The organism is Streptomyces sp. RK62 (assembly GCF_018070255.1).
Taxonomy (GTDB): domain Bacteria; phylum Actinomycetota; class Actinomycetes; order Streptomycetales; family Streptomycetaceae; genus Streptomyces; species Streptomyces nigra.
In genome coordinates this window covers 397,231-440,503 of record NZ_JAGPYD010000004.1, presented here as the reverse complement: position 1 = coordinate 440,503, position 43,273 = coordinate 397,231, and the positions used below count along the sequence as shown (strand labels likewise).

At 71.7% G+C, this 43,273-nt stretch carries 45 protein-coding genes and 1 rRNA gene (1 of these 46 cut by a window edge); 27 read left to right on the top strand and 19 right to left on the bottom strand.

Translation table 11 applies throughout. From position 1 onward, the window contains the following. Positions 1–7: 7 nt before the first annotated feature. The 10 genes from rrf to KBY32_RS10845 all read left to right on the top strand — a co-directional run bounded on the left by rrf (position 8) and on the right by KBY32_RS10845 (position 7,926). Positions 8–124, top strand: a 5S ribosomal RNA gene (rrf, locus tag KBY32_RS10890). Positions 125–195: 71 nt separating this feature from the next. Further along, on the top strand, positions 196–840 hold the full coding sequence (locus KBY32_RS10885; RefSeq protein WP_210979738.1) for an HAD family phosphatase: 645 nt from the start codon (positions 196–198) through the stop codon (positions 838–840). Between the two features lie 70 nt (positions 841–910). Further along, the gene (locus KBY32_RS10880) at positions 911–1,684 is read left to right on the top strand and encodes a VC0807 family protein (RefSeq protein ID WP_247689233.1); all 774 of its coding nucleotides are present in this window, start codon (positions 911–913) and stop codon (positions 1,682–1,684) included. 66 nt (positions 1,685–1,750) lie between these two features. Beyond that, positions 1,751–2,971 (top strand): MFS transporter, encoded by a 1,221-nt coding sequence (locus KBY32_RS10875; RefSeq protein ID WP_210979737.1) that lies wholly within the window; start codon positions 1,751–1,753, stop codon positions 2,969–2,971. After that, the gene (locus tag KBY32_RS10870) at positions 2,922–4,088 is read left to right on the top strand and encodes an acetoin utilization protein AcuC (RefSeq protein WP_055622726.1); all 1,167 of its coding nucleotides are present in this window, start codon (positions 2,922–2,924) and stop codon (positions 4,086–4,088) included. Before KBY32_RS10875 ends, KBY32_RS10870 begins: the two co-directional genes overlap by 50 nt. A gap of 111 nt (positions 4,089–4,199) precedes the next feature. Further along, positions 4,200–5,015, top strand: a complete 816-nt coding sequence (locus KBY32_RS10865; RefSeq protein WP_210979736.1) for a phosphatase — start codon at positions 4,200–4,202, stop codon at positions 5,013–5,015. A 129-nt stretch (positions 5,016–5,144) separates the two neighbouring features. Next, positions 5,145–5,357 carry a helix-turn-helix domain-containing protein gene (locus tag KBY32_RS10860; protein WP_004984898.1) on the top strand — a complete coding sequence of 71 codons (213 nt, stop codon included), beginning with the start codon at positions 5,145–5,147 and terminating at the stop codon, positions 5,355–5,357. A gap of 154 nt (positions 5,358–5,511) precedes the next feature. Then, positions 5,512–5,610, top strand: coding sequence for a 30S ribosomal protein bS22 (locus tag KBY32_RS10855; RefSeq protein ID WP_003948845.1), 99 nt, complete (start codon positions 5,512–5,514; stop codon positions 5,608–5,610). Positions 5,611–5,797: 187 nt separating this feature from the next. After that, positions 5,798–6,859: an NAD-dependent epimerase/dehydratase family protein gene (locus KBY32_RS10850; RefSeq protein ID WP_055622701.1), complete on the top strand. Its 1,062-nt coding sequence runs from the start codon at positions 5,798–5,800 to the stop codon at positions 6,857–6,859. A gap of 14 nt (positions 6,860–6,873) precedes the next feature. Next, positions 6,874–7,926: a lysophospholipid acyltransferase family protein gene (locus KBY32_RS10845; RefSeq protein ID WP_055622700.1), complete on the top strand. Its 1,053-nt coding sequence runs from the start codon at positions 6,874–6,876 to the stop codon at positions 7,924–7,926. Positions 7,927–8,009: 83 nt separating this feature from the next. Here KBY32_RS10845 and KBY32_RS10840 read toward each other — a convergent pair whose 3' ends face one another. The 3 genes from KBY32_RS10840 to KBY32_RS10830 form a co-directional block, all read right to left on the bottom strand. Then, positions 8,010–9,251: a DUF5667 domain-containing protein gene (locus KBY32_RS10840; RefSeq protein WP_210979735.1), complete on the bottom strand. Its 1,242-nt coding sequence runs from the start codon at positions 9,249–9,251 to the stop codon at positions 8,010–8,012. Between the two features lie 251 nt (positions 9,252–9,502). Continuing rightward, positions 9,503–10,276, bottom strand: a complete 774-nt coding sequence (locus tag KBY32_RS10835; RefSeq protein ID WP_055622698.1) for an ECF subfamily RNA polymerase sigma factor, BldN family — start codon at positions 10,274–10,276, stop codon at positions 9,503–9,505. Between the two features lie 318 nt (positions 10,277–10,594). Further along, the gene (locus KBY32_RS10830) at positions 10,595–11,515 is read right to left on the bottom strand and encodes an HAD family phosphatase (RefSeq protein WP_055622725.1); all 921 of its coding nucleotides are present in this window, start codon (positions 11,513–11,515) and stop codon (positions 10,595–10,597) included. A gap of 129 nt (positions 11,516–11,644) precedes the next feature. Here KBY32_RS10830 and KBY32_RS10825 point away from each other — a divergent pair, with 129 nt between their 5' ends. From KBY32_RS10825 to KBY32_RS10805, 5 genes are all read left to right on the top strand, one after another. Next, on the top strand, positions 11,645–11,923 hold the full coding sequence (locus KBY32_RS10825; RefSeq protein ID WP_164492334.1) for a glutaredoxin family protein: 279 nt from the start codon (positions 11,645–11,647) through the stop codon (positions 11,921–11,923). A gap of 284 nt (positions 11,924–12,207) precedes the next feature. Beyond that, positions 12,208–12,966 (top strand): redox-sensing transcriptional repressor Rex, encoded by a 759-nt coding sequence (locus KBY32_RS10820; protein ID WP_055622697.1) that lies wholly within the window; start codon positions 12,208–12,210, stop codon positions 12,964–12,966. After that, positions 12,963–14,678 carry a glutamyl-tRNA reductase gene (locus KBY32_RS10815; RefSeq protein ID WP_210979734.1) on the top strand — a complete coding sequence of 572 codons (1,716 nt, stop codon included), beginning with the start codon at positions 12,963–12,965 and terminating at the stop codon, positions 14,676–14,678. The genes KBY32_RS10820 and KBY32_RS10815 overlap by 4 nt, the downstream gene beginning before the upstream one ends. Next, positions 14,675–15,670 (top strand): hydroxymethylbilane synthase, encoded by a 996-nt coding sequence (gene hemC / locus KBY32_RS10810; RefSeq protein ID WP_115507817.1) that lies wholly within the window; start codon positions 14,675–14,677, stop codon positions 15,668–15,670. The genes KBY32_RS10815 and hemC overlap by 4 nt, the downstream gene beginning before the upstream one ends. After that, positions 15,667–17,373 carry a bifunctional uroporphyrinogen-III C-methyltransferase/uroporphyrinogen-III synthase gene (locus tag KBY32_RS10805; RefSeq protein WP_210979733.1) on the top strand — a complete coding sequence of 569 codons (1,707 nt, stop codon included), beginning with the start codon at positions 15,667–15,669 and terminating at the stop codon, positions 17,371–17,373. The genes hemC and KBY32_RS10805 overlap by 4 nt, the downstream gene beginning before the upstream one ends. Positions 17,374–17,430: 57 nt before the next feature. Here KBY32_RS10805 and KBY32_RS10800 read toward each other — a convergent pair whose 3' ends face one another. Together KBY32_RS10800 and KBY32_RS10795 are read right to left on the bottom strand one after the other, a co-directional pair. Next, entirely contained in the window at positions 17,431–17,643 is a 213-nt protein-coding gene (locus tag KBY32_RS10800; protein WP_055622693.1) for a DUF397 domain-containing protein, read from the bottom strand. Then, positions 17,640–18,473, bottom strand: coding sequence for a helix-turn-helix transcriptional regulator (locus KBY32_RS10795; protein ID WP_210979732.1), 834 nt, complete (start codon positions 18,471–18,473; stop codon positions 17,640–17,642). Before KBY32_RS10795 ends, KBY32_RS10800 begins: the two co-directional genes overlap by 4 nt. Before the next feature lie 388 nt (positions 18,474–18,861). Between KBY32_RS10795 and KBY32_RS10790 the strand changes: the two genes are divergently transcribed. Next, positions 18,862–19,806, top strand: a complete 945-nt coding sequence (locus KBY32_RS10790; RefSeq protein WP_210979731.1) for a helix-turn-helix domain-containing protein — start codon at positions 18,862–18,864, stop codon at positions 19,804–19,806. A 6-nt stretch (positions 19,807–19,812) separates the two neighbouring features. Here KBY32_RS10790 and KBY32_RS10785 read toward each other — a convergent pair whose 3' ends face one another. Beyond that, on the bottom strand, positions 19,813–20,340 hold the full coding sequence (locus KBY32_RS10785) for an SMI1/KNR4 family protein (RefSeq protein WP_210979730.1): 528 nt from the start codon (positions 20,338–20,340) through the stop codon (positions 19,813–19,815). 93 nt (positions 20,341–20,433) lie between these two features. On the opposite strand from KBY32_RS10785, the gene hemB reads away from it, so the two are divergent. Continuing rightward, positions 20,434–21,432 carry a porphobilinogen synthase gene (gene hemB, locus KBY32_RS10780; RefSeq protein WP_055622689.1) on the top strand — a complete coding sequence of 333 codons (999 nt, stop codon included), beginning with the start codon at positions 20,434–20,436 and terminating at the stop codon, positions 21,430–21,432. Between the two features lie 470 nt (positions 21,433–21,902). On the opposite strand, the gene KBY32_RS10775 is transcribed toward hemB, so the two are convergent. The 3 genes from KBY32_RS10775 to KBY32_RS10765 are packed head-to-tail and all read right to left on the bottom strand — an operon-like array spanning position 21,903 to position 24,382. After that, positions 21,903–22,718: a DUF4253 domain-containing protein gene (locus tag KBY32_RS10775; protein WP_210979729.1), complete on the bottom strand. Its 816-nt coding sequence runs from the start codon at positions 22,716–22,718 to the stop codon at positions 21,903–21,905. Between the two features lie 48 nt (positions 22,719–22,766). Further along, positions 22,767–23,618 (bottom strand): XRE family transcriptional regulator, encoded by an 852-nt coding sequence (locus KBY32_RS10770; RefSeq protein WP_210979728.1) that lies wholly within the window; start codon positions 23,616–23,618, stop codon positions 22,767–22,769. Then, complete coding sequence (locus tag KBY32_RS10765) at positions 23,615–24,382, bottom strand: peptidoglycan-binding protein (protein WP_210979727.1); 768 nt, start codon at positions 24,380–24,382, stop codon at positions 23,615–23,617. The genes KBY32_RS10770 and KBY32_RS10765 overlap by 4 nt, the downstream gene beginning before the upstream one ends. Before the next feature lie 321 nt (positions 24,383–24,703). Between KBY32_RS10765 and KBY32_RS10760 the strand changes: the two genes are divergently transcribed. After that, entirely contained in the window at positions 24,704–25,141 is a 438-nt protein-coding gene (locus KBY32_RS10760; RefSeq protein ID WP_055622685.1) for a peptidoglycan-binding protein, read from the top strand. An 83-nt stretch (positions 25,142–25,224) separates the two neighbouring features. Here the strand turns inward: KBY32_RS10760 and argS are convergent, their stop codons facing one another. Continuing rightward, positions 25,225–26,982: an arginine--tRNA ligase gene (argS, locus tag KBY32_RS10755; RefSeq protein ID WP_210979726.1), complete on the bottom strand. Its 1,758-nt coding sequence runs from the start codon at positions 26,980–26,982 to the stop codon at positions 25,225–25,227. A 144-nt stretch (positions 26,983–27,126) separates the two neighbouring features. Here argS and lysS point away from each other — a divergent pair, with 144 nt between their 5' ends. Continuing rightward, positions 27,127–28,866 (top strand): lysine--tRNA ligase, encoded by a 1,740-nt coding sequence (gene lysS / locus KBY32_RS10750; protein ID WP_210979725.1) that lies wholly within the window; start codon positions 27,127–27,129, stop codon positions 28,864–28,866. Positions 28,867–28,927: 61 nt separating this feature from the next. Here the strand turns inward: lysS and KBY32_RS10745 are convergent, their stop codons facing one another. The 3 genes from KBY32_RS10745 to KBY32_RS10735 all read right to left on the bottom strand — a co-directional run bounded on the left by KBY32_RS10745 (position 28,928) and on the right by KBY32_RS10735 (position 32,273). Beyond that, complete coding sequence (locus KBY32_RS10745; protein WP_055622683.1) at positions 28,928–30,253, bottom strand: DUF2637 domain-containing protein; 1,326 nt, start codon at positions 30,251–30,253, stop codon at positions 28,928–28,930. Between the two features lie 167 nt (positions 30,254–30,420). Beyond that, entirely contained in the window at positions 30,421–31,314 is an 894-nt protein-coding gene (locus KBY32_RS10740; protein ID WP_247689231.1) for a DUF3558 family protein, read from the bottom strand. 137 nt (positions 31,315–31,451) lie between these two features. Further along, positions 31,452–32,273: a hypothetical protein gene (locus KBY32_RS10735; RefSeq protein ID WP_055622681.1), complete on the bottom strand. Its 822-nt coding sequence runs from the start codon at positions 32,271–32,273 to the stop codon at positions 31,452–31,454. Positions 32,274–32,489: 216 nt separating this feature from the next. On the opposite strand from KBY32_RS10735, the gene KBY32_RS10730 reads away from it, so the two are divergent. Next, the gene (locus tag KBY32_RS10730) at positions 32,490–33,683 is read left to right on the top strand and encodes an RtcB family protein (RefSeq protein WP_108708124.1); all 1,194 of its coding nucleotides are present in this window, start codon (positions 32,490–32,492) and stop codon (positions 33,681–33,683) included. 45 nt (positions 33,684–33,728) lie between these two features. On the opposite strand, the gene KBY32_RS35650 is transcribed toward KBY32_RS10730, so the two are convergent. Then, a complete protein-coding gene (locus KBY32_RS35650; protein ID WP_282107984.1) occupies positions 33,729–33,854 on the bottom strand; it encodes a hypothetical protein in 126 nt (41 codons plus the stop codon). After that, complete coding sequence (locus tag KBY32_RS10725; protein WP_210979723.1) at positions 33,851–34,630, bottom strand: SDR family NAD(P)-dependent oxidoreductase; 780 nt, start codon at positions 34,628–34,630, stop codon at positions 33,851–33,853. The genes KBY32_RS35650 and KBY32_RS10725 overlap by 4 nt, the downstream gene beginning before the upstream one ends. 104 nt (positions 34,631–34,734) lie before the next feature. Here KBY32_RS10725 and KBY32_RS10720 point away from each other — a divergent pair, with 104 nt between their 5' ends. After that, the gene (locus KBY32_RS10720; RefSeq protein WP_055622677.1) at positions 34,735–35,169 is read left to right on the top strand and encodes an ester cyclase; all 435 of its coding nucleotides are present in this window, start codon (positions 34,735–34,737) and stop codon (positions 35,167–35,169) included. Positions 35,170–35,188: 19 nt separating this feature from the next. Here the strand turns inward: KBY32_RS10720 and KBY32_RS10715 are convergent, their stop codons facing one another. After that, entirely contained in the window at positions 35,189–35,524 is a 336-nt protein-coding gene (locus KBY32_RS10715; RefSeq protein ID WP_055622676.1) for a YnfA family protein, read from the bottom strand. 29 nt (positions 35,525–35,553) lie between these two features. Then, positions 35,554–35,964, bottom strand: a complete 411-nt coding sequence (locus KBY32_RS10710) for a helix-turn-helix domain-containing protein (protein WP_055622675.1) — start codon at positions 35,962–35,964, stop codon at positions 35,554–35,556. A 128-nt stretch (positions 35,965–36,092) separates the two neighbouring features. On the opposite strand from KBY32_RS10710, the gene KBY32_RS10705 reads away from it, so the two are divergent. Continuing rightward, positions 36,093–36,983 carry an NADP-dependent oxidoreductase gene (locus KBY32_RS10705; RefSeq protein WP_210979722.1) on the top strand — a complete coding sequence of 297 codons (891 nt, stop codon included), beginning with the start codon at positions 36,093–36,095 and terminating at the stop codon, positions 36,981–36,983. Between the two features lie 40 nt (positions 36,984–37,023). Here the strand turns inward: KBY32_RS10705 and KBY32_RS10700 are convergent, their stop codons facing one another. Then, positions 37,024–37,836: a helix-turn-helix domain-containing protein gene (locus tag KBY32_RS10700; RefSeq protein WP_210979721.1), complete on the bottom strand. Its 813-nt coding sequence runs from the start codon at positions 37,834–37,836 to the stop codon at positions 37,024–37,026. Between the two features lie 112 nt (positions 37,837–37,948). On the opposite strand from KBY32_RS10700, the gene KBY32_RS10695 reads away from it, so the two are divergent. The 5 genes from KBY32_RS10695 to KBY32_RS10675 all read left to right on the top strand — a co-directional run bounded on the left by KBY32_RS10695 (position 37,949) and on the right by KBY32_RS10675 (position 42,633). Next, positions 37,949–38,545, top strand: coding sequence for a TIGR03086 family metal-binding protein (locus KBY32_RS10695; protein WP_210979720.1), 597 nt, complete (start codon positions 37,949–37,951; stop codon positions 38,543–38,545). A gap of 105 nt (positions 38,546–38,650) precedes the next feature. Then, on the top strand, positions 38,651–39,745 hold the full coding sequence (locus KBY32_RS10690; protein WP_055622671.1) for an LLM class flavin-dependent oxidoreductase: 1,095 nt from the start codon (positions 38,651–38,653) through the stop codon (positions 39,743–39,745). Beyond that, positions 39,742–40,341 (top strand): FMN reductase, encoded by a 600-nt coding sequence (locus KBY32_RS10685; RefSeq protein WP_210979719.1) that lies wholly within the window; start codon positions 39,742–39,744, stop codon positions 40,339–40,341. Before KBY32_RS10690 ends, KBY32_RS10685 begins: the two co-directional genes overlap by 4 nt. 111 nt (positions 40,342–40,452) lie before the next feature. Beyond that, the gene (locus KBY32_RS10680; RefSeq protein WP_210979718.1) at positions 40,453–41,181 is read left to right on the top strand and encodes a response regulator transcription factor; all 729 of its coding nucleotides are present in this window, start codon (positions 40,453–40,455) and stop codon (positions 41,179–41,181) included. Further along, the gene (locus tag KBY32_RS10675) at positions 41,182–42,633 is read left to right on the top strand and encodes a HAMP domain-containing sensor histidine kinase (RefSeq protein ID WP_308293690.1); all 1,452 of its coding nucleotides are present in this window, start codon (positions 41,182–41,184) and stop codon (positions 42,631–42,633) included. 311 nt (positions 42,634–42,944) lie between these two features. Here KBY32_RS10675 and KBY32_RS10670 read toward each other — a convergent pair whose 3' ends face one another. Then, positions 42,945–43,273: the final stretch of a three-Cys-motif partner protein TcmP gene (locus KBY32_RS10670; RefSeq protein ID WP_210979717.1), read on the bottom strand. Its footprint extends 799 nt past the window's final position; the window shows 329 of its 1,128 coding nt (coding positions 800–1,128); its start codon lies beyond the right edge, outside the window; the stop codon is at positions 42,945–42,947.

The window sequence follows — 43,273 nt, the reverse complement described above, 5'->3', positions numbered from 1 at the left end:
ATAGTGTTTCGGTGGTCATAGCGTGAGGGAAACGCCCGGTTACATTCCGAACCCGGAAGCTAAGCCTTACAGCGCCGATGGTACTGCAGGGGGGACCCTGTGGGAGAGTAGGACACCGCCGAACAATCTTTGGGAAAGGGCTCACACCTTACGGTGTGGGCCCTTTCTGCATTTCCGGTCAGTATGCTCGGGCATATGCGCTATGACCTCGTCATCTTCGACAACGACGGTGTGCTCGTCGACAGTGAGCCCATATCCAACCGGCACCTCGCTGCGTATCTGACGGAGCTCGGGCATCCGACCTCGTACGAGGACTCCATTCGGGACTACATGGGGTCGGCGATGCACCGGGTGCACGACTTGGTCCTCGAGCGGACGGGGCAGCGGCTTCCGGCCGACTTCGACGACGTCTTCCATGCGCGTGTGTTCGCCGCGTTCGAGCGGGAGTTGAAGCCCGTGGCCGGCGCTGTCGACGTCCTGGAGGCGCTCACGGCACGCGGTGTGCCGTACTGCGTGGCCTCGTCGGGGAGTTATGAGCGGATCCGGGTGGGGCATCGGACGACGGGCCTGGACCGGTGGTTCGACGACGCGCGGATCTTCAGCTCGCAGGACGTGGGGCGGGGGAAGCCCGCACCGGACCTGTTCCTCCATGCCGCCCGGCAGATGGGGGTCGCGCCCGAGCGGTGTGTCGTCGTCGAGGATAGCCCGCTGGGTGTGCGGGCGGCGCTGGCCGCGGGGATGGACGTCGTCGGGTTCACCGCGATGACGCCGGCCGAGCGACTGTCCGGGGCCACCGAACTCTTCTCCGACATGGGCGAGTTGATCGGGCTGCTGGACTGACATTTGTCATGCCGAGGGCCGGACGATCGTTTCTACCGGCGGCCCCCGCCCGGCCGCGAAGCTTATGGGCATGACGACGAACACGGGGACGACCGAGGGAAGCACGACCGAGGCAAGCTCGACCACCAGCGGGCCGAACAGGCTGCTGCGCAACTTTCTGCCGCTGATCATCGATGTGGCGCTGCCCCTCGGGGCGTACTACCTGCTGAAGAACGGCCTCGGGATGAGCACCCTGATGGCGCTCGCGCTCAGCAGTGTCGTGCCGGCCGTGCGGACCGGGTGGGGTGTGTGGCGGGCGCGCGAGGTCAACGGGATGGCCGCGCTGATCCTCCTGGTGAACGTCGTCTCGCTGCTGTTGAGCTTCGTGGCGGGTGATCCTCGGCTGATGATGGCCAAGGACAGCGCCATCAGCAGTGTGATCGGGATCGGCGTCATCGTCTCGGTGGTGCTGGGCAGGCCGATGATGACGGCCGGGATGAAGCCCTGGGTGGTCAGGGGCGACCAGGCGCGGGAGGCGGCCTGGGCGCGGCTGCACGGGGGTTCGGCGCGGTTCCGGCGGGCGGAGCGGATGTTCTCGCTGGTGTGGGGTGTCGTCCTGCTCGCGGAGTGCGTCGTACGGGTCGTGGGGGTGTACTCGCTGCCGGTGGACACCATGGTGTGGCTCGGCAACGTGATCATGATCGTGGCGATGGTGCTCGGGTTCCTCGTCGGTGGGGCGCTGGGGGCGGGGCCGATGGCGGCGATGGTCGCCGCCGAGGCGAAGGCGTGGGCCGAGCGGGACGCGCGTCAGGGTGAGCCCGTGGTGAGCGGTCCGTCCACCGCGCCCCTGATCGCCGCCGGTTGAAGCTGAGCGGAATTCATCTTTGGCTGGATCTACCCACGAGTACCCCGGGGCCCTACGCTCGCCGCCATGACTGATGTGCTGCGGCGCGGCAGGGCCTCGCTGGCGTTCGGTTTCTTCGCCCAGGGCGTGGCCTTCGCCCTGCTGGTGACGCGGATCCCGGCCATCCAGGACCGGTACGGGGTGTCTGACGCGCTGCTGCCGGCCTTTCTCGCCGCCGTACCCATCCTCGCGGGCGTCGGCAGCGTCACGACCGAGTGGCTGGTGCGGCGCATACGTCCCAGCCGGTTGCTGCGCTGGTCGCAGCCCGTGGTGCTGCTTGCGCTGCTCGGCGTGGGGGCCGGGGACAGCATGGTCGAACTGGCCGTCTCGCTCGCGGCGTTCGGGCTGGCGGTGGGTGCGCTGGACGCCACGATGAACATGCTCGGGGTGAGCCTGCAGCGGGCGTACGGGCGGAGCATCATGCTCAGCTTCCACGCGGCGTACAGCCTGGGCGGGATCATCGGGGCCTCGCTGGCGTGGGCGGGGGCGCACTGGGATCTGCCGCTGGCGGTGTCGTATCTGCCGGTTGTCGTGGTGCTGTTGCCGGCGGCGCTGGTGGGGAGCCGGTGGTACCTCGATGCCAAGGCGACGGACGCGCCCGAGGCGCGGGACGCGGGGGAGGGCGGGCAGGCCGTCGCGTTCAAGCTGTTGCTGCCGCTCTGCCTCGTGATGACCTTCGCTTACATCGGTGACTCCACCGTCTCCAACTGGAGTGCGAAGTACCTCCAGGACGTGTTGGGCAGTTCCGAGCAGCTGGCGACCGTGCCGTACAACGTGTACATGGTGACCACGCTGCTGGGGCGGGCCATCGGGGACTTCGGGGTGCGGCGGCTCGGGGCGGTGGCCGTGGTGCGGCTGGGGGCGCTGGTGGCGGCCGTCGGGTTCGCGGTGGTGGCGGTGGCGCCGGGCGCGTGGGTCGGGATGCTGGGGTTCACGCTGCTGGGGTTGGGGTTGTGTGTGCTGGTGCCGCAGACGTTCGCGGCGGCCGGGAGGCTGTTCCCGGGGGCGTCGGACGCGGCCGTCGCGCGGCTGAACGTCTTCAACTACGTCGGCTTCCTGATCGGTTCCCCGCTCGTGGGGGCGCTGGGCGACGCGTGGAGCTATCGCGGGGCGATGCTGGTGCCGATGGTGTTGGTGCTGGTGACGCTCGTGTACGCCCCTTCGTTCGCCGCGCGGCCGGACCGATACGGTGGCGGGCATGAGCGGCCGCGCACAGCTGATGTGGGACCAGGCAGTAACGGGCTATGACTTCGGCCGGGACCATCCGATGGACCCGGTGCGGCTCGGCCTGACCAGGAAACTCGTGGAGGCCTTCGAGCTGGACCGGCACATGGACGTCGTCGCGGCCCAGCCGGCCGGTGACTCGACGCTGCGGCTGGTCCACCGCGAGGACTACATCGCGGCCGTGAAGGCGGCCTCGGCGGACCCGCGGGCGGCCGACCAGTCGTACGGTCTCGGCACGCTGGACGATCCGGCGTTCGCCGGGATGCACGAGGTGTCGGCGCTGATCGCCGGGCAGTCGGTGGGGGCGGCGGAGGCCGTGTGGCGGGGGAGCGCGCTGCACGCCGTGAACTTCGCGGGCGGGCTGCACCACGCGATGCCGGCGGGCGCGTCCGGGTTCTGCATCTACAACGACGCCGCGCTGGCGATCGCCCGGCTGCTGGAGCTGGGTGCCGAGCGGGTCGCGTACGTGGACGTCGACGTGCATCACGGGGACGGGGTGCAGGCGGCGTTCTGGGAGGACCCGCGGGTGCTGACGATCTCGCTGCACGAGCATCCCGCGACGCTGTTCCCGCAGACCGGGTGGCCGCAGGAGACCGGCGCCGCCGAGGGGTCCGCGGTGAACGTGGCGCTGCCGGCGGGCACCGGGGACGAGGGCTGGCTGCGCGCCTTCCACGCCGTGGTGCCGGAGCTGCTCGCCGACTTCCGGCCGCAGGTGCTGGTGACACAGCACGGTGCCGACACGCACTTCGAGGATCCGCTGGCGCATCTCGCGGTGTCGCTGGACGCGCAGCGGGCCGTGCAGGTGTCCTGTCACGATCTGGCGCACGAGTACGCCGACGGCCGGTGGATCGCGCTGGGCGGGGGCGGGTACGCCGTGGTCGAGGTGGTGCCGCGGTCGTGGACGCATCTGGTGGCGATCGCGGCGGGGCGGCCGATCGAGCCTACGACGCCGATCCCGGAGAGCTGGCGGCAGGAAGTGTACGCACGGACGCGGCAGTTGGGGCCGGCCCGGATGACCGACGGGCGGTGGCCGGCGTCCTGGGCGGACTGGGAGGACGGGTACGACCCGGCGGACCGGCTGGACCAGGCGGTGCTGGCGACGCGCAAGGCGGTGTTCCCGCTGCGGGGGCTGCTCGCCTGAGGGCCCGTCTCCCTTGGCTCTCGCCGGCCCGACGGTTTTCGTTAGCCCGACCGTGCGGTCTTCGCCCGGTTCGGGAGTCCGCCGGGGGTCCGGTCCGCCAGGATCGCTGGGGTGCTGGGTACCGCGGCGCTGCGCGCTCATCTCCTGGCCGCGGGGCTGGCCGGGACCGTGGCCACCTCCCGTGAGGCGAGCCTCAGGAGTTACCGGCTGTTCGCCGCCCGGGATCCCCGGGTGCTCCTCGGGCTGGATCCCGTGGGGGTCTGGGGGCAGCGGGAGCTGCTGGCCCTGATGGCGGAGAAGTGTGGGGTTTCGGCCGATCCGCGTCAGGTCTCGGGCCTCGATGTGATCGATCCGGAACGGACTCTGACCGCTCTGGACGCGTTCTCCGACCGGATCGCGAGGGTCGCGCAGCGTGGCGCACCGGTGCTGCTCGGCACCGGCCACCCCCACCGGCTGCTCGGGTTCTACGGCGCCCTGGCAGACGCGCTCTCGGCGGCGGGGTGTGCCGTCCTCACCCCCGCGCATGGTCGCCGTGTCGACATAACGACCCGGTTCGGTCTACGTACGTACAACCTCGCCTACGTACGGGGAGTCGCGCTGGTGCGGGCGCCGGACGCGTCCCGCTCCGGTTGTGAGCCCGGCGCACACACGCACTCCCCCCTCCCGGTTCGTATCGCGCTGGCGGCCGCGGCCGAGGCCGGCGGGCCGCTGCCGGAGCTGGTGATCGGGGATCACGGCTGGGTCTGCGGGGCAGGTCAGCTGGGGTTCGAGGCCATCGGGCCGGCCGATACCAATGACCCCGCGCTCTTCGTGGGGGAGGCGGAGGGGTCCGTGTCCGTCGCCGTTCCACTTGATGACGCCGTGCGGTCTGATTACTACCGGCCGCTTACCCGCTACGTACTCAATCGAGCGTGTCTGTCACAGTAGGTCGCCGATGGCTGCACCTCTTCCCCACTCGCATCATGCGCACCTACATTGGGGAGTGAGCACGCAACGACGAAGAGTCACCGGAAGGGGAAGCCGGTGGCCGTCGAGTGCGGAAGGTTCAGGTGTGTCATGGCTGCAGCTGGCGAGAGGCCTCTGAACGAGGTTCAGTTCCTTACCGTGGCGGAGGTCGCCTCGGTGATGCGAGTGTCGAAGATGACCGTGTACCGGCTGGTGCACAGCGGTCATCTGCCCGCGATCCGGGTGGGACGGTCGTTCCGTGTCCCGGAGCAAGCGGTTCACGAGTACCTTCGCGAGAGTTACGTGGGGGTGGAAACCGCCTGACGGCAGTGGGCCGGGGGGTGCCCGGGACCGCCGGTGACCCCCCTCGCCCCCTCGATTACGACCTCAGCGCTCGGGCGGGTAGGCTAGCCCCTCGTAGGTCGTGTGGGCCCATGGCGCCCAAACACCGAGTGATGAGAAGTGAGCGAGGGTAGTCGTGGGCTCTGTTATCAAGAAGCGGCGCAAGCGGATGGCCAAGAAGAAGCACCGCAAGCTGCTCAAGCGCACGCGCGTTCAGCGTCGCAACAAGAAGTAGGCGACGCCGCGAGAAGCGGCGTGTCTGTGGCCCCCCACCGCATCGGTGGGGGGCCACAGGTGTATGACGGGGGAAATCCCGTCACGTCACGCATCGGGTGGTCATCACAGCGCAACACCGACCCGCTAAGTTGGCGGCACACGGGGAACTCGGCTGGGGTACGAGGGCTGGAAGGAAGGCGCTGATCTTGGGCAAGGTCGTGCTCGTCACCGGAGTGGCCCGTCAACTCGGGGGCCGCTTCGTACGCCGGATCCAGCGGGACCCCCAGGTGGACCGGGTGATCGCCGTGGACGCCGTCCCGCCGGAGCACCACCTGGGCGGCGCGGACTTCGTGCAGGCCGACATCCGCCAGCCCACCATCGCGCGGGTGCTCGCGGAGAGCGGCGCCGACACCGTCGTGCACATGGACGTGACGGGGACCGCGCTGGCCAGCGGCAGCCGGACCTCGGTCAAGGAGACCAACGTCATCGGCACGATGCAGCTGCTCGGCGCCTGCCAGAAGTCCCCCCTGGTGAAGCGGCTGGTGGTGAAGTCCAGTACGAACGTGTACGGGTCGGCGCCCCGCGACCCGGCGGTCTTCACCGAGACCACCCCGCCCAAGTCCCTGCCCAGCGGCGGCTTCGCCAAGGACACCGTCGAGGTCGAGGGCTATGTGCGCGGGTTCGCCCGGCGGCGGCCCGACGTCGCCGTGTGCGTGCTGCGGTTCGCGAACATCCTCGGCCCCACCGCGGACACCCCGCTCGCCTCGTACTTCTCGCTGCCCGTGCTGCCGACGGTCCTCGGGTACGACCCGCGACTTCAGTTCGCGCACGAGGACGACGTCATCGAGGTGCTGCGCATCGCCTCCCACGAGCCGCGCCGGGGCACCCTCAACAGCGGCACGTTCAACGTCGCCGGGGACGGCGTCCTGCTGCTCTCGCAGTGCGCGCGGCGCCTGGGGCGGCCCACGGTGCCGCTGCTGCTGCCCGCCGTGACGTGGGCGGGCACCCTGGTGCGTACGCTGGGCATGTCGGACTTCTCGCCGGAGCAGATCCGGTTGCTCACCCACGGCCGGGTGGTGTCCACGGACCAGATGCGCGAGACCCTCGGTTTCCAGCCGAAGTACACGACGGCCGAGACGTTCGCGGACTTCGCGAGCAGCCGCGGTCCCGGGCTGCTGCCGCCCGAGGCCCTCGCGGGGGCCGTCGACCGGATCGCCGCACTGCCCGTCCTGGACGGCGGTCACCCCCCGACGCAGAGCGCCAACTGAGGAGCGCATCAACGATGGCGGACGCCAAGGTCATTCCGTTCGACGACGACCGGTCCCGCGGAGGCGCCGTTCAGCGGCCGCCGCGGCGCCGGGGCGCGGCGAGCCGGCGCAAGAACGGTGAAGGCGGGCCGGTCGGCGAGGTCCAGCCCCTGCCGGGACGGTCCCTCGCGCAGGATGATGTTCCTGTGACCCCTGAGGAAGAGCCGGCCCCGCAGCCCCCCCACGACGGCGGTCTGGAGCGGCGCATTGCGAGCGGCCTGGCCTTCCTGCGCCGGCGCCTCACCGGCGAGTACGAGGTCGACGACTTCGGGTACGACGAGGAGCTGACCGACCAGGTCCTGATGTCCCTGCTGCGGCCGGTGTACGAGAAGTACTTCCGGGTCGATGTGAAGGGCGTGGAGAACATCCCGGCGGAGGGCGGCGCGCTGATCGTCGCCAACCACTCCGGGACGCTGCCGCTGGACGGCCTGATGATGCAGGTCGCCGTGCACGACCATCATCCGGCGGGCCGTCATCTGCGGCTGCTCGCCGCCGATCTGGTGTTCATGCTGCCGGTGGTCAACGAGCTGGCCCGCAAGCTCGGGCACACGCTGGCCTGCGCGGAGGACGCCGACCGGCTGCTCGGGCAGGGCGAGTTGGTCGGTGTGATGCCGGAGGGCTTCAAGGGCATCGGCAAGCCCTTCGGGGAGCGGTACAAGCTGCAGCGGTTCGGGCGGGGCGGTTTCGTGTCCACGGCGCTGCGCCGCCGCACCCCGATCATCCCGTGCTCGATCGTCGGGGCCGAGGAGATCTACCCGATGATCGGCAACGCGAAGACGCTGGCCCGGGTGCTGGGCATCCCGTACTTCCCTCTGACGCCGACCTTCCCGTGGCTGGGTCCGCTGGGCGCGATCCCGCTGCCGACGAAGTGGACGATCCAGTTCGGCGAGCCGATCCACACCGACGGCTATCCACCGGAGGCGGCCGAGGACCCGATGCTGATGTTCAACCTGACCGACCAGGTCCGGGAGCAGATCCAGCACACGCTCTACAAGCTGCTGGTGCAGCGCCGGTCGGTCTTCTTCTGACGGACGCACACGACTGCACACGACGATGGGGCACCCCCGGTGGAAGGGGTGCCCCATCGTCGTACGGGCGGCTTTCGGGGCTGCTAGCCGGCGTCCTCGCCCTCGATGCCCAGGCCGGGCAGGAGGCCCGGGAGCAGCGGCGGAAGCGTGACCGCCGGGCCGTCGGCCGGGGTGGACGCCGACGGGGAGGCGCCGGAGCCGCCGGTGGCCTTGGGCGGGTCGAGCAGCCCGCCCGTGTTCCCGCCGAGCAGGCCCTCGCCCTCGCTGCCGGAGCCCTCGGCGGACTTGCTGGGACTGCTGGTGCGGTGGCCCTCGGAGGAGCCGCTGCCGTCGGCGCTGGGCCGGGCCGACTTGTCGGCGCCCGAGGTGCCGGTGGAGGACGAGCCGGAGCCGCCGCGCCCCTTGCCGTCGCCGCTGTCCTGCGGGGGCGGCGGGAGCAGGGACTGGAGCGGGGCGACCTCTTCGTCTATGGCGTCGAAGACGGACGACACACGCTCGCTGACGTCCCCGAGCTGGAGCGGGAGCCGCTCGCGCATGCTGCCCCAGGTGGCGCGGTGGGAGCGGGAGAACGCGGAGAGGGCCTGGATGGGGCCCAGGGAGTCCGGGTCGCGCTCATAGGCCTCGCGCAGCAGCCGGTGGCCCTCCGAGGCGTCGTGCTGCATACCGGACAGGGCGCGGCGGATCTCGGCGAGCGACTCGTGGTCGTACTGCCCGCCGCGGCCGCGCTCCATCAGCCTGCGGGCCTCGGCCAGCCGGGTGGAGGCCTGGTCGAGGTAGACGCGCCCGCGTTCGTCCTCGCCGTCGGCCAGGACGTTGAGCTTGAAGTCCTCGATGCCGCGCTTGAGGCCGTAGAGGGAGTCGCCGGGGAGGGCGTCGCCGCTGGCGGCGGCCACACCGCCGAAGGCGCCGGCGGCGACTCCGACGCTGAGCCCGCCGGCGGTGAGCCCCTTGGCGAGCCGGGAGCGGGGGCGGAGCCTGCTCATCGGGGTCGCCCGGTGGGCGCCGCGCGCCCGGTCGGACCGCTGTCCGGGCAGGGCGGGGCCCGCCTCGCCCGCCGCGGTGCCCTCCTGGAGCATGGCCTCCATCGCGGCCACGAGCTGGGCTCGCTGCACGACCTTGACCTCGGGGTCGAGCACGGGCTTGGGCAGATCGCCCAGCTCCGCGGTCAGGGCCAACAGGCGTCCGTGCCCGGTCTGTTCCGCAGCAGCCGGTGGCGGGGCCCCGGGCTGCTCGGCCTGCTCGGCCGCCGTGCCCCGGTCGGTCAGCTCCTCCAGGGCCTGGGCGAAGGCGCTCGCCCGCCGGTGCGCCGATACGTTCGCGATCACTGGCGGCACCTCCTCTCGTCATGACGGTCGACTCCCCAGGGGGTCCTGAGGGTTGCACTCCCTGATCGGTTCCACACGATCGGGTGATCGAAGTGGGTCAGGGAGTGACCACAGGGAGCCTGCATCCCGCACAACGAGTGGCGCGGCACTTGGGTTACGGACGGAGGATGAACGGGCCGCGAAGTCAACGGAGTTTCACCGTGGGTGAGTTGTAGGTTGCGGAGAGTACCGGTGTGGTACGGGGGACGCGCTCAGCGCGCGTCGTCCGGGAGCAGCCGGGCGAGGGTGCGGACGGCCCGGTACTGGAGGGTCTTGATGGCGCCCTCGTTCTTGCCCATGACGCGGGCGGTCTCCGCGACGGAGAGGCCCTGGAGGAAACGGAGGGTGACGCACTCCTGCTGCTGCGGGTTGAGCCGGCGGACGGCCTCCAGCAGGGCCGCGTTGGAGAGCGATTCGAGGACGGAGTCCTCGGGGGAGCGCTCGACCTCGTTGGCGTCGAGCATCTCGCCGGTGGTCACCTCCAGCCGGAAGCGGCTGGACTTGAAGTGGTCGGCGACGAGGTTGCGGGCGATGGTGACGAGCCAGGCGCCGAAGTCCCGGCCCTGCCAGGTGAAGGTGCCGATGCGGCGCAGGGCGCGCAGGAAGGTCTCACTGGTGAGGTCCTCGGCGGTGGCCTTCCCTCCGACGCGGTAGTAGATGTAGCGGTACACGGTGTCGCTGTACTGGTCGTAGAGCCGGCCGAACGCGTCGGCCTCACCGGCCTGCGCGCGTTCCACCAGGTCCATCATGCGCGCGCTGTCGCTGTCCGCCGCGGGGCGGCGGGCGGTGGTCGCGCCGGTCTGGCGCCCCCGTCTGCCGACGGTGGCGCTCCCCTCGGCGAGCGCGTAGCACGGGCCTACGGGTGCGGCGGTTACGGCGAGGGCGGGGACGGCGTACGCGGTGGGGACGAGACCGCGCAACAGGTCGAGGACCGTCGCGCGGAGCGTAGCCAGGCCCGAGGCGTCAACCCCGACGTGTGGGTACACGGGACTCCCAGAGGCAGAGCTTCCATCACGTGCAGTACGGGACCGTTCACCCGTCGTAGCGACGGAGGGGTACCGGAATGCGTCTGAGGAGAATAACGCTTCGTGCAGGCACCGCTACGCCCAGTTGCACAAATCGCCGATTGCGTCTCTTCCGTAACCGATTGACGCTCGATCCGGTGCCACAGAGTGACCGTTTGTTGATCGAGTGCGTTCGGGTTCGGGCAGACAACGGGACGGGATGTGGCCGTGTGCAGCCAACGTGACTGGACACGGCGGTGCCTGGGTAGAGAGTCGGATCGGCCCGCGGGCCGGGCGTGCCTACCGGCGGCGGCGGTGCATCGCGATCGCGGCCGCCGTGCCGCCGGCCACCGCGCCGACGCCCGCCGCGGCGGGGATGCCGACCTTGGCCGCCTTGCGGCCGGTGCGGTAGTCCCGCAGCCGCCAGTCGAGCTTGCGGGCGTGCTTGCGCAGCTTGGCGTCGGGGTTGATCGCGTAGGGGTGCCCGACCAGGGAGAGCATCGGGATGTCGTTGTGCGAGTCGCTGTACGCGGCGCAGCGGGTCAGGTCCAGGCCCTCCGCGAGGGCCAGGGCGCGCACGGCCTCCGCCTTCGCCGGGCCGTGCAGCGGCTCGCCGACGAGCTTGCCGGTGTAGACGCCGTCCACGGACTCGGCGACGGTGCCCAGGGCGCCGGTCAGGCCGAGGCGGCGGGCGATCACCGTGGCGATCTCCACCGGTGCCGCCGTGACGAGCCACACCTTCTGGCCGGCGTCCAGGTGGGCCTGGGCGAGGGCGCGGGTGCCGGGCCAGATGCGCTCGGCCATGTACTCGTCGTAGATCTCCTCGCCGATCGACTGGAGTTCGGCGACGCGGTGGCCCTTGACGATCGACAGCGCCGAGTCGCGGGCCTCCTGCATGTGCTCGGGGTCCTCGACGCCGGCCAGCCGGAACCACGCCTGCTGCCAGGCGAACCGGGCGAGCTCGCGGGTCTCGAAGAACTTGCGCTTGTACAGGCCCCGGCCGAAGTGGAACAGGGCGGCGCCCTGCATCACCGTGTTGTCCAGGTCGAAGAAGGCGGCGGCGCGGTCGTCGCCGAGCACCGGGAACTCCGGCTCGGCGGCCGAGACGTCCGTGACTTCCTGCGAGGACTTGCGGGCGGCCTCCGCCGAGGCCTCGCCAGCCAACACGCTCCGCGCCGTGGCGGGGCGCCTACGGGGAGTGAGCCATCCAAGAGCGGCCATGCCCGTGAGCATAGCCATTCTGTTCGGAGCGGCTGGAGCCGAGAGGTTCAAAAGCTGTGAACTCTCCGCGACCGCGCAGTTAAACGGCATGGTCGGCCATCGGCGGCGCGGCGCGGGACAATGGCCGACATGAGTCCGCTCTTCCGTCGTACTCCGGCCAAGCCTCCGCAGGACCGGCTCGTGACCCTCATCGGGAAACCCGACTGCCATCTGTGTGATGACGCACAGAGTGTGGTGGAGCGGGTGTGCGCCGAGACGGGGGTGCCGTGGGTGTGGAAGGACATCACCCAGGACCCCCAACTCCACGACCAGTACTGGGAACAGATCCCCGTGGTCCTCGTCGACGGGGACCAGCACACGTTCTGGCGTGTGAACGAGGATCGCCTCCGCAAAGCACTGACCGAGTAGTCCAAAGTTCTCCGGAAACGGCTTAGGATCGACGGCGAAGTGGTCTCGGGGGCGGGGATCGTTGAGGAGAGTGTGCGGTTTTGCCCCCAGGAGCAGAGGAACGGTGGTGCGTATGCGCCGGTTCCACACCAGTGCGCCGGGCGTGCGTGAGCCCGGTCACGTTGGGCGGGCAAATCGGACACCATCTTTGTGCACGCGTTCACAAAGACATAGCCTCTATTCGACGGGGCGGTCATGTAGGGACGTGTGACCGCCTACAGCCCCGCTCTACCCGCAGGAGCACCGTGGCAACTGGCCGAACTCACCGACCGGCGACCCGCAGCCGAGGGATTCCCGAGGCCACCGTCGCCCGGCTTCCGCTGTACCTCCGAGCCCTGACCGCACTGTCGGAGCGCTCGGTCCCCACGGTCTCCTCCGAGGAGCTCGCGGCGGCGGCGGGGGTCAACTCCGCGAAGCTGCGCAAGGACTTCTCCTACCTCGGCTCCTACGGGACCAGGGGTGTCGGCTACGACGTCGAGTATCTCGTGTACCAGATCTCCCGCGAACTGGGGCTCACCCAGGACTGGCCGGTAGTGATCGTCGGTATCGGTAACCTCGGCGCCGCCCTCGCCAACTACGGCGGCTTCGCCTCCCGTGGCTTCCGGGTCGCCGCGCTGATCGACGCCGACCCGGCCATGGCCGGCAAGCCCGTCGCCGGGATCCCGGTGCAGCACTCCGACGACCTGGAGCGGATCATCCAGGACAACGGCGTGTCGATCGGTGTCATCGCCACCCCCGCCGGTGCCGCCCAGGCGGTCTGCGACCGGCTCGTGGCCGCCGGTGTCACCTCCATCCTGAACTTCGCGCCGACCGTGCTGTCCGTGCCCGACGGCGTCGACGTGCGCAAGGTCGACCTCTCCATCGAGCTGCAGATCCTCGCCTTCCACGAGCAGCGCAAGGCCGGCGAGGAGGCCGCCGCCGGCGGTGCCCAGGCCACCGCCGCCCGCAGCGAGTCCGCCGACCAGGGGCCCGACGGGGACGTACCCGCCGTGATGCCGGCATGAGTCTGCTCGTCGTCGGGCTGAGCCACCGCAGCGCCCCCGTCAGCGTCCTGGAGCGCGCCGCCCTGAGCGCGGACGCCCAGGTCAAGCTGGTGCAGGACACGGTCGCCGCCGAGCCGGCCACCGAGGCCGCGGTGCTCGCCACGTGCAACCGCATCGAGCTGTACGCCGACGTGGACAAGTTCCACGCCGGTGTCGCCGAGCTGTCCACGCTGCTCGCCCAGCACAGCGGGGTCGGCCTCGAGGAGCTCACGCCGTACCTGTACGTCCACTACGAGGACCGGGCCGTCCACCACCTCTTCTCGGTGGCCTGCGGACTGGACTCCATGGTCGTCGGCGAGGGCCAGATCCTCGGCCAGATCAAGGACTCCCTCGCCAAGGCGCAGGAGCTGCACAGCGCCGGACGGCTGCTGAACGACCTGTTCCAGCAGGCCCTGCGGGTCGGCAAGCGCGCCCACTCCGAGACCGGCATCGACCGCGCCGGGCAGTCCCTGGTCACCTTCGGCCTGGAGCAGCTCGCCGAGGGCGCGGAGGTCACCGACTGGGCCCGCGGCAAGAAGGCCCTGGTCATCGGTGCCGGCTCGATGTCCTCGCTGGCCGCGGCCACCCTCGCGCGGGCCGGCGTCGGCGAGATCGTCGTCGCCAACCGCACCCGGGAGCGCGCCGAGCGCCTCGCCGAGATCCTCACCGACGGCACCCACGTGCCGGCCCGCGCGGTACCGATGGACGCGGTGCCGCTCGAGCTGACACGTGCCGACGTCGTCGTGTCCTGTACCGGGGCCACCGGTCTCGTCCTCACCGCCGAGGACGTCGTCGGCGGTGTCGAGGGCCGTACGGGCCGGCCGGTCGCCTTCCACGGCAGCGGACGTACGGCGCCCGCGCCCCGGACCGAGGCCGACGGCACCCCGCAGACCCCGCTGCCGCCCTCCGGGGTCGGCACCGACGAGAACTGCCCGCTGGACCTCGCCGCCGTGCAGGGAGGTTTCTCCGTGCACGGCGAGGCCGCCGTCGCCGGTATGGACGCGGCCACCCTCGAACAGCACGCGGCCTGGGCGGCCGGCGGCGCCGTCGACCGCCGGGAGGCGGCCCGCCGCAGCCCCGAGGCCGACGCCGAGCTGATCACCGCGCTCGCCGCGACCGCGGCCACCGTCGGCCGGATCCCCGAGCGCCGCAGGCCCGAGCCGGCCGCGGAGACGCCCCGCCGGACGCCGGTCCTCGCGCTCCTCGACCTCGCCATGCCGCGTGACATCGACGCCGCCGTGCACCGGCTCACCGGGGTGCGGCTGGTGGACATCGAGTCGCTGGCGGAGGCCTCGGCCGACGCCCCCATGGCGGCCGACGTCGACCAGGTCCGCCGGATCGTCTCCGACGAGGTCACCGCCTTCGGGGCGGCGCAGCGGGCCGCGCACATCACGCCGACCGTCGTCGCCCTGCGCACGATGGCCGCCGATGTCGTGGCCGGTGAGATCGCCCGTCTGGAGGGCCGGCTGCCCGGCCTGGACGACAAGCACCGCAGCGAGATCACGCAGACCGTGCGGCGCGTGGTCGACAAGCTGCTGCACGCCCCGACCGTACGGGTCAAGCAGCTCGCGGCCGAACCCGGCGGGGCCGGGTACGCCGACGCCCTGCGGACCCTGTTCGACCTCGATCAGGAGACGGTGGCCTCCGTCTCCCGGGCCGAGGACAGCACCGAGAAGAACCGAGGCCCACGATGACTCAGCAGCCACTACGGCTCGGCACCCGCCGCAGCAGGCTCGCCATGGCCCAGTCCGGGCAGGTCGCGGACACCGTGAGCCAGGTGACCGGACGCCCCGTCGAACTCGTCGAGATCACCACGTACGGTGACGTCTCCCGCGAGGCCCTGTCGCAGATCGGCGGCACGGGTGTGTTCGTCACCGCGCTGCGTGACGCCCTGCTGCGCGGGGAGGTCGACTTCGCGGTGCACTCCCTGAAGGACCTGCCGACCGCGCAGCCCGAGGAGCTGGTCCTGGCGGCCGTGCCGGAGCGCGAGGACCCGCGCGACGTGCTCGTCGCCCGGCACCACCTCAAGCTCACCGACCTGCCGCGCGGGGCGCGCATCGGCACGGGCTCGGCCCGCCGGGCCGCCCAGCTGAACGCGTACGCGCGCGCCCACGGCCTGGACATCGAGACGGTCCCGATCCGCGGCAACGTCGACACCCGGATCCGGTACGTCCACGACGGCGAGCTGGACGCGGTCGTCCTGGCCGCGGCCGGCCTGAGCCGCATCGGCCGCCTCGACGAGGTGACCGACTTCCTGTCGGTCGACACGGTTTTGCCCGCCCCCGGCCAGGGGGCCCTGGCGATCGAGTGCACCGCGGGCAACGCGGACCTCATCGCCGCGCTCGGCGAGCTCGACGACCCCTTCACCCGGGTCGCCGTCACCGCCGAGCGGTCCCTGCTCGCCGCCCTGGAGGCCGGCTGCTCCGCCCCTGTGGGCGCGCTGGCCGACCTTCCCCCGCTCACGGCTCCGCTGGAGCGAGGGGGCCCCCAGGCCGAACGGCAGATTGTCAAGGAAATGCGCCTGCGCGGCGTCGTCGGAACCCCCGACGGCACGCGGACGGTGCAGCTGTCCACCACCGGTCCCGTGCCCGAGACGCACGACCAGGCGCTTGCGCTCGGTCGCGGACTCGCCGCCGAGATGCTTGCCCAGGGCGCGGCCGGTCTGATGGGGGAGCGAGCACAGTGAGCCCCACCACCCTTACCACCGGCCTCGATCACGGGCACGTCACCTTCCTGGGTGCCGGACCCGGGGATCCGGGACTGCTGACTCTGCGCGCCGTCGAGGCGCTGGCGCACGCGGACGTCCTGGTCGCCGAGCACGATGTGCTCGACGTCGTACGTCAGCACGCCAGGCAGGGCGTCGCCGAAGTGCACACGGACACGGGCCCCGACGGGGACACCGTCCCGGGCACAGGCACGCCCCAGCTGGCCGTAGTTGACGGCGCGTCAACGACCGCTGCGCTACCCGCGGTGCGGGATGCCGCACATCTTGTCATGGAGGCCGCGCGGGGCGGCAGGCGGGTGGTGCGTGCGGTGTCCGGGGACCCCGGGCTCGACACGTACGCCGCCGACGAGATGCTGGCCTGCGCCGCGGCCGGTGTGCCGTTCGAGGTGGTGCCCGGTGTCGCCGCGGCCGTCGGCGTGCCCGCGTACGCCGGTGTGCCGCTGCGCGACGCCCAGGGCACGGACGTGCGGTTCGTCGACGCGCGCACCGCGTCCGACCGGTGCTGGACCGAGGTGGGCGCGTCGGACGGGACCGTCGTCGTGTCGACGACCCTCGACAGCGTGGGCGCCGCGGCCGGCGAGCTGGTGTCGGCCGGGCGCAAGCCCGACACCCCGATGACGGTGACCGTCGCCGGCACCACCACCCGGCAGCGGACGTGGACGGCGACCCTAGGGACGATCGCCCAGACGCTGAAGCAGGCCAAGGTGCTGCCCTCGCCCGAGGGCGGCCGGCCGGTGATAGCCGTGGTCGGTGAGCGTTCCGCCGCCGCCCAGCGCGACCAGTTGTCCTGGTTCGAGTCCAAGCCGCTGTTCGGCTGGCGGGTGCTCGTACCGCGGACGAAGGAGCAGGCGGCCTCGCTCTCCGACCAGCTGCGCTCCTACGGGGCCGTGCCGCACGAGGTGCCGACGATCGCCGTCGAGCCGCCGCGCACGCCCCAGCAGATGGAACGGGCCGTCAAGGGCCTCGTCACCGGCCGCTACGAGTGGATCGCGTTCACCTCGGTCAACGCGGTCAAGGCGGTACGGGAGAAGTTCGAGGAGTACGGCCTCGACGCCCGGGCGTTCGCCGGGATCAAGGTGGCCGCGGTCGGCGAGCAGACCGCCAAGGCGCTCATCGCCTTCGGCGTGAAGCCGGACCTGGTGCCGAGCGGCGAGCAGTCGGCCGCCGGGCTGCTGGAGGACTGGCCGCCCTACGACCCGGTCTTCGACCCGATCGACCGTGTCTTCCTGCCCCGTGCCGACATCGCCACGGAGACCCTCGTCGCCGGGCTGATCGAGCTGGGCTGGGAGGTCGACGACGTCACGGCCTACCGGACCGTACGGGCCTCGCCGCCGCCGGCGGAGACCCGCGAGGCGATCAAGGGCGGCGGCTTCGACGCCGTGCTCTTCACGTCCTCGTCGACGGTGCGGAACCTGGTCGGCATCGCGGGCAAGCCGCACAACGTGACGGTGATCGCCTGTATCGGCCCCGCCACGGCCAAGACCGCCGAGGAGCACGGCCTGCGGGTGGACGTGATGGCCCCCGAGCCGTCCGTGCACAAGCTGGCGGAGGCCCTGGCGGACTTCGGCGCCCGGCGCCGTGCGGCCGCGCTCGACGCGGGCGACCCGGTCACCCGCCCGAGCGAGCGGCGCCCTGGGGCGCGGAGACGCCGGTCGACGACCTGACCGTGAGAGACGGCCCGCACCTGTTCGACCGGGTGCGGGCCGTTCGCGTTTCCGGCGTCAGCGCGGGGTGGCGGTGGCGTAGGGCAGGAAGGCCGTCCAGGTGGTGGGGGTCAGGGTGAGACGGGGGCCGTCGGGGTTCTTGGAGTCGCGGACGAGTATGCGGTCGGGGGTGGGGGCGACTTCGACGCAGTCGGGGCCGTCAGGTGTGCTGTAGCTACTCTTCATCCACTCCGGGGCTGAGGCGTCTTCCCGTGCAGGCTTGCGGATCATGTCTCTCCCAGCACTCTCTCGATGAACGCGAGCGACTCCTGGGGGGTCAGCGCCTGGGCCCGGATGGTCCCGTAACGGATGTCCAGAACCTGGACCTCCCTGGGGTCGGTGATCACGCGGCTGACGAGCTGGACTTCGTTGTGACCCACTGTGCTGCCGTCTCGTAGCCGCAGCAGCCTGAACGACCCCGCCAGCCCGGCGTTGTCCTCGCGGTCCAGGGGCAGGACTTGCACGTCGACGTTCCTCAACTGCCCCACTTCCAGCAAGCGTTCGAGCTGCCTTCGCATGACCATCCTGCCACCGATGGGTCGGCGGAGTGTCGCCTCGCACTGGACGAAGGTGAACAGGCGCAGCGGCGCCTCCTGCGTCAGGATCTCCTGACGGGCCAGGCGAGCCGCCACGTGTTGCTCGAACTCCTCCTCCCTGAAGAGAGGGCGACGAGTGCTGACCGACGCCCGGATGTACTCCTCGGTCTGCAACAGGCCCTGGATGACGGAGTTGTTGTAGGCGCCCAGCTCGACCGCCTCCGCCTCCAGCCTCTTCAGGTCCCGGACCTTCTTCGGGTACCGGACCTCCGTCAGGTCCCGCTTCATCGCGGCGATCTTCCCGCTCGCGCCCAGGGCCCGGTCCGCCGCGTCCAGGTACTCCGGCCGGGGAATGCGCCGGCCGCGCTCCACCGCGCCGACCAGGTCCTCGCCGTACCCGATGGCCTCCGCGAGCTCCGCCTGCGTGAGCCCCGCCGCCTCCCGCCACACCTTCAACTGCCGTGCGACCGTGCGCATCACGGCCCCGGCCTCCTCGTCGTCCAGCCCCGTCTCCCAGCCACTCATGCCATCACCCCTTCCCCGGACCAACTCGGTGCCGGTGCGCGGGGTCACCCCGACGGCCCGGACAGAAGCCGGACAAATTTTTACTCGCACCGGAGCCTGGAAACACGTCGTGCGGCGATGCGCGGAACGGGGCTGCGGGCGGTAAAAGACCAAAGAACCCAGGGAAAAAACCAACCAACCAAACCAAACCCGGCATCCGTCACTCGGGCGGGTGAATGTGGTCGGTCCGGCTGGTGCAGCGGCCCTTGGAGCGTGCAGGCTCAGCCCGAGGCGGTCGAGGCATATGCGCCGGACGAACGCCCTCATCACTCCACACATGCATCGGCCCCCGCCGGGACGGCAATCCCAAGGCGAGGGCCTGACCAACGAGGAAGAAGTGAGCTTCCCCATGGCTGAGATGAAGCCTAACGCTGCCGTGCGCCCGAAGCAGGAGCTTCGGCGGAGCACCACCCACTCCGGTGTCACCCACGTACGCGCGTACCAGTCCGGGCAGTACGTCGTCGTCGGCAATCACCTCGCCCAGCACCGTCAGCTCTCGCTGACCGCGATCGGACTCGCGACCCATATCTTCTCGGTGCCCGAGGGCACGCCGGTCGACATCCGCAGTCTCACCGAGCGCTTCCCCGAGGGGCGGGACCGGATCGCTTCCGCCCTGCGTGAGTTGGAGGAGCACGGCTACCTGCGCAGGGTCCGCGAACACACGGAGTCCGGTCGCCTGGTCACCCGCACGTACGCTCACCACGCCCCGGTGACCGCGGCGGCCGTCACGCCCCTGCGCGTGGCGGAGCGCCCTCAGGTCCGTCGCCGTGCCGTCGAGCGTCAGCCGGAGGCACAACGGGACGTGCAGGCCGCTCCCGAGGAGGGCGACCAAGCTCCTCCCCGGCAGACGCCCCAGGCCGAAGCGTCACCCCCGGAGCCGAAGGGGCCGCGTGACCCCCGGCACGACAGAGCTGCCGCCCTGCTGGCGGGTCTGCGCCGCGCGGACGACCGCCTGATCCTCTCGCGCCGGGATGTCGACCGGCTGACGCCCGCCGTCACCGCGTGGCTCGACAACGGGGTCTCGGCCGTCATGATCCAGCACGTGCTGACCGACAACCTCCCGATCGAATTGAGGAACCCGGCGAGGCTGATCGGCTACCGGCTCGACGCCCTGCTGCCGGTGGCACTGCCGCCCCGTCCCGTGCCCTCGCCGACGCCCGCGGACGGAAGGAGGGACCGCCCCCTTCCGCTGCAGACCTGCGACGGCTGCGAACGGGCCTTCCGCGCCGCCCATCCCGGTCGCTGCCGGGACTGCCGGTCCGTCGACGTGCCCGCACCACCGCAGGTGGCGTGAGACGGGTCAGCCGCAGAGTGCCTCGATGTCCTCGGCGAAGGTCGGGAACTCGGCGCGGGCCTCGGCCACGACGACCTGGGCCGGGCGGCGGGGTGTCGTGGCGTGGCGTTCGGCGAGGGCGGTGAGGGCCGCGTCGGGGCGTGGCTCCGCGACCCCGAACTGCACGGCCTCCATGGGGCCGTAGCCGTCGGCCAGCATCCACAGGAAGTCGGACAGGTTCGCGGCGACCACGCCGACCTCGCCCTCCGAGCCCATGAAGACCACGGGCTGCTCGGCGAGGGGGCGGCCCGGGCGTACCAGCCAGAGGGCCGCGAGGCCGCCCGTGCCGTCCTGGCCGAACACCCGGTAGGCGTCGCCGTCGAGTTCCGCGTTCCCCGTCCACTGGCGCAGCCAGCCGGTGGTCTCCTCGGCCGGTTCGAAGGCGTCGTAGGGCTCGAAGTCGATGCCCTCGCCGTCGGCGTAGTCGATCTCCGTGCGCGCCAGCTCGGCGAGGGGCGGGGGCAGGGTGCGGTCGTCCTGGGTCGTCTCGTCCACCCCGGCAATCTAGGCGCCGGCACTGACAACGGGGTCCTGTGGGCCGACTGCGCGTCGGCAAAGGCACGGCTGGGGCGGGCGTAGCGTAGGGGTATGACGACGTACGGATCCTTCCCCGGTACTCGGCCGCGGCGTCTGCGGACCACCCCCACCATGCGGCGCATGGTCGCCGAGACCCGGCTGCACCCCGCCGACCTCATCCTCCCGGCCTTCGTGCGGGAGGGCGTCAGTGAGCCGGTGCCGATCGAGGCCATGCCGGGGGTCGTCCAGCACACGCGGGACAGCCTGAAGAAGGCCGCCGCGGAGGCCGTGGCGGCCGGTGTCTCCGGGATCATGCTGTTCGGCGTGCCGGAGGAGAGCAAGAAGGACGCCGTCGGCACCGCGGGCACCGACCCGGACGGCATCCTCCAGGTCGCCCTGCGGGACGTGCGGGCCGAGGTCGGCGACGACCTGCTCGTCATGTCCGACCTGTGCCTGGACGAGACCACCGACCACGGGCACTGCGGGGTCCTCGACGAGCACGGGCGCGTCGACAACGACGCCACCCTGGAGCGGTACGCCGAGATGGCGCAGGTCCAGGCCGACGCCGGCGCCCATGTCGTGGGCCCCAGCGGGATGATGGACGGGCAGATCGGCGTCATCCGCGACGCGCTCGACCAGATCGGGCGTGAGGACGTCGCGATCCTCGCCTACACCGTCAAGTACGCCTCCGCGTTCTACGGCCCCTTCCGGGAGGCCGTCGGCTCGTCCCTCAAGGGCGACCGCAAGACCTACCAGCAGGACCCGGCGAACGTCCGGGACGCCCTGCGGGAGTTGGCGCTCGACCTGGAGGAGGGCGCCGACATGGTGATGGTCAAGCCGGCCGGGCCCTACCTCGACATCCTGGCGCGGGTCGCCGACGAGGCGAACGTGCCGGTGGCCGCCTACCAGATCTCCGGCGAGTACTCGATGATCGAGGCCGCCGCCGAGAAGGGCTGGATCGACCGCGACCGGGCCATCCTGGAGTCGCTGACCGGCATCCGGCGCGCGGGCGCGCGGAACATCCTCACCTACTGGGCGACGGAGGTCGCACAGAAGCTGGGCCGTCAGTAACGGAGTCGTGCGGCGGCGGCCCGTTGTCGGCCGCCGCCTTCGACGGGCCCTCGTCGCGCAGGCCCTTGCCGTCCTCGCACGCGGTGAGCGCGAGGGCGGCGACCGCCACCAGCGAGGCGGCGATCAGCCGGGCGCGGAAGCGTGGGGGGTGTGCGGACATCGGCGGCCCTCCGTGAGTAGGGGCTGGGATCGTGCCCACACTGCTCGATCGGAGCGGGCGGTCGCTACCCCGTACGGGAAACCTGGGACGCCTGAGGTCGTCGCAGGGCTCTGACCTGCGGGGATGTGGCGGGCCGGGACGCGATCGTGGGACGGCGGGACGGCGGCGTCCATATCGCGGAAGGCTCGTTGTAGAGGGCATATGGATCACCGGGCTGCCCGGCCGACCCGACCGCCCCGCCCGTCGCCTCGGGAACAGTCGGGGTAGACGGCGAGCTCTCTCGACGACCCTCAGCCCGGGGGGCCGGGGGTCAGTCCCACCAGAAGTGCCAGGCCGGCCGGCCCAGCACCCGGGTCTCGGCGTAGGCGCGGACGCTCGGGTCGCCGCTCTGCAGGATGTTGTCCGGGCAGAACGCGAAGTGCTCGGCGGCCACGGCCTCCGCCTCGGCCAGGGTGAGCGGCGGGGCCGCGACCGAGACCAGCAGCTGGTCGAAGCCGAGCGCCACCACGCGTATGCCGAAGCGGTCCTCCCAGGAGCGGAGCACCGCGCACAGCCGCGCGGTGTCGCCCTCGTGGTTCACCGGGCCCGACCAGCCGATCGCCGCCGGAACGTCCGCGCTGCGGCGGGCCGGGACGAGGGCCAGACGGGGGTCCTCCAGCAGGCCGCCGCTCTCCACCAGATCGTCCACGATCCCCATGGCCACCGCGTCCGGGTCGTCCGGCGCGTCCGGGTCGGGGTCGGCGGCCGCGGTGGCGTCGGTCAGGCCGGGCCACTCCCGGCCGGTCTCCCCGGCCGCGTACTCCTCCCAGAGGTCGGCCAGCACCTCGTCCGCGTCATGGTCCCCCGGGTACGACATCGCGTCGGGCGCCAGCTCCCAGTGCTGCGGGCCGCCCTGCCCGCCGCCCGCGTCGACGACGACCGGCAGCAGCCCGGCGGAGCGCCGGGCCGGCGACAGCGCGGCCCAGTCGCCGGGCGCGGCCTGCGCGTCCGCCAGCCACAGCAACGGCTCGTGCCACGGGCCCTGGTGGGTGGTGTCGACGAGCCGCCCGGACGGGAGTCGGAGACCGAGCGCGGCACCGGTGGGGTCGCCCGTGAGCTTCGGCAGCGGGTTGGGAAGAGTCGCCATGCCGGTGACTGTAGGGGGCCCCACTGACAATGCCCTGGGTGCCGGGGCTCAGCGTGCGACGCGGCTGTCGAAGCACTCCTCGCCGCCGCCCGCCGCCGGGTCGAAGCAGGCCCGGACGACGCTGCCCGGGCCGGCCGCGGTCATCGGCGTGTAGACGTACGAGTCCGCGTCGACGCCGTCCTCGATCCGCACGCTGCGCACCCGCCCGTCCGCCGCCCCGCGGTGCCGGGCCGCCGACATCTCCAGCCGGTCCCCGATCCGCGTCCCCCACATCCGCGCCCAACTCGTCCCGCACTCATGGCTGTAGCGCAGCTCCAGCCAGGCGCCCGTCGCCGTCCGGTACGCGGCGAGGGTCTGCGGAGAGGCCGCACACTTCATGTGCATCGGGCTCTTGCCCTCGCACACCACGCCCTGGCAGCGCGGCCCGGTCGTGGACGGCGCCGGCGCGGCCCCCGGCCCACCGTCCCGGCCCGGCAGCAGCAGGGCCACCGCGGCGACGGCCCCGAGGATCACGGCGGACACCGCCGCGAGCACGGCCGCGAGGGTCGCCCGGCGGTGTGCGGAGTTCTGCTCCAGCGGGGTCCGCTGCTCGGCGGGCGCGGGCGCGGGTTCCGGTGGTGGGGCGGGCTCAACTCGGCCGCTCCCCTCCGACTCGGCGATCTCCCACAGCGCCAGGCAGCGCCCCTCCGGTTCCCCGGCGAGACGGCACAGCTCCCGTACCGCCTCGCGCGGTGGCAGCGTCCGGCCGTTGAGGTAGCGGTCCCAAGAGGACTTGCTGAACGTGGTCTTGGCGGCGAGACCGGCCAGGCTCAGCCCGGTGCGGTCCTTGAACTCCCGTAGCGCGGACGCCAGCCGGGCCCGTTCCGGCGACGGGGACGGCGATGGTGACGGCGCCGTCATCCCCGGAGCGCCTTCCAGGTGTGCGGACCGACGATGCCGTCCACCACGAGACCGTCCCGCCGCTGAAGGGCCTCGACCGCTCGCCGCGTCACCGGACCGAAGATCCCGTCGACGGCGCCCGGCGCGAGCCCGGCCCGGCGCAGCAGGCACTGGGCCTCGGCGACGTCCGGCCCCGCGTGGCCCTGGGCCAGAATGGCGTCCCGGGTACGGCTGAGGCCCGCGTACCAGCGGCCGTCGAAGCGTTCGAGGCGGCAGGTGTAGAGCGGTGCCGTGGGCGAGGCGGACGCCGACGACGGCACGTCGGTCGCCACGAGTGTCGCGGGCGGCCCGTCCTGCTCGCGTCCGCTCAGCCGTACGGCGAGGAGCACGGTCGTGGAGAGCGCCAGCACGAGCGCCACGGCCCCCGCGATCAGGGCGACCCGCGCCGAACGGCCGGGCGGGGGCGGGCCCTCGGGGGCGTCCTGCGCCACGGGCGGTTCCGGTGGACCGGCGCGTCCCCTGCGCCACGCCTCCGCCGCCACCTCGTGCAGCGCGAGCAGCCGCGTCGGATCCTCGCCCACCGCCGCCGCCAGCGCCGCGACGGCCTCCCGGGGCGGCAGCGAACGGCCCCCCAGATACCGCTCCCAGGACTTCTGGCTGTACCCCGTCCGCGCCGCCAGCTGCCGCAGACTCAGCCCGCTGTGGTCCTTCAGCCGGCGCGTACACACCACGAACCGGCGTACCCGCGGATCCAGTTCCGCGGGCAGCGCTGCCCAACGCGACATGTTCCCCCCATTCGCGTTCACGGTGTGGGCCCGCGGTCCGTGGTCAGTGGCCCCCGGCGCCCCCGCCGCATTGTGCATCAGCGACCACGGTCCGCAACGGAATCCGGTTCCGGCAGCCGTGGAGATTCGGCCACCGCCCGGCCGCGGGCGTCCCGCCGTGACGTCCCGCGGGACCGCGTTCGCGCAGGTCGGCGGGTGGGACGTCCCACGGCGACGTCACTTCGGCGGAGACCGTGGCACCCGGTCCCGGGCAGCCCCCAGGCTCGTATCGCCAGCCAGGCGGCACCCGCCGCCGGCCGACCGAGATCGAGAGGGACACGTATGCGACCGAATGTCTGGACCAGGACCCTCGTCAGCGTCACCGCCGTCGTCGGCCTCGCCGCCGGCAGCCTCGCGACCGCCGGGACGAGCTTCGCTGCGCCGGACACCCAGCCGGCGGTGAGCTCCGACGTGAGCGTCCTCGCGGTGAACAACCTCGGACTGACCTCGGCCGAGGCGAAGAAGGTCCAGAGCTGGCTCAAGGAGTACTGGGGCTACACGGGGGCGATCGACGGGCAGCTCGGCACCAACAGCTGGAAGGCGTTCCAGCGCTGCCTCAAGGAGTACTGGGGCTACACCGGCTCGATCGACGGCGTCGTCGGGCCGAACACCATCAAGGCGCTGCAGCGTCTGCTCAGGAACTACGGCTACACCGGCGCCATCGACGGGATCGCCGGGTCCGGGACCAAGGCGGCGTTCAAGCGGTTCGCCAACGCCTGACGGCAGCCCGGCACTTCACGGACGCGGCCCGTCCTCTTCCGTATCGGAGAGGACGGGCCGCGTGCCCGCGTGTGCGGGCGAGGTCAGAGGCGCTCGGGCGTCCGGATGCCCAGCAGGGCCATGCCCCGGTGCAGGGTGCGGGCCGTCAGGTCGCACAGGAACAGGCGGTTCTCCACCTGCTCCGACGTCTCGGCCTTCAGGACCGGGCACTTGTCGTAGAACGTCGTGTACAGCGACGCCAGTTGGTACAGGTACGCGGCCACCTTGTGCGGGGCGTACTCCGCCGCCGCCTCGAAGACCGTGTCGCCGAACGCGTCCAGGTGCAGGCCCAGCGCCCGCTCCGCCGGGTGCAGCTCCAGCTCGGGGTGCGCGGCGGGCCGGACGTCACCGGCCTTGCGCAGGATCGACTGGATCCGGGCGTAGGCGTACTGGAGGTAGACGGACGTGTCGCCGTTCAGCGAGACCATCTGGTCCAGGTCGAACTTGTAGTCCCGGTTGGGGGACGTGGACAGGTCGGCGTACTTCACCGCGCCGATGCCCACCTGCGCGGCCCGCTCCTGGATCTCGTCCTCGGTGAGGTCCTGGGCCTTCTCCCGGACGACCTCGGCGGCCCGCTGCACCGCCTCGTCCAGCAGGTCCTCGAGCCGTACGGTCTCGCCCTCACGCGTCTTGAACGGCTTGCCGTCCGCGCCGAGCACGGTGCCGTAGCCCATGTTGTGCGCGGTGACGTCGTCGCCCAGCCAGCCCGCCCGGCGGGCGGTCTCGAAGACCATCTTGAAGTGGAGCGACTGACGCACGTCGACGACGTACAGCAGCGTGGTCGCGTGCAGGTCCTGGACGCGGTTGCGGATCGCCGTCAGGTCGGAGGCCGCGTAGCCGAAGCCGCCGTCCGCCTTCTGCACGATCAGCGGGACCGGCTGGTCGTCCTTGCCCCGGATGTCGTCGAAGAACACGACGAGCGCGCCCTCGGAGCGGACCGCGACGCCCATCTCCTCCAGGAGGCGGGCCGTCTCCGGCATACCCTCGTTGTACGCGGACTCGCCGACGATCTCGTCGTCGCGGATCTCCATGTCCAGCTTCTCGAAGACCGAGTAGAAGTAGACCTTCGACTCGTCCACGAACTGCTGCCACAGCTCCAGGGTCTCCTTGTCGCCGGACTGCAGGGCGACGACCCGCTTGCGCGCCCGCTCCTTGAAGTCGTCGTCGGCGTCGAAGAGCGCCCGCGAGGCCTTGTAGACGCGGTTCAGGTTCGACATGGCCTCCTGGCCGTCGACCTCCGACGGCGGCGCCAGCTCGCCCGGGTGCTCCATCAGGTACTGGATGAGCATGCCGAACTGCGTGCCCCAGTCGCCGATGTGGTGCCGGCCGATCGTCTTCTCGCCGGTGAAGTCGAGCATGCCGCGCAGGGCGTCGCCGATCACCGCGGAACGCAGATGGCCGACGTGCATCTCCTTGGCCACGTTCGGCTGGGCGTAGTCGATGACCGTGACGCCGGGCTCGGCCTTGGGCGCCACACCGAGCCGGTCGCCGTCGGCGTACCGCGCGGCCAGGTTCTCGGTGATGGCGCGGTCCGCGAGCGTGATGTTGAGGAAGCCGGGGCCGGAGACCTCGACGTCCTTGATCACGTCACCGGTGGTGAGGCCCGCGACGACCTGGGTGGCCAGCTCTCTCGGGTTCGACCTGGCCTTCTTGGCGAGCGCGAGGATGCCGTTCGCCTGGTAGTCCGCCCGGTCGCTGCGTCGGAGCAGCGGGTCGACGTCGGTCGCCTCCGGCAGGGTGGCCGAGAGGGCGGACGTGAGCTGCTGCTCGACAGAAGCGCTGAGGGGCGTGACCGAGGCCATGGGATGGGGTGCCGTTCTCCTCGTCGGACGGATAGACCCAGCCAGTATCCCATGCGTGGTAAAGCCGTTTTCTCGAGCACGATGCCGTCTGGGAGAATGACGTGTCGGCCGTGGACCGTGCGGCTGTTCTGGAGAAAGAAGGACGTGCCGATCGTGGCTCAGAGCACCGAGACCACCGACTGGGTCTCCCGTTTCGCGGATGAGGTCATCGAGGAGTCGGAGCGTCGGGCCCCGGGCAAACCGGTCGTCGTCGCGTCCGGCCTCTCCCCCTCGGGACCCATCCACCTGGGCAACCTGCGCGAGGTCATGACCCCGCACCTGGTCGCCGACGAGATCCGCCGCCGCGGGTACCAGGTGCGCCATCTGATCTCCTGGGACGACTACGACCGCTACCGCAAGGTGCCGGCCGGCGTCCCCGGCGTGGACGACTCGTGGGCCGCGCACATCGGCAAGCCGCTGACGTCCGTGCCCGCCCCGAAGGGCTCCCCGCACCCGAACTGGGCGGAGCACTTCAAGGCGGCGATGGTCGAGTCGCTCGCCGAGCTGGGCGTGGAGTTCGACGGCATCAGCCAGACGGCGCAGTACACCTCGGGCGTCTACCGCGAGCAGATCCTGCACGCCATGAAGCACCGCGGTGACATCGACGCGATCCTCGCCCAGTACCGCACCAAGAAGGCACCGGCGAAGAAGCAGCAGAAGCCCCTCGACGAGGCCGAGCTGGAGGCCGCCGAGGGCTCCGGCGCCGCCGCCGAGGACGACGGCAGCTCCGGCTCCGCCGGGTACTTCCCGTACAAGCCGTACTGCGGCAACTGCGAGAAGGACCTGACCACCGTCACCTCGTACGACGACGACACCACCGAGCTGTCGTACACGTGCGACGAGTGCGGCTTCGCGGAGACCGTGCGGCTCGAGGAGTTCAACCGCGGCAAGCTGGTCTGGAAGGTCGACTGGCCGATGCGCTGGGCCTACGAGGGCGTGATCTTCGAGCCGAGCGGTGTCGACCACTCCTCGCCGGGCTCGTCGTTCCAGGTCGGCGGGCAGATCGTCGGCATCTTCGGCGGCAAGCAGCCCATCGGCCCCATGTACGCGTTCGTCGGCATCTCCGGCATGGCCAAGATGTCGTCGTCCAAGGGCGGGGTGCCCACCCCGGCCGACGCGCTGAAGATCATGGAGCCGCAGCTGCTGCGCTGGCTGTACGCCCGCCGCCGGCCCAACCAGTCCTTCAAGATCGCCTTCGACCAGGAGATCCAGCGGCTCTACGACGAGTGGGACAAGCTCGACGCCAAGGTCGCCGACGGCACCGCGCTGCCCGCCGACGTGGCCGCGCACTCCCGTGCCGTGGGCACCGCCGCCGGTGAGCTGCCGCGCACACCGCGCCCGCTGCCGTACCGGACGCTCGCGTCCGTCGCGGACGTCACCGCCGGGCACCAGGACCAGGCGCTGCGCATCCTCTCCGAGCTCGACCCGGAGAACCCGCTGTCCGACCTGGACGAGGCCCGCCCGCGCTACGACAAGGCCGAGGCCTGGATCAACACGCACGTGCCCGCCGACCAGCGGACCATCGTGCGCGAGGAGCCCGACGCCGAGCTGCTGAAGTCCCTCGACGAGGCGTCCCGGCAGTCGCTGCGGCTGCTGCTCGACGGGCTCGCCGAGCACTGGTCGCTCGACGGTCTGACCCACCTCGTGTACGGCGTGCCCAAGGTGCAGGCCGGCTTCTCCGCGGACGCCACGCCCAAGGAGCTGCCGCCGGAGATCAAGACGGCCCAGCGGTCGTTCTTCGCCCTGCTCTACCACCTGCTGGTGGGCCGGGACACCGGGCCGCGGCTGCCCACGCTGCTGCTGGCGGTGGGTCAGGAGCGGGTGCGGCACCTGCTCGGCGCCTGACCGGACCTACGGAAGAGGGGCCCTCGATCCCGAGGGCCCCTCTTTTGACGTCCTTGCGCGGTCAGGCGATGTGCTCGTCCGTCAGCTCCGCGTTGAGCCGGTTGGAGAACCGGTTCATCATGCGCTTGACCTCGGCCTCGTCCAGGCTCACGCCGTACGTGGCCTCGACGTCGGCGATGAAGCCGCGCGGCGTCGGCGCGCCGTTCCCGCCCTTGATCGACTCACGGAAGACCTGGTAGTAGTCCTCCTCCGACGGCTCCCGGGCCGGTGTGCCGCCGCCCTCGCCGAGCTGCCGGGTCCGGGCCGACGTCACCGGGATCGGGAACGTGCCGGTGTCCTCGGGGGAGGGCTCCTGAAGCGGGGGCTCCTCCTCGTACTGGTCCCGGTACTGGTCGGCCTGCTGCTGCTCCGCGTACCAGTCCTCCAGGTGGCCCTGGGGGTCGTACTGGGCGTCGTAGCCGCCGTGGTACTCGACCTGCCGGGGGGTGTTGAACCAGTCCTGCACGTACTCCGGCTCGGCCTCGGGCTCCGGCGGGCCCGCCGGGCGCGGGTACCGCTCGTCCACGGGGCCCGCCTGCCGGGGGATCGGGACGGCCACCGCGGCACGGCCGGAACCGGCGCCGTCCAGGGCCGCCGGGCCCGCCGGCGCGGACACCGCGTCCCGGGTCTGCTGCGGCGCCGGGGGCAGCAGCGCGGGCTCGATGCCCGCCGCCGCGAGGCCCGCCGGGGCGGTGTCCGCCAGCGGGACGCCGTAGCGCGCAAGACGCAGCGGCATCAGCGACTCCACCGGGGCCCTGCGGCGCCAGGCCCGGCCGAAGCGCGAGCGCAGCCGCGCCTGGTAGACCAGCCGCTCCTGCTCCAGCTTGATGACCTGCTCGTAGGAGCGCAGCTCCCACAGCTTCATCCGGCGCCACAGCAGGAAGGTCGGCAGGGGCGAGAGCAGCCACCGGGTGAGGCGGACGCCCTCCATGTGCTTGTCGGCGGTGATGTCGGCTATTCGGCCGATCGCGTGCCGCGCCGCCTCGACCGACACCACGAACAGGATCGGGATGACGCCGTGCATGCCGACGCCCAGCGGGTCCGGCCAGGCCGCCGCGCCGTTGAAGGCGATCGTGGCGGCCGTCAGCAGCCAGGCCGTCTGGCGCAGCAGCGGGAAGGGGATGCGGATCCACGTCAGCAGCAGATCCAGGGCCAGCAGGACGCAGATGCCCGCGTCGATGCCGATCGGGAACACATAGCTGAAGTTCCCGAAGCCCTTCTGGATGGCCAGTTCGCGGACGGCCGCGTACGAACCGGCGAAGCCGATACCGGCGATGATCACGGCGCCGAAGACGACCACGCCGATGAGAACGCGGTGCATCCGAGTCAGCTGCGGTGGCCCGGCCACTCGTACTCCCCTCCCCATGGCTGTTGTTGCGCGCAACAGAGTGGCACATCCGGAAGGCGCCCGTGCCCCCGGACCGGCACGAGCCCGGTCCCCCAGGGGAACCGGGCCCGGTCAACCTCCCCCGCTGAGCTGCGTGTTGTGACGCAGCGGTGGGCGGGGTGTGACAGTCAGCTCTTCTTGGACGCTGACGGGGAAGGGGAGCGCGACGCGTCCTTCGACGGCTCGGCCGAGGGAGACTTCGACGCCGGCTTCGAAGGGGCGCTGCTCGGCGTGCCCGCGTCGCCGCCCGCGCCGTTGGCCTTCGCGACCGCCGCGACGGCCTCCTTGAGCGCCTTCTGCGCCAGCTTGTTCAGCTTGTCGCCGTCCGGGGTCTTCTCGCCGGCCAGGCCGGCGCCGTTGTAGTCGACGGTGACCACGACGTTCTCGGTGCGTGCCACGACCGTCTCCTGCTTGAAGGACCCCTCCTTCTTCTTCAGGTCGTAGCGCACGGCCGTCGCCTCGTCGCCGACTCCCTGCACGGGCTGCGACTTCGTGTTCTTCGCGCCGGTCACCGAGCGGGCGTCCTGCGCCTGCGTGCGGTAGTACTCCTGCGCCAGCTTGTCGCCGGCGCCGCGCGCGGCGTCCGACTCGAAGCGCAGCAGGGAGACGTTGAGCCAGCGGAACTGCGAGCCCTTCACACCGTTGTTGTCGAGGCTGCTCCAGGAGCAGGAGCCGCGCGTCGAGGTGTCGTCGGACGAGCCCTTCTTGCCGGACTTCGCCTTCGGCACCAGGTCGTCCAGCGTCTTCTCCGACAGCACCTTGCACGCCTCGGGAAGCGACTTGTACACGGCGGCCTGCACGGTCGGCGAGGCGCTCGCGGACTTCGACGCCGAGGTCGTCGCCCCGCCGTCGTCGCCACCCTTGGGCGCCTTGTCGCCGGAACCGGAGTCCGACGAGCAGCCCGCGGCGATCAGCATCACGGGGACGGCGGCGGCGCAGACAAGGGCCCGGCGCAGACCCCTCGCCCGCTGCTCGCGCTGGTCACGCCGGTCAATCTGATCTCGCATCGCTGCTCGCTGCATGGTTCCTTCACTCATGACTGCCACTCGGAGTTTCTGCGGTCGGATCGGGTCCGAGGGGCCACGGTACGCGGTGAAGAAGCTGTGTGGTCTCGTTTCGATTACGTCGCGGCGAGGGGTGAAGGGGTGCGCGGGAGGCGCTAGTCACCCAGTGCGTCGGCCAGTTGCGCCGCCAGTTTCTGGGCCCTGTCCTGCATTTCCTCGCTGTCGGGCACCGCGCCGACGGTCATCGGCTGCTCCTCGTACTCGACGGTCACGATCACGTTGGACGTGCGGAACGCCACAGTCACCTTGCGCTGCTGGGCGGTCGATCCGGACGTGTTGAGCGCGTCGTCGAGGAACGCCTCGTCCCCGAGGTCCTCCAGGACGCGCGGCTGGAGTTCGGGCGGGGTGCCGCCGGACGCCGAGGTCGAGGGGGACGAGGACCCGGAGGGCGTCGAGGAGGGGGAGCCGGACGGCGAGGCCGAGGAGGAACCGGTCACATCGGGGCTCGGCGTGACGGTGCTCACCGGCTCGGGCAGGTCGGCGGCGTCCCGCTGCTTCGCGAACAGCCGCTCCGCCTCGCTGTCGTCGCTGGTCGCGGTGTCGTAGGCCACCACGCGCTCGAAGTTGACGAAGAGGTGGTCGGTGGCCTCGGCGGACTCGACCTTCCAGCGGCAGCCGACCTTGCGGTCCGTGTCGAAGGTGAGGGTCGGGGTGCCCTCGTACGCCTTCTCGCGGCGCTTCTGGTCCGTCATCTCCCTGATGCCGGGCAGCAGCTCGTCGAGGGTCTCCTCGCCGACCGTGCCGCAGGGCTCGGGCAGATTCCGGTACCGGCCGGGCTCGGCGACGGCGCTGGCCGTGCCGGAGTCGCCGGGGTTGGAGTCGTCGGTGGCGCCGCCCTCGCCGGACCCGCCGGTGCAGCCGGCCAGCAGCACCGCGAGGAGCGCGGCGACGCCGGATACGTACGCCTTCCGCTGCACGGTCAGGCTCCTCTCGACGGTGCGGTGTGGCCGGTGTGTTCGCCGGTCCCTCAGTGTCCGCGCTGGTTAATCGCTTGCCGCGTGGGGGCGCCCCCTGCAGACAATGTGTATCGCACGCATCGCTGTGAACGCCGGTCCGCTGTCCTTTTTCGCCGACCTTGGCGCCAGTTTTGCTATTTCAGACTTGTATGTGTTTTCCGGGGGATTGGGGAAGAGATGTCGTACGTAGAGATGCCGGGTGCGAAGGTTCCCATCCGGATGTGGACCGACCCGGCGACGGTCGAGGAGTCCGCGCTCCAGCAGCTGCGGAACGTCGCGACCCTGCCGTGGATCAAGGGCCTCGCCGTGATGCCGGACGTGCACTACGGCAAGGGCGCGACGGTCGGGTCCGTCATCGCGATGCACGGGGCCGTGTGCCCCGCCGCGGTGGGCGTGGACATCGGCTGCGGGATGTCGGCGGTCAAGACGTCCCTCACGGCGAACGACCTGCCGGGGGACCTGTCGCGGCTGCGGTCGAAGATCGAGCAGGCCATCCCGGTGGGCCGGGGCATGCACGACAGCCCCGTCGACCCGGCGCGGCTGCACGGCTTCGGCACGGCCGGGTGGGACGCCTTCTGGGGCCGTTTCGGCGGGATCGCGGACGCGGTGAAGTTCCGTGAGGAGCGGGCCACCAAGCAGATGGGCACGCTCGGGTCGGGCAACCACTTCATCGAGCTGTGCACCGACACCGAGGGAGCCGTGTGGCTGATGCTGCACTCCGGCTCGCGGAACATCGGCAAGGAACTCGCCGAGTTCCACATCGGCGTCGCCCAGAAGCTCCCGCACAACCAGGGCCTGGTCGACCGCGACCTAGCCGTCTTCATCGCGGACACCCCGCAGATGGCGGCGTACCGCAACGACCTGTTCTGGGCGCAGGAGTACGCCAAGTACAACCGCACGATCATGATGGCCCTGTTCAAGGACGTCGTCCGCAAGGAGTTCAAGAAGGCCAAGCCGGTCTTCGAGCCCGAGATCAGCGCCCACCACAACTATGTGGCCGAGGAGCGCTACGACGGCATGGACCTGCTCGTGACCCGCAAGGGCGCGATCCGGGCCGGCTCCGGCGACTACGGCATCATCCCCGGCTCCATGGGGACGGGCTCGTACATCGTGAAGGGCCTCGGGAACCCGCTGTCCTTCAACTCCGCCTCGCACGGGGCCGGTCGGCGCATGAGCCGTACGGCCGCGAAGAAGCGGTTCTCGACGAAGGACCTGGAGGAGCAGACACGGGGCGTGGAGTGCCGGAAGGACTCCGGTGTCGTGGACGAGATCCCGGGCGCCTACAAGCCCATCGAGCAGGTCATCGACCAGCAGCGGGACCTGGTGCAGGTCGTCGCGAAGCTGAAGCAGGTCGTCTGCGTCAAGGGCTGACCGATCCGCCGCGCACCCGGGCTGCTTCGGCGCGTGGGTCACCGCCTACTTGGGCGCGTGGGTCACCGCGTAGATCATGACGAACGCCACGATGTGGATGCCGAAGAGGAAGTAGGCGAGCCACCACCACATCTGGCGTTCGTTGTGCGGGTCCCTGCCCGCGGGGCTCACCGGGCCTCCCTGTGCACCTTGGTGTTGGACGCCTGGGCCCGGGGGCGGACGACCAGCAGGTCGATGTTCACGTGGCTCGGGCGGGTGACCGCCCAGGTGATCGTGTCGGCGACGTCCTCGGCGGTCAGCGGCTCGGCCACGCCCTCGTAGACCTTCGCGGCCTTCTCGGCGTCGCCGCCGAAGCGGGTCAGCGCGAACTCCTCGGTCCGCACCATGCCGGGGGCCACCTCGATCACCCGCACCGGCCTGCCGACGATCTCCAGGCGCAGGGTCTCCGCCAGGACGTGCGCGCCGTGCTTGGCCGCGACGTACCCGGCGCCGCCCTCGTAGGTGGAGTGGCCGGCGGTGGAGGAGACGACCACCACGGTGCCGTCGCCGCTCGCCTCCAGCCTGGGCAGCAGCGCCTGCGTGAGGTTCAGGGTGCCGATGACGTTCGTCTCGTACATCGTGCGCCAGTCGTCCGGGTCGCCGGTGGCCACCGGGTCGGCGCCGAGGGCTCCGCCCGCGTTGTTGACGAGGACGCCGACCGTGCGGAACGCGGTCGCGAACTCGTCCACGGCCGCGCGGTCCGTGACGTCCAGCTGGTAGGCGGTGGCGGAGTGGCCGGCCGCGGTGATCTCCTCGGCCAGCGCCTCGATGCGGTCCTTGCGGCGGGCGGTGAGGACCACGCGGTAGCCGGCGGCGGCCAGTTGTCGTGCCGTGGCGGCTCCGATTCCGCTGCTCGCACCGGTGACGACGGCGATGCGGGAGGCGGCGGACGGTGCGGCGCTCGGCATGGGTGCTCCTGGTGCGGGGTCGGGTTCACGGGCTGCACGGCCAGGATAGGCGGGCCGTGCGGTGGGACAATGGGATCGGTGATCCTCAGGGCAGGAGGTGGATCATGGGACAGGCACGTGAGGCCATGGACCGGCTGACCGCGGCGATCACCACCGCGGACTCCGCCGCCATCGCCGAGGTCTACGCGAAGGACGCGGTCGCCGTGACACCGGACGGCGGGGAGCTGCACGGCCGTGACGACATCACCGCCTACTGGCGGCAGATGAGCCAGGCGGTACCCGACGGCACCTACGAGTCCGTGCACGCCTACGAGGTCGGTGACACCGCGATCGACGAGGGCGTCTTCCACGGCCACAACACCGGGCCCATCCAGCTGGCGACGGGCGAGACGCTGCCCGCGACCCAGAAGGAGATCAGGATCCGCGGCGTGGACTTCGCCAAGGTCGACGACGAAGGGCGGATCGTCGACTACCGGCTCTACTTCGACGAGATGGAGTTCCTGGGGCAGCTGGGGCTGCTGCCGGACGAGCCGTCCTGAGCCCCCTCGGTGCCGCGGATCAGTTGCCCCGCGGCACGTACATGATGATCGCCATGCCGGCGAGGCAGACCAGCGCGCCCGTGACGTCCCACCGGTCCGGGCGGTAGCCGTCCGCGACCATCCCCCAGGCCAGCGATCCGGCCACGAAGACTCCGCCGTAGGCGGCGAGGATGCGGCCGAAGTTCGCGTCGGGCTGGAGCGTGGCGACGAAGCCGTAGGCGCCGAGGGCCAGTACGCCCGCGCCGATCCACAGCAGGCCGCGGTTTTCGCGCACGCCCTGCCAGACCAGCCAGGCGCCGCCGATCTCGAACAGGGCGGCGACGACGAAGAGGGCGGCGGAACGCAGGATGAGCATGGCCCTCAGCCTGGCATGCCGCTGAGACGCTACGGGGTCTCGGGACCCTCTGCGTCGTAGCGCTCACGGGCCCGGTGCACCTCGTCGAAGTGGGTCTCGGCCCAGTGCTTCACGGCCGTCAGCAGCTGGGCGAGGTTCTGCCCCAGCGCGGTCAGCTCGTAGTCGACGCGCACCGGGACGGACGGGGTGACGGTGCGGGTGAGCAGGCCGTCGCGTTCGAGTGAGCGCAGGGTCTGGGTGAGCATCTTGGGGCTGACGCCGGCGATCTTGCGGCCCAGGTCGCTGTAGCGCAGCGGGCCGGGGGCGAGGGCGGAGACGACGAGGCTGACCCACTTGTCGCTGATGCGGTCCAGGAGCTGGTTGGTGGGACAGCTCTTGAGGAAGGCGTCGTACTCGACGCGGGCCTGCTCGCGCCGCTGGGCCGCCGTCCGGGTCGCCATGACTCACCTCCGGGATATGTACGCACTCTCAGGTAACTACTTACTGCTGGATAGTAACTCTTCTTAGGGTTGTGAGCGCGGGGCGGGAGAACGTCCCCGTGGACGCTGACGAATCTGAGGAGAACGCTGTGCGTGCTGTCGTGGTGGACTCGTTCGGTGGGCCGGAGGTCGTGGAGGTCGTGGAGACCGCGGTACCGGAGCCCGGTGCGAGGGAGATACGGATCAAGGTGGCGGCGGCCGCGCTGAACCCGGTGGACGCGGGGGTGCGCTCCGGAGTCTTCGGAGGCGCGGGGAAGCGGATCGGACTGGGCTGGGATGTCGCCGGCACGGTGGACGCGGTGGGCGTCGCCACCTCGTGGAGTGTGGGCGACGCGGTGGTCGCGCTCGACTACGGGATGGTCAAACCCCTGGGCACCCACGCCGAGTACGTGGTGGTGGACGCGACCGCCGCCGCGACGGCGCCGGTGACCGTGGACGTGGCGCACGCGGCGGCACTGCCGCTGAACGCGCTGACCGCCGCCCAGGCGCTGGACCGGCTGGAACTCGCCCCGGGACGGTCGCTGCTGGTGACGGGGGCCGCGGGGGCGGTCGGCGGGTACGCCGTCCAGCTCGCCGCGCTTCGGGGCATCGCCGTCACGGCACTGGCCCGCGAGACGGATGAGGAGTTCGTACGGTCGCTGGGGGCGGCCGGTTTCACGGCCGCCGACCCCGGGGCCAGGAACTTCGACGCCGTGCTGGACGCCGCCGTCCTGGGCGAACCGGCGCTGGAGTGGGTGCGGGACGGGGGCGCCTACCTCGGCGTCATCCCGCACACGGAGCCCGCGCCGGTGTGCGGGGTGCGGACCGGGGCGGTCGAGGTGAGCGCCGACGGCGCGCGGCTGGCCGAGCTGGTCCGGCTGGTGGACGAAGGCGCGCTGACCCTCCGGGTGGCCGAGACCTACGCCCTGGACGACACGGCGAAGGCGCACGCCCGGCTGGACGAGGGCGGCGTCCGCGGCCGGCTCGTGCTCGTTCCGTAGTCCTGGTGGTCCGCGGCCGGCTCGTGCTGGTCCCGTGGCACTACCGGCTGTCGGCGCGGGCGTAGGCGGTGGGTGACACGCCGATCGTCGAGGTGAAGTCGCGGACCAGGTGGGCCTGGTCGGCGTAGCCGAGTTCCTGGGCGAGGGTGGCCCAGTCGACGTCGGTGCCGGCGCGTTCGAGGGCGTCGTGGATGCGGTACCGCAGGATGCACCACTTGGGGCTGACGCCCACGTACGCGGAGAAGAGGCGTTGCAGGCCTCGCACCGACAGCCCCTCGTCCCGCGCGAGGCCGGCGACGCGGCGGATCGTGCGGTCGGCGCGGATCCGGGCGACCAGGTCGACGGCGAGGTCGGCCTGGGGGTCCGCGGCGTGGGGGAGGGCGAGGAGGAAGGCGTCGAGGGCGGCCACCCGGGCGTCGTCGCCGGCCGGACTCACGATCGTGCGGGCGGTGTCGCCGGTGGCGGCGGGGAAGACCTCCGTGGCGGCGAGGGCGCGGCCCGTCCAGTGGGACACCGGCGCGTCGGGGGCGTGGGGGCGGAAGCCGCCGGGCCGGAACTTCACCCCGCAGACCCGGCCCCGGCCGGTGAGCTTGCGGGTGTAGAGGCCGAGCGCGACGCCGGTGAGCTCCGCGTAGGGGCCGCCCTCGTCCTCGTCCCACTGGAACGTCAGATTGACGGACGGGTGCGGGACGATGTGGGAGGCGTACGGCTCGGGCAGGTCCCAGTCGATCAGCCAGTACCACTCGACGTACCGGCGCAGCGGCTCGGCGGGCGCGTGACGCCGGAACCGGACGCGGCGGAGCAGCCCGGACGGGTCGACGATCCCGCGGGTGTCCTGGCGGGGTGCCTCCATGGCCGGATCGTACGTCGCGTTCGTCGTCGCATTCGCCTTCGCGTTCGTTGTCGCGCTTTGTTGTCGCGTTTGTTCAAGAGGGGCCGCCCTCGGTGTCCCTACGGTCGGGGGCATGGACGCATTCAAGGTGGAGACGTACGGCATCGGCGAGCTGCTGGACCGGGCGTGCGAGCGGGCGGTGCCGGTGGTGCGGGGTGTGCAGGACGGGGCGCTGGGCGCGCGGACGCCGTGTGCCGAGTACGACGTGAAGGCGCTGGTCAACCATCTCTTCCAGGTGGTGGTGCAGTTCCAGCGGCTGGCCGTGCGGGAGGGGGCCGACTTCGGGGAGACCCCGGATCTGGTCGGCTCGGATCCCGCGTGGCGGGAGCGGCTCGCGGAGGAGGCCCGCCGGGCGGTGGCGGCGTGGTCGGCGCCGGGGGTGGAGGACGGGACGACGGGGGCGATGGGGATGCCCGCGCGGCTGGTCGGCGCGATGGTGCTGCTGGACCTCACCGTGCATGTGTGGGATCTGGCGCGGGCGACGGGCCAGGAGTTCCCGGGGTGCGACGAGGCGGTCCTGGCGGAGCTGGCGGGGGCGGTGGAGACGCTGGAGCCGACGGCACGGGCGATGGGGGCGTTCGGGGAGCCCGTGCCGGCGCCCGAGGGGGCGACCGCGTTCGAGCGGCTGCTCGCGCGGACGGGCCGGGATCCGCGGTGGGATCGGCGCTGAGATCCGCGCCGGATCCGCGCTGGGATCCGCGCTGGGAATAGCCCACGGGGGGTCACCGTTCTCCGGGTATAGTTGAACCATAAACAACCTGGAGGGTGAGCGACCATGCAGTTCGGGATCTTCAGCGTCGGCGACGTCACGCCGGACCCCACGACCGGCCGCACGCCGACCGAGCGCGACCGCATCAAGGCCATGGTCGCCATCGCCCTGAAGGCGGAGGAGGTCGGCCTGGACGTCTTCGCGACCGGCGAGCACCACAACCCGCCGTTCGTGCCGTCCTCGCCGACCACCATGCTCGGCTACATCGCGGCCCGCACCGAGCGGCTCGTCCTGTCGACCTCGACCACGCTCATCACCACGAACGACCCGGTGAAGATCGCCGAGGACTTCGCGATGCTCCAGCACCTGGCCGACGGCCGGATGGACCTCATGATGGGCCGCGGCAACACCGGCCCGGTCTACCCCTGGTTCGGCAAGGACATCCGCCAGGGCATCAACCTCGCCATCGAGAACTACGCCCTGCTGCACCGCCTGTGGCGCGAGGACGTCGTGAACTGGGAGGGCAAGTTCCGCACCCCGCTGCAGGGCTTCACCTCCACGCCCCGGCCGCTCGACGGCGTACCGCCGTTCGTCTGGCACGGCTCCATCCGCTCGCCGGAGATCGCCGAGCAGGCCGCGTACTACGGCGACGGCTTCTTCCACAACAACATCTTCTGGCCCGCCGACCACACCAAGCGGATGGTCGAGCTGTACCGCACCCGGTACGCGCACTACGGGCACGGCACCCCCGAGCAGGCGATCGTCGGCCTCGGCGGGCAGGTGTTCATGCGGAAGAACTCCCAGGACGCCGTCCGCGAGTTCCGCCCGTACTTCGACAACGCGCCGGTGTACGGCCACGGGCCCTCGCTGGAGGACTTCACCGAGCAGACGCCGCTGACCGTCGGCTCCCCGCAGCAGGTGATCGAGAAGACGCTCGCCTTCCGCGACTACGCCGGCGACTACCAGCGCCAGCTGTTCCTGATGGACCACGCCGGGCTGCCGCTGAAGACCGTCCTGGAGCAGCTCGACCTGCTCGGCGAGGAGGTCGTCCCGGTGCTGCGCAAGGAGTTCGCCGCCCGGCGCCCGGCCGGGGTGCCGGACGCCCCCACCCACGCCTCGCTGCTGGCCCGCCGGGACGCCGAGGAGGTGACCGTCGCATGAGGCTCGTCGTCGTGTCCGCGGGACTGAGCGTCCCCTCCTCCACCCGGCTGCTCGCCGACCGGCTGGCCGCCGCGACCGGCCGCCAGGCGGACGTGGACGTCGAGGTCGTCGAGCTGCGCGAACTCGCGGTCGAGATCGCGCAGAACCTGACCAACGGCTTCCCCGGGCGCCGGCTGGCCGCCGCGATCGACGCGGTGACCTCGGCGGACGGCCTGATCGTCGTCACGCCGGTGTTCTCCGCGTCGTACAGCGGGCTGTTCAAGTCGTTCTTCGACGTCATCGACAAGGACGCGCTCACCGGGATGCCGGTGCTGATCGCCGCGACCGGCGGCACCGCCCGGCACTCCCTCGTCCTGGACCACGCGCTGCGCCCGCTCTTCGCCCACCTGCGGGCCGTCGTCGTCCCGACCGGCGTGTACGCCGCCTCCGAGGACTGGGGCGCCGAGGGCCTGGACGGACGGATCGAACGGGCGGCCGGTGAGCTGGCCGCGCTGATGCGGGGGCTGTCGGCGACGCGGCGGCCCGCGCCGGACGCCTTCACGGTGGTGCCGTTCGCCGAACAGCTGGCGGCGATGACGGAAGGGTCCGCCAACTGACGGCGACGGTGAGATCACAGAGGGAAGGGCGAGCGTGAGATCCCAGTAAGAAGGGTGAGCGTATGCGGCCCCTCACAGCCCGACCGCCCGGGGCCTTGGCACTATGAAGGCGTGGCCCACACTGTGCTCCTCGCCGAAGACGACCGCGCCATCCGCAACGCGCTGGAGCGTGCCCTGACCCTGGAGGGCTACCGGGTCACCGCGGTCGCCGACGGTGTCGAGGCGCTCGCCCAGGCCCACCGCACCCCTCCGGACGTGCTCGTCCTCGACGTGATGATGCCCGGCATCGACGGCCTCCAGGTCTGCCGGGTGCTGCGCGCCGAGGGCGACAACACCCCGATCCTCATGCTCACGGCGCTCGTGGAGACCCAGGACCGCATCGCCGGACTGGACGCGGGCGCCGACGACTACGTCGTCAAGCCGTTCGACGTCGAGGAGGTCTTCGCCCGGCTGCGCGCCCTGCTGCGCCGCACCGGCGACACCAACGGCGCCCCGGCCTCCGCCGACGCGCCCCGGCAGACCCCCGCCGGCGCCTCCGGGCGGCTCATCGAGGCCGCCGGGCTGCGGATGGACCCGCAGGCGCGGCGCGCCTGGCGCGGCGAACGCGAGCTGGAGCTGACCCGCACCGAGTTCGAGCTGCTGGAACTGCTCGTACGCAACGCCGGGATCGTCCTCGACCACGCCACCATCTACGACAAGATCTGGGGCTACGACTTCGGCCCCGGCTCCAAGAACCTCGCCGTCTACGTCGGCTATCTGCGCCGCAAGCTCGACGCGCCCGGCGCCCCGCAGCTCATCCACACGGTGCGCGGCGTGGGCTATGTGCTGCGGGAGGACTGAGTGGCCGGCCGTGTCCGCCGCCGGCTCGCCCGGCTGCTGACCGGACCCCGGCGCACCGGACTGCTCTCGCTGCGCGGCACCTTCGCGGTGTCCTTCGCCGCCGTCACCGCCGTCGTCACCCTGCTGGTCGGCCTGCTCTCCTACACCGCGGCGGCCCGTCTGGTGCGGGTGGACCAGGAGAGCGTGTTCGACGAGGTCGTGCAGGACCTGCGGGGCGAGGTGCGGCAGCGGCCGATGACGCCGGACGACTTCTCCTCCTCCGCGCCCGGCCACGACCTGGTCCGGCCCGCCCGCACCGATGTGCAGGTGCTGGGGCCCGACGGGGCGGTCGTCGACCCCGGCAGCCCCGGGCTGCCGGTCGAGGCCGCCGACCGGCGGGTCGCGGCCGAGCGGACCGCCGGGCGGATGATCCAGCACCGGGACGTCGACGTCGGCGACGACGTCTACCGCGTCGCCACCGTCGCGCTCGGCGGCGGCCGGGGCGCCGTGCAGATCGCCCAGGAGTTCAGCGACACCGAGGACCTGCTGCGGGCGCTCCAGCAGCGGACGCTGCTGCTGATGTCGGCCATCGTCGTCCTCGCCGGGCTGTTCGGCTGGTGGCTGGCCCGGCGCATCACCCGGCGGCTCGTCGTCCTCACCGCCGCGGCCGAGGACGTCGCCCGCACGCGCCGGCTCGGCATCGAGGTCCCGGTCACCGGCTACGACGAGGTCGGCCGGCTGGGCCGCGCCTTCGACCGCATGCTGGGCCGGCTCGCGCAGTCGGAGGAGGACCAGCGGCGGCTCGTGCAGGACGCGGGGCACGAGCTGCGGACCCCGCTCACCTCCCTGCGCACCAACATCTCCCTGCTGCGCCGCATCGACGAACTGCCGCCCGGCGCCCGCGAGGAGCTGGTCACCGATCTGGGCCAGGAGGCCCGCGAACTCACCGACCTGGTCAACGAGCTGGTCGACCTCGCCGCCGGGCAGTCCGACACCGAGCCCGCCCAGCGGGTGGACCTCGCCGAGATCGCCGAGGACGTGGCCGTGCTCGCCCGGCGGCGCACCGGCCGGCGGATCGTGGTCCGCGCCTGCGGCGACACCAGCCTCACCGGGCGACCGGGGATGCTCCAGCGGGCCCTGACCAACCTCGTGGAGAACGCCGCGAAGTTCGACCGCGACGGCACCGCGCCCATCGAGATCGGCGTCGCCGGGCCCGCCCGCCCCGGCACGGTCCGCGTCGAGGTCCTCGACCGCGGCCCCGGCATCGCCGACGACGACCTGCTCCGCGTCTTCGACCGCTTCTACCGCGCCCCCGACGCACGGTCCCTGCCGGGCTCGGGCCTGGGCCTGTCGATCGTCCGCGAGGTGGCCCTCGCCCACGGCGGCGCCCCGTTCGCGTTCCACCGAGAGGGCGGCGGCACGGCGATCGGCTTCACGGCGGGGCGCCCGGGGGAGACGGGGGCGGTCCGGTAGAGGGCGTGACGCGTCACGCGGACGGCTCCCGCGGGGCACCCGTACGGCACAGGAAAAGGGCGAGGTCCGAAGACCTCGCCCCGCCGTGTCAGCACCCGCTCAGGGCCACACCAGGCAGTACGGCTGGTGCCCCGCCTCGTGCAGGCGGTGCGAGAAGTCCTGCCACTCGTGGAACGATTGGTGACGGGAGGGCGCTGACCTGGGGTTTCGCAGGGAAATGTGCGTTGACCTGAGAAAACTCCTCTCGGTAGTTCTCACGGATCAACGCCGTTTCCCAGGCTCATGTGCCCTGGATGTGCCCTCGCGGCCTCTCACCAGAGGGCGCCTTGCTCGGCTGACGGACGGGTAGTGGGCGGCGTCGCCGCCAGGCTCACTCGCGTCTTGGCGTTGATGGCACGAGGTTCCGTCGTCACGGCGCCCGCCTCACGCAGCTGCCGGACGGTCTCGATCACTTGGGCGGGTCGGTAGACGGTTTCCAAGAGGGCGTATCGCTTGAGCTCGGGGATGGTTCGCCCGCCAGGCGTTTCGGAGATGAAATCGTGCAGGATCCGGCGCAGCGGAGCCGTATCCGGTTCGAATACGAGATCAAGCATCTGCTGTTGGGTGTCCCTGGGGTCGCGGTAGCGGACGCCATACGAAG

Bases quoted from the DNA above. Each gene is read 5' to 3' on its own strand.
- KBY32_RS10830 (WP_055622725.1), bottom strand. From the start codon at position 11,515: ATGGCCGCTCTTGGATGGCTCACTCCCCGTAGGCGCCCCGCCACGGCG.
- KBY32_RS10875 (WP_210979737.1), top strand. From the start codon at position 1,751: ATGACTGATGTGCTGCGGCGCGGCAGGGCCTCGCTGGCGTTCGGTTTC.
- KBY32_RS10795 (WP_210979732.1), bottom strand. From the start codon at position 18,473: ATGAGTGGCTGGGAGACGGGGCTGGACGACGAGGAGGCCGGGGCCGTG.
- KBY32_RS10695 (WP_210979720.1), top strand. From the start codon at position 37,949: ATGGACGCATTCAAGGTGGAGACGTACGGCATCGGCGAGCTGCTGGAC.
- argS (WP_210979726.1), bottom strand. From the start codon at position 26,982: ATGGCCTCGGTCACGCCCCTCAGCGCTTCTGTCGAGCAGCAGCTCACG.
- KBY32_RS10880 (WP_247689233.1), top strand. From the start codon at position 911: ATGACGACGAACACGGGGACGACCGAGGGAAGCACGACCGAGGCAAGC.
- KBY32_RS10685 (WP_210979719.1), top strand. From the start codon at position 39,742: ATGAGGCTCGTCGTCGTGTCCGCGGGACTGAGCGTCCCCTCCTCCACC.
- hemB (WP_055622689.1), top strand. From the start codon at position 20,434: ATGACGACGTACGGATCCTTCCCCGGTACTCGGCCGCGGCGTCTGCGG.
- KBY32_RS10870 (WP_055622726.1), top strand. From the start codon at position 2,922: ATGAGCGGCCGCGCACAGCTGATGTGGGACCAGGCAGTAACGGGCTAT.
- KBY32_RS10690 (WP_055622671.1), top strand. From the start codon at position 38,651: ATGCAGTTCGGGATCTTCAGCGTCGGCGACGTCACGCCGGACCCCACG.
- KBY32_RS10760 (WP_055622685.1), top strand. From the start codon at position 24,704: ATGCGACCGAATGTCTGGACCAGGACCCTCGTCAGCGTCACCGCCGTC.
- KBY32_RS10815 (WP_210979734.1), top strand. From the start codon at position 12,963: ATGAGTCTGCTCGTCGTCGGGCTGAGCCACCGCAGCGCCCCCGTCAGC.
- KBY32_RS10770 (WP_210979728.1), bottom strand. From the start codon at position 23,618: ATGACGGCGCCGTCACCATCGCCGTCCCCGTCGCCGGAACGGGCCCGG.
- KBY32_RS10800 (WP_055622693.1), bottom strand. From the start codon at position 17,643: ATGATCCGCAAGCCTGCACGGGAAGACGCCTCAGCCCCGGAGTGGATG.
- KBY32_RS10710 (WP_055622675.1), bottom strand. From the start codon at position 35,964: ATGGCGACCCGGACGGCGGCCCAGCGGCGCGAGCAGGCCCGCGTCGAG.
- KBY32_RS10700 (WP_210979721.1), bottom strand. From the start codon at position 37,836: ATGGAGGCACCCCGCCAGGACACCCGCGGGATCGTCGACCCGTCCGGG.
- KBY32_RS10740 (WP_247689231.1), bottom strand. From the start codon at position 31,314: ATGCAGCGAGCAGCGATGCGAGATCAGATTGACCGGCGTGACCAGCGC.
- KBY32_RS10825 (WP_164492334.1), top strand. From the start codon at position 11,645: ATGAGTCCGCTCTTCCGTCGTACTCCGGCCAAGCCTCCGCAGGACCGG.
- KBY32_RS10730 (WP_108708124.1), top strand. From the start codon at position 32,490: ATGTCGTACGTAGAGATGCCGGGTGCGAAGGTTCCCATCCGGATGTGG.
- KBY32_RS10845 (WP_055622700.1), top strand. From the start codon at position 6,874: ATGGCGGACGCCAAGGTCATTCCGTTCGACGACGACCGGTCCCGCGGA.
- KBY32_RS10775 (WP_210979729.1), bottom strand. From the start codon at position 22,718: ATGGCGACTCTTCCCAACCCGCTGCCGAAGCTCACGGGCGACCCCACC.
- KBY32_RS10860 (WP_004984898.1), top strand. From the start codon at position 5,145: ATGGCTGCAGCTGGCGAGAGGCCTCTGAACGAGGTTCAGTTCCTTACC.
- KBY32_RS10765 (WP_210979727.1), bottom strand. From the start codon at position 24,382: ATGTCGCGTTGGGCAGCGCTGCCCGCGGAACTGGATCCGCGGGTACGC.
- KBY32_RS10790 (WP_210979731.1), top strand. From the start codon at position 18,862: ATGGCTGAGATGAAGCCTAACGCTGCCGTGCGCCCGAAGCAGGAGCTT.
- KBY32_RS10720 (WP_055622677.1), top strand. From the start codon at position 34,735: ATGGGACAGGCACGTGAGGCCATGGACCGGCTGACCGCGGCGATCACC.
- hemC (WP_115507817.1), top strand. From the start codon at position 14,675: ATGACTCAGCAGCCACTACGGCTCGGCACCCGCCGCAGCAGGCTCGCC.
- KBY32_RS10725 (WP_210979723.1), bottom strand. From the start codon at position 34,630: ATGCCGAGCGCCGCACCGTCCGCCGCCTCCCGCATCGCCGTCGTCACC.
- KBY32_RS10885 (WP_210979738.1), top strand. From the start codon at position 196: ATGCGCTATGACCTCGTCATCTTCGACAACGACGGTGTGCTCGTCGAC.
- KBY32_RS10715 (WP_055622676.1), bottom strand. From the start codon at position 35,524: ATGCTCATCCTGCGTTCCGCCGCCCTCTTCGTCGTCGCCGCCCTGTTC.